The sequence below is a fragment of the Jeotgalibacillus sp. R-1-5s-1 genome, assembly GCF_004405105.1.
Taxonomy (GTDB): Bacteria; Bacillota; Bacilli; order Bacillales; family Jeotgalibacillaceae; genus Jeotgalibacillus.
Genome location: NZ_SORW01000008.1, coordinates 1 through 57,671 on the forward strand (window position 1 = coordinate 1; position 57,671 = coordinate 57,671).

Annotated in this window: 51 protein-coding genes and 3 riboswitches (1 of these 54 running past the window's edge); of the genes, 35 read left to right on the forward strand and 16 right to left on the reverse strand. The window is 44.2% G+C overall.

Features of this window, described 5'->3' with window-relative positions:
• Nucleotides 1–360: 360 nt before the first annotated feature.
• Entirely contained in the window at nucleotides 361–660 is a 300-nt protein-coding gene (locus E2491_RS03960; RefSeq protein WP_134373017.1) for a DUF6509 family protein, read from the reverse strand.
• 89 nt (nucleotides 661–749) lie between these two features.
• On the opposite strand from E2491_RS03960, the gene E2491_RS03965 reads away from it, so the two are divergent.
• The 9 genes from E2491_RS03965 (at nucleotide 750) to E2491_RS04005 (ending at nucleotide 12,393) form a co-directional block, all read left to right on the forward strand.
• A complete protein-coding gene (locus E2491_RS03965; RefSeq protein WP_134373020.1) occupies nucleotides 750–1,274 on the forward strand; it encodes a type 1 glutamine amidotransferase domain-containing protein in 525 nt (174 codons plus the stop codon).
• Nucleotides 1,275–1,500: 226 nt separating this feature from the next.
• The gene (locus E2491_RS03970; protein WP_134373023.1) at nucleotides 1,501–2,997 is read left to right on the forward strand and encodes a potassium/proton antiporter; all 1,497 of its coding nucleotides are present in this window, start codon (nucleotides 1,501–1,503) and stop codon (nucleotides 2,995–2,997) included.
• Nucleotides 2,998–3,097: 100 nt separating this feature from the next.
• On the forward strand, nucleotides 3,098–4,837 hold the full coding sequence (locus tag E2491_RS03975; RefSeq protein ID WP_134373026.1) for an ABC transporter ATP-binding protein: 1,740 nt from the start codon (nucleotides 3,098–3,100) through the stop codon (nucleotides 4,835–4,837).
• Entirely contained in the window at nucleotides 4,818–6,653 is a 1,836-nt protein-coding gene (locus E2491_RS03980) for an ABC transporter ATP-binding protein (RefSeq protein ID WP_134373029.1), read from the forward strand. The genes E2491_RS03975 and E2491_RS03980 overlap by 20 nt, the downstream gene beginning before the upstream one ends.
• 511 nt (nucleotides 6,654–7,164) lie before the next feature.
• Nucleotides 7,165–8,295 carry a DEAD/DEAH box helicase gene (locus tag E2491_RS03985; protein WP_244093876.1) on the forward strand — a complete coding sequence of 377 codons (1,131 nt, stop codon included), beginning with the start codon at nucleotides 7,165–7,167 and terminating at the stop codon, nucleotides 8,293–8,295.
• A 309-nt stretch (nucleotides 8,296–8,604) separates the two neighbouring features.
• Nucleotides 8,605–9,267, forward strand: coding sequence for a cobalamin B12-binding domain-containing protein (locus E2491_RS03990; RefSeq protein WP_166805779.1), 663 nt, complete (start codon nucleotides 8,605–8,607; stop codon nucleotides 9,265–9,267).
• 1 nt (nucleotide 9,268) lies between these two features.
• Entirely contained in the window at nucleotides 9,269–10,015 is a 747-nt protein-coding gene (locus E2491_RS03995; protein ID WP_134373035.1) for an STAS domain-containing protein, read from the forward strand.
• Nucleotides 10,016–10,195: 180 nt separating this feature from the next.
• Nucleotides 10,196–10,333, forward strand: a riboswitch (cyclic di-AMP (ydaO/yuaA leader).
• A gap of 80 nt (nucleotides 10,334–10,413) precedes the next feature.
• Nucleotides 10,414–11,070: a potassium channel family protein gene (locus tag E2491_RS04000; protein ID WP_134373038.1), complete on the forward strand. Its 657-nt coding sequence runs from the start codon at nucleotides 10,414–10,416 to the stop codon at nucleotides 11,068–11,070.
• A gap of 3 nt (nucleotides 11,071–11,073) precedes the next feature.
• Nucleotides 11,074–12,393 carry a TrkH family potassium uptake protein gene (locus E2491_RS04005; protein ID WP_134373041.1) on the forward strand — a complete coding sequence of 440 codons (1,320 nt, stop codon included), beginning with the start codon at nucleotides 11,074–11,076 and terminating at the stop codon, nucleotides 12,391–12,393.
• Between the two features lie 63 nt (nucleotides 12,394–12,456).
• On the opposite strand, the gene E2491_RS04010 is transcribed toward E2491_RS04005, so the two are convergent.
• Complete coding sequence (locus E2491_RS04010) at nucleotides 12,457–13,092, reverse strand: SOS response-associated peptidase (RefSeq protein WP_166805780.1); 636 nt, start codon at nucleotides 13,090–13,092, stop codon at nucleotides 12,457–12,459.
• Nucleotides 13,093–13,261: 169 nt separating this feature from the next.
• Here E2491_RS04010 and E2491_RS04015 point away from each other — a divergent pair, with 169 nt between their 5' ends.
• The 4 genes from E2491_RS04015 to E2491_RS04030 all read left to right on the forward strand — a co-directional run bounded on the left by E2491_RS04015 (nucleotide 13,262) and on the right by E2491_RS04030 (nucleotide 20,272).
• Nucleotides 13,262–13,771, forward strand: coding sequence for a DUF4352 domain-containing protein (locus E2491_RS04015; protein ID WP_134373047.1), 510 nt, complete (start codon nucleotides 13,262–13,264; stop codon nucleotides 13,769–13,771).
• A gap of 108 nt (nucleotides 13,772–13,879) precedes the next feature.
• Nucleotides 13,880–13,987, forward strand: a riboswitch (SAM riboswitch).
• Nucleotides 13,988–14,091: 104 nt separating this feature from the next.
• Nucleotides 14,092–15,951 (forward strand): bifunctional homocysteine S-methyltransferase/methylenetetrahydrofolate reductase, encoded by a 1,860-nt coding sequence (locus tag E2491_RS04020; protein ID WP_134373050.1) that lies wholly within the window; start codon nucleotides 14,092–14,094, stop codon nucleotides 15,949–15,951.
• Entirely contained in the window at nucleotides 15,929–19,366 is a 3,438-nt protein-coding gene (metH, locus tag E2491_RS04025; RefSeq protein WP_134373053.1) for a methionine synthase, read from the forward strand. Before E2491_RS04020 ends, metH begins: the two co-directional genes overlap by 23 nt.
• A 96-nt stretch (nucleotides 19,367–19,462) precedes the next feature.
• Nucleotides 19,463–20,272, forward strand: a complete 810-nt coding sequence (locus tag E2491_RS04030) for a glycoside hydrolase family 16 protein (protein ID WP_134373056.1) — start codon at nucleotides 19,463–19,465, stop codon at nucleotides 20,270–20,272.
• An 82-nt stretch (nucleotides 20,273–20,354) separates the two neighbouring features.
• On the opposite strand, the gene E2491_RS04035 is transcribed toward E2491_RS04030, so the two are convergent.
• Complete coding sequence (locus tag E2491_RS04035; RefSeq protein ID WP_134373059.1) at nucleotides 20,355–21,377, reverse strand: aromatic acid exporter family protein; 1,023 nt, start codon at nucleotides 21,375–21,377, stop codon at nucleotides 20,355–20,357.
• A gap of 120 nt (nucleotides 21,378–21,497) precedes the next feature.
• Nucleotides 21,498–21,599, forward strand: a riboswitch (TPP riboswitch).
• 119 nt (nucleotides 21,600–21,718) lie between these two features.
• On the opposite strand from E2491_RS04035, the gene thiT reads away from it, so the two are divergent.
• Together thiT and map are read left to right on the forward strand one after the other, a co-directional pair.
• Complete coding sequence (gene thiT, locus E2491_RS04040) at nucleotides 21,719–22,291, forward strand: energy-coupled thiamine transporter ThiT (RefSeq protein WP_134373062.1); 573 nt, start codon at nucleotides 21,719–21,721, stop codon at nucleotides 22,289–22,291.
• Nucleotides 22,292–22,481: 190 nt separating this feature from the next.
• A complete protein-coding gene (map, locus tag E2491_RS04045) occupies nucleotides 22,482–23,231 on the forward strand; it encodes a type I methionyl aminopeptidase (protein ID WP_134373065.1) in 750 nt (249 codons plus the stop codon).
• Nucleotides 23,232–23,634: 403 nt separating this feature from the next.
• On the opposite strand, the gene E2491_RS04050 is transcribed toward map, so the two are convergent.
• The 3 genes from E2491_RS04050 to recQ form a co-directional block, all read right to left on the reverse strand.
• A complete protein-coding gene (locus E2491_RS04050; protein WP_134373068.1) occupies nucleotides 23,635–23,976 on the reverse strand; it encodes a hypothetical protein in 342 nt (113 codons plus the stop codon).
• 63 nt (nucleotides 23,977–24,039) lie between these two features.
• Entirely contained in the window at nucleotides 24,040–24,795 is a 756-nt protein-coding gene (locus tag E2491_RS04055; protein ID WP_134373071.1) for a TspO/MBR family protein, read from the reverse strand.
• A gap of 411 nt (nucleotides 24,796–25,206) precedes the next feature.
• Nucleotides 25,207–27,363: a DNA helicase RecQ gene (gene recQ / locus E2491_RS04060; protein WP_134373074.1), complete on the reverse strand. Its 2,157-nt coding sequence runs from the start codon at nucleotides 27,361–27,363 to the stop codon at nucleotides 25,207–25,209.
• 140 nt (nucleotides 27,364–27,503) lie between these two features.
• On the opposite strand from recQ, the gene E2491_RS04065 reads away from it, so the two are divergent.
• The 9 genes from E2491_RS04065 to E2491_RS04105 all read left to right on the forward strand — a co-directional run bounded on the left by E2491_RS04065 (nucleotide 27,504) and on the right by E2491_RS04105 (nucleotide 35,214).
• Nucleotides 27,504–29,297: a M3 family oligoendopeptidase gene (locus E2491_RS04065; protein ID WP_134373077.1), complete on the forward strand. Its 1,794-nt coding sequence runs from the start codon at nucleotides 27,504–27,506 to the stop codon at nucleotides 29,295–29,297.
• 387 nt (nucleotides 29,298–29,684) lie between these two features.
• Complete coding sequence (locus E2491_RS04070) at nucleotides 29,685–30,230, forward strand: GNAT family N-acetyltransferase (protein ID WP_134373080.1); 546 nt, start codon at nucleotides 29,685–29,687, stop codon at nucleotides 30,228–30,230.
• Nucleotides 30,231–30,578: 348 nt separating this feature from the next.
• Nucleotides 30,579–30,917 carry a lmo0954 family membrane protein gene (locus E2491_RS04075; protein ID WP_134373083.1) on the forward strand — a complete coding sequence of 113 codons (339 nt, stop codon included), beginning with the start codon at nucleotides 30,579–30,581 and terminating at the stop codon, nucleotides 30,915–30,917.
• Between the two features lie 29 nt (nucleotides 30,918–30,946).
• Nucleotides 30,947–31,552, forward strand: a complete 606-nt coding sequence (locus tag E2491_RS04080; protein ID WP_134373086.1) for a PspA/IM30 family protein — start codon at nucleotides 30,947–30,949, stop codon at nucleotides 31,550–31,552.
• Nucleotides 31,553–31,659: 107 nt separating this feature from the next.
• Entirely contained in the window at nucleotides 31,660–32,391 is a 732-nt protein-coding gene (liaF, locus tag E2491_RS04085) for a cell wall-active antibiotics response protein LiaF (RefSeq protein ID WP_166805781.1), read from the forward strand.
• Nucleotides 32,388–33,413: a sensor histidine kinase gene (locus tag E2491_RS04090; protein ID WP_134373092.1), complete on the forward strand. Its 1,026-nt coding sequence runs from the start codon at nucleotides 32,388–32,390 to the stop codon at nucleotides 33,411–33,413. The genes liaF and E2491_RS04090 overlap by 4 nt, the downstream gene beginning before the upstream one ends.
• Nucleotides 33,410–34,042, forward strand: coding sequence for a response regulator transcription factor (locus E2491_RS04095; protein ID WP_134373095.1), 633 nt, complete (start codon nucleotides 33,410–33,412; stop codon nucleotides 34,040–34,042). The genes E2491_RS04090 and E2491_RS04095 overlap by 4 nt, the downstream gene beginning before the upstream one ends.
• A 71-nt stretch (nucleotides 34,043–34,113) precedes the next feature.
• Complete coding sequence (locus E2491_RS04100; protein ID WP_134373098.1) at nucleotides 34,114–34,722, forward strand: DUF1349 domain-containing protein; 609 nt, start codon at nucleotides 34,114–34,116, stop codon at nucleotides 34,720–34,722.
• Nucleotides 34,723–34,734: 12 nt separating this feature from the next.
• On the forward strand, nucleotides 34,735–35,214 hold the full coding sequence (locus tag E2491_RS04105) for a DinB family protein (RefSeq protein ID WP_134373101.1): 480 nt from the start codon (nucleotides 34,735–34,737) through the stop codon (nucleotides 35,212–35,214).
• Nucleotides 35,215–35,237: 23 nt separating this feature from the next.
• On the opposite strand, the gene E2491_RS04110 is transcribed toward E2491_RS04105, so the two are convergent.
• On the reverse strand, nucleotides 35,238–35,804 hold the full coding sequence (locus E2491_RS04110; protein ID WP_134373104.1) for a beta-class carbonic anhydrase: 567 nt from the start codon (nucleotides 35,802–35,804) through the stop codon (nucleotides 35,238–35,240).
• A gap of 525 nt (nucleotides 35,805–36,329) precedes the next feature.
• Nucleotides 36,330–37,484, reverse strand: coding sequence for a peptide-methionine (R)-S-oxide reductase MsrB (msrB, locus tag E2491_RS04115; RefSeq protein ID WP_134373107.1), 1,155 nt, complete (start codon nucleotides 37,482–37,484; stop codon nucleotides 36,330–36,332).
• A 178-nt stretch (nucleotides 37,485–37,662) separates the two neighbouring features.
• On the opposite strand from msrB, the gene E2491_RS04120 reads away from it, so the two are divergent.
• The 5 genes from E2491_RS04120 to E2491_RS04140 all read left to right on the forward strand — a co-directional run bounded on the left by E2491_RS04120 (nucleotide 37,663) and on the right by E2491_RS04140 (nucleotide 42,636).
• A complete protein-coding gene (locus tag E2491_RS04120) occupies nucleotides 37,663–38,145 on the forward strand; it encodes a GyrI-like domain-containing protein (RefSeq protein ID WP_134373110.1) in 483 nt (160 codons plus the stop codon).
• A 132-nt stretch (nucleotides 38,146–38,277) separates the two neighbouring features.
• Nucleotides 38,278–38,775 (forward strand): preQ(1) synthase, encoded by a 498-nt coding sequence (gene queF / locus E2491_RS04125; protein ID WP_134373113.1) that lies wholly within the window; start codon nucleotides 38,278–38,280, stop codon nucleotides 38,773–38,775.
• Nucleotides 38,776–39,279: 504 nt separating this feature from the next.
• Nucleotides 39,280–39,972, forward strand: coding sequence for a DUF421 domain-containing protein (locus tag E2491_RS04130; protein ID WP_134373116.1), 693 nt, complete (start codon nucleotides 39,280–39,282; stop codon nucleotides 39,970–39,972).
• A 198-nt stretch (nucleotides 39,973–40,170) separates the two neighbouring features.
• Nucleotides 40,171–41,016, forward strand: coding sequence for a YitT family protein (locus E2491_RS04135; protein WP_134373119.1), 846 nt, complete (start codon nucleotides 40,171–40,173; stop codon nucleotides 41,014–41,016).
• Nucleotides 41,017–41,502: 486 nt separating this feature from the next.
• Nucleotides 41,503–42,636, forward strand: coding sequence for a nitric oxide synthase oxygenase (locus E2491_RS04140; protein ID WP_134373122.1), 1,134 nt, complete (start codon nucleotides 41,503–41,505; stop codon nucleotides 42,634–42,636).
• Nucleotides 42,637–42,668: 32 nt separating this feature from the next.
• Here E2491_RS04140 and E2491_RS04145 read toward each other — a convergent pair whose 3' ends face one another.
• The 8 genes from E2491_RS04145 to E2491_RS04175 form a co-directional block, all read right to left on the reverse strand.
• Nucleotides 42,669–43,457 carry an anti-sigma factor gene (locus E2491_RS04145; protein ID WP_134373125.1) on the reverse strand — a complete coding sequence of 263 codons (789 nt, stop codon included), beginning with the start codon at nucleotides 43,455–43,457 and terminating at the stop codon, nucleotides 42,669–42,671.
• Nucleotides 43,450–44,013 (reverse strand): RNA polymerase sigma factor, encoded by a 564-nt coding sequence (locus E2491_RS04150; protein ID WP_134373128.1) that lies wholly within the window; start codon nucleotides 44,011–44,013, stop codon nucleotides 43,450–43,452. Before E2491_RS04150 ends, E2491_RS04145 begins: the two co-directional genes overlap by 8 nt.
• 411 nt (nucleotides 44,014–44,424) lie before the next feature.
• The gene (gene mreBH, locus E2491_RS04155) at nucleotides 44,425–45,432 is read right to left on the reverse strand and encodes a rod-share determining protein MreBH (protein ID WP_134373131.1); all 1,008 of its coding nucleotides are present in this window, start codon (nucleotides 45,430–45,432) and stop codon (nucleotides 44,425–44,427) included.
• A gap of 282 nt (nucleotides 45,433–45,714) precedes the next feature.
• Nucleotides 45,715–47,385, reverse strand: a complete 1,671-nt coding sequence (locus E2491_RS04160) for a methyl-accepting chemotaxis protein (RefSeq protein ID WP_134373134.1) — start codon at nucleotides 47,383–47,385, stop codon at nucleotides 45,715–45,717.
• An 11-nt stretch (nucleotides 47,386–47,396) separates the two neighbouring features.
• Complete coding sequence (locus E2491_RS04165) at nucleotides 47,397–48,374, reverse strand: BMP family lipoprotein (RefSeq protein WP_134373137.1); 978 nt, start codon at nucleotides 48,372–48,374, stop codon at nucleotides 47,397–47,399.
• Between the two features lie 134 nt (nucleotides 48,375–48,508).
• Nucleotides 48,509–49,036, reverse strand: coding sequence for an acyl-CoA thioesterase (locus tag E2491_RS04170; RefSeq protein ID WP_134373139.1), 528 nt, complete (start codon nucleotides 49,034–49,036; stop codon nucleotides 48,509–48,511).
• Between the two features lie 103 nt (nucleotides 49,037–49,139).
• Nucleotides 49,140–49,268 (reverse strand): hypothetical protein, encoded by a 129-nt coding sequence (locus E2491_RS17710; RefSeq protein WP_256369342.1) that lies wholly within the window; start codon nucleotides 49,266–49,268, stop codon nucleotides 49,140–49,142.
• A gap of 100 nt (nucleotides 49,269–49,368) precedes the next feature.
• Nucleotides 49,369–50,601 (reverse strand): aminopeptidase, encoded by a 1,233-nt coding sequence (locus E2491_RS04175; protein ID WP_134373142.1) that lies wholly within the window; start codon nucleotides 50,599–50,601, stop codon nucleotides 49,369–49,371.
• A gap of 203 nt (nucleotides 50,602–50,804) precedes the next feature.
• Here E2491_RS04175 and motA point away from each other — a divergent pair, with 203 nt between their 5' ends.
• The 6 genes from motA to E2491_RS04205 all read left to right on the forward strand — a co-directional run.
• Complete coding sequence (gene motA / locus E2491_RS04180) at nucleotides 50,805–51,605, forward strand: flagellar motor stator protein MotA (RefSeq protein ID WP_134373145.1); 801 nt, start codon at nucleotides 50,805–50,807, stop codon at nucleotides 51,603–51,605.
• Nucleotides 51,592–52,434 carry a flagellar motor protein MotB gene (gene motB / locus E2491_RS04185; RefSeq protein ID WP_134373148.1) on the forward strand — a complete coding sequence of 281 codons (843 nt, stop codon included), beginning with the start codon at nucleotides 51,592–51,594 and terminating at the stop codon, nucleotides 52,432–52,434. Before motA ends, motB begins: the two co-directional genes overlap by 14 nt.
• Before the next feature lie 187 nt (nucleotides 52,435–52,621).
• On the forward strand, nucleotides 52,622–54,001 hold the full coding sequence (locus tag E2491_RS04190; RefSeq protein WP_134373151.1) for an alanine/glycine:cation symporter family protein: 1,380 nt from the start codon (nucleotides 52,622–52,624) through the stop codon (nucleotides 53,999–54,001).
• 193 nt (nucleotides 54,002–54,194) lie between these two features.
• Nucleotides 54,195–55,193, forward strand: a complete 999-nt coding sequence (locus E2491_RS04195) for a class I SAM-dependent methyltransferase (RefSeq protein WP_134373154.1) — start codon at nucleotides 54,195–54,197, stop codon at nucleotides 55,191–55,193.
• Nucleotides 55,194–55,282: 89 nt separating this feature from the next.
• Entirely contained in the window at nucleotides 55,283–55,795 is a 513-nt protein-coding gene (locus E2491_RS04200; RefSeq protein ID WP_134373157.1) for a type 1 glutamine amidotransferase domain-containing protein, read from the forward strand.
• A 151-nt stretch (nucleotides 55,796–55,946) separates the two neighbouring features.
• Nucleotides 55,947–57,671 carry the 5' portion of a methyl-accepting chemotaxis protein gene (locus E2491_RS04205; RefSeq protein ID WP_134373160.1) on the forward strand. It continues 51 nt past the right edge of the window, so the window shows 1,725 of its 1,776 coding nt (coding positions 1–1,725); its start codon is at nucleotides 55,947–55,949; its stop codon lies off the right edge, out of view.

The window sequence follows — 57,671 nt, forward strand, 5'->3', positions numbered from 1 at the left end:
AAAAATAACGATGATCCTCAAAAAAAAACCAAAAAAGATCTGTTTTTTCTCTTGACTATAATATAGCTGACTTTCCGTGGCCGGGCGGCAGCCGTATATGGTTTGATCGGTTACAACTACTGCCCGACCTGTCGAAAGGCAAGAGAGTATTGTCGTTAGAGGCCATATAACTGTTGAAAGTCGCAGAGTCAGAGTCTGATTTGTCAATATGGCGGTTAGTTTCGTTACAACAGCAGAGAGATTTGTCGTAAGAGCGGGTTTTATTGTTGCTAGTTCACTCAGAACTGTGGATACGCAAATGTCATAATTCAAAAGTGGCTTACCAAAATAAAAAAGACCCCTATCCAAGGGATCTTCAGATTATGCTTCTTCTGCTTCCTGCCAGTGTTCACTGCAGAAAGTTTGGATGAAGTTGATTTCATCGTCTTCGAGTTCGAAGTCGAGGACGTTGTCTGTGTTGCGTTCCATGAGGTCGTATTTCAGGAATTTTTCTTCTCCGTCTTCTACTTTATAGAGGGCTTTTACGACAACGCCGTTTTCCATGAAAAGTTCATCATCTTCCTCGACGTCGATTTCAATCATAAATTCGTAACGGTCTCCGGTTAAAATGCCGAATGGATCGTTTATTTTTTCCACTGTATAAGCGGTAATGTTCATCATTTGTATTCCTGCCTTTCCTTTACTATAGTTTCAGTATACATGAAACAGGTTATGGATTGTATGTGAGAGAGAAAACAGGAGGGATTTATGTGAAGCTGAAGGATAAAAAAGTGATTGCACTTGTCAGTGATGATTTTGAAGATTTGGAGTTGTGGGTTCCGGTCATGCGCCTGAGAGGTGAAGGAGCGGTTGTTCATCTTGTAGGTGAAAAAGCGGGTGAAACGTACAAGGGTAAGTATGGTGTTCCAGCTGAGAGTGATTACGCGTTTACAGATATTCACGTTCATGAATATGACGGGATTCTCGTTCCTGGCGGCTGGTCTCCGGATAAGCTGAGAAGATATCCTGAGGTGCTTGAGATGGTACGTCATATGAATCAGCACGAGAAAGTCATCGGTCAGATTTGTCACGCGGGCTGGGTGTTGATTTCCGCGGGTATTCTTGATGGTGTAAATGTGACGAGCACCCCAGGTATCAAGGATGATATGACAAATGCCGGTGCGATCTGGCATGATGAGGCTGTAGTTGTGGATGGACATATCGTTTCAAGCCGCCGTCCGCCGGATCTTCCTGAGTATGGAAATGCGCTGGTTGAGGCTTTTACAAATAAATAATTTGATTCAGGTGAAACCGGCACTTCATCAGAAGTGCCGGTTTCAATCATTTTAAGAGCTGAGGTAGACGGAGCGCTTTTTTCAGAAGCTTTGTTTCGATAGGATAAAGACATTTCCTGACTCATGCTGACAAACGCTCCTGTCGTCATCTATCCGGGACTTGTTAAAAGTATTACAGATATAACTTTGATATAATAAAGACAAGTGATGTCAAAGGAGTGAGTCTGTGGATTTTTCGGTTGATGGTTTAATTTTTCTGATGGCCGCAATGTTAATCATTGGAGTTGTAGCCACTAAGTTTTCCTCGCGTTTAGGTATGCCCTCTCTTGTTCTCTTCTTAATGGCAGGTATGCTGCTTAGTGAATTCATTTATTTTGAGAATACTGAATTTGTCCAGCTTGTCGGGATTCTCGCTCTTATTGTTATTTTATTTGAAGGTGGTACACAGACTCAGTGGCAAAGTATCCGGCCTGTCATTGGTCCGTCAGCCTCTCTTGCAACACTTGGCGTATTAATTACGTCAGGGATTGTGGGGGTCGCTGCGGTTGTGATCCTGGATCTTAGCTGGCTTGAAGGTTTGCTGTTAGGTGCCATTGTTGGTTCCACGGATGCGGCAGCTGTCTTTTCTGTATTGGGCACAAAAAATATTAAAGAGCGTTTAACGTCAACGCTTGAGGCAGAGTCGGGAACAAACGACCCGATGGCGGTTTTTTTAACGATCATGTTTATTGAACTCATCCAGTTCCCTGATACCTCAGTTTTTTCATTGTTTGGCGGATTTGTCATGCAGATGTCAATCGGACTTGTAGCAGGATTGATACTTGGAAGAATCACAGCCGTTGTCATCAACAAAATCAATCTGGATGCATCAGGGTTGTATCCTGTCCTTGCGCTGTCTTTTGCCATTTTTACATATGCAGGGACCACTTTTATAAACGGAAGTGGACTGCTTGCGGTTTATGTGATGGCTGTTATGGTAGGGAATCATGACTTAACTTATCGTCATTCTATCCTCCGTTTCAATGAAGGTTTTGCCTGGATGATGCAAATCGTCATGTTTATTTTGCTGGGTCTTCTTGTTTTTCCAAATCAACTGCTTGACGTGATCTGGCAGGGCATTTTATTATCGCTTATTCTGATGATTATTGCCCGCCCGGTTGGCGTTTTTCTCAGTATGATTGGTATGAAGTATTCAGTGAAGGAAAAAGTTTTTATTTCATGGGCCGGATTAAAGGGAGCGGTACCGATCGTACTTGCCACCTATCCAATTGTAGCTGGAATAGAAAATGCGCTGCTGATTTTTAATACGGTCTTTTTCGTTGTTCTAACCTCAGCGCTGATTCAGGGTGGAACGTTATCGTGGCTGGGTAATAAACTCGGTCTCTCCGGTGAAGAAGTAGCACCGAGTCCTTACAGTCTGGAACTCGTTTCTCTTGGAAAAACTGAATCGGAAATGGTGGAGCTCACAATCCCTAAGGATTCTGCTGTAGCAGGGTATCAGCTTGTAGATATTACGCTGCCCAAACATACACTGATTACGGCGATTATACGAAATCAGAAAATCCTGACACCAACAGGGAATACGAGAATTAAAGAAGGGGATACGCTGTATGTCCTTACACGCAAAAAAACGAGAGATTTGGTTAAAGTAAGGTTTTATCAAAAAAGAATTCCTCCAGTAAAACCGGAACAGGAATTAGAAAAGTCAGACTCAGGCACATGAGTCTGACTTTTTAATGCTTAATTCTCCGAAATATTCAAAAAATATGGTAAAGTAACGGTATCTATTTCGAGAATCAAATTAGTTGGAAGGACGTAGCGCTATGACTAAAATCACTTCATTTTTAACCCCTTACCGGATTGCCATTATCATTGCGCTATCCTTAATGCTGACAGAGCTTGCAGTCGAACTCGTTCAACCTTTATTAATTTCCTACATTATCGACCAGGGCATTCAGCAGAATGATCTTGGTGCCGTTATGTTCTGGGGAGGAATTCTGGTAGCCTGTTCGCTGGCTGCCTTTGCAGCAGGTGTCACGAATTCTTTTTATTCCTCACACGTCAGTCAGAGCTTTGGATTTGATATTAGAGAAGCCCTGTATAAAAAAGTGCAGGCGTTCTCGTTTTCAAATTTCAGTGTCTTCCCGACTTCTTCACTCATTACCAGACTGACAAACGATGTCACGATGCTTCAGAATACAGTGTTTATGAGCTTGCGTATTATGATGAGAGCTCCACTTCTGGTGATCGGAAGTGTCATTATGGCACTATTGGTGAATCCATTTCTGGCGCTCGTACTGGTGATATCCGTTCCTGTCCTTGTCTTATTTTTGATTGTGGTGATGAGTAAGGCAGGGAACTTGTTTAAATCAGTACAGGCACGTCTGGACCACGTTAATAATGTGATGCAGGAAAATTTGATTGGAATACGGCTTATTAAAGCTTTTTTGCGTGGAAAACATGAGATCAAGCGATTCAGACAATCCAGCGAACAGCTGATGGAAAAGACGGTTTCAGCTTTGAGACTGATCGAAGTCACGATGCCGGTCATTTTATTACTGATGAATTTAAGTATTCTCGTGATTCTGTGGTATGGAAGTATCGAGGTACAGACGAATGGGGCGACAGTGGGAGAAGTCGTTGCAATCGTCAACTATGCGACCCGGATGACAGGGGCACTGTCGATCGTCACGATGATTATTATGGTGTTTTCCCGTGCAAAAGCATCGAGTGAGCGTATTACCGAAGTGTTGAATACGGATATTGATCTGGCAGATCATGAGACCAGTCATTCTTTTGCAATCAAAAACGGAAAAATCGAATTCCGGAATGTTGATTTTGTCTATCCGGAAACGTCCGTAAAAGTACTGGACCAGCTTTCTTTTAAGGTGAATCCGGGAGAAAGGATATCGATTTTAGGCGGAACAGGTTCTGGTAAATCAACGATATTTCAGCTGATTCCCAGACTATATGATGTAACCGGCGGGGAAATTAGAATAGATGATCAGCCGATTTTTGATATTACATTAAAAGATTTACGCAGTCAGATTGGATTTGTTCCACAGGAAGCAATGCTGTTTACAGGGACGATTGCAGAAAATATCCGCTGGGGAAATGAGCATGCTACGTTTGAAGAAGTGCAGGAAGCGGCTAAACGTGCGCAAATCCATGAAACGATCATGGGATTGCCGAAACAGTATGACACCGTTCTCGGTCAAAAAGGTGTGAATCTCTCAGGTGGTCAGAAGCAGCGGCTTTCCATCGCCCGTGCTCTTGTTAAAAAACCGGTTATTTTACTGCTGGATGATAGTACGAGCGCGCTGGATATGAAGACTGAAGCGAAGTTGCTTGAAGCATTGGCAGAATATAATTGCACAACGATCATGATTACGCAGAAAATCAGTACAACCATTGCCTCTGACCGAATTCTGCTGATTGATGACGGCAGATTAATCGCTGAAGGTTCACATGAAGAACTGCTTGAAACATCTGATCTGTATCAGAAAATTGTTCAATCCCAGATTGGAACGGAGGTGGGCTCAGGTGCTAAAGGAAATCGTTAGACCTTTTCAATATAAACGCCGCCGTTTGAGTGAGATTGATGCATCAGGTGCTAAGAGTCAAAAGAAAAAAGCTGATGATTTCGGCGGAACATTAAAGAAAATCTGGCACTACCTTGCGATGAGCAAAGGGAAGCTCAGTCTTGTTTTGTTCATGGTTCTGATCAGTTCAGCGATGTCACTGCTTGGCCCTTATCTTGTCGGGATGGGCATCGATGATTTTATCGTAACCGGTGACTCAGGAGGATTAGTTCAGCTGATCATTGTGCTGGCTGTCGTTTATGTCGTTTATTCGCTAAGTATGTGGTTCCAGGCCATGTGGATGGTACGGATCGCACAGCAGACCGTATTTACGATGAGAACACAGCTTTTTGAGCACCTTCAGAAGCTGCCAATCCCTTTTTTCGATAAACGTCAGCACGGGGAACTGATGAGCCGTGTGACGAATGATATGGAAAATGTGAGTTCGACGTTAAACAGTTCTGTGATCCAGATTGTATCGAGCGTGCTCACACTCGTCGGAACAATCGGCGTGATGCTTTATTTAAGTCCGCTGCTGACGCTGATTACGGTACTGGTCATTCCTGCTATGTTTCTTGGGTTGAAATGGATTACCAATCGGACAGGCCGTCTGTTTAAAGAACAGCAGCGAAACCTTGGAGACATGAACGGTTATATTCAGGAAACGTTGTCCGGTCAGAAAATCATTAAGACTTTTTCACAGGAAGACCGCGTGATCGAACAGTTTGAGGAGAAAAATGAAAAGCTCAGACTTGCGGGCTTCTGGGCACAGACATTTTCGGGGTTTATACCAAAGCTGATGAACTTTTTAAATAATCTCAGCTTTGCTGTCATTGCATTGGTAGGAGGAGTACTTGCCTTAAGAGGTGATATTTCTATCGGGGTCATCGTGATCTTCGTTGAGTATTCAAGACAGTTTACCCGTCCGCTGAATGATCTGGCTAACCAGTTCAATACGCTTTTATCCGCTGTAGCAGGAGCTGAACGTGTGTTTGATATTATGAATGAGGATGAAGAACGTAAGGATGAGAAAGATGCTGTAAACATCGATAAGATTTCAGGATACGTGTCTTTCGAAAACGTTATGTTCTCTTATGAAGAAGATGAAACAATTTTAAATCAGGTGTCCTTTCAGGCTAAACCTGGAGAAATGATTGCACTCGTTGGACCAACTGGAGCAGGGAAAACAACGATTATCAACCTGTTATCAAGATTTTATAATCCTACCGGAGGAGAAATTCGTATAGATGGCAAAGAGCTTTCTATGATCAAACGCTCCAGTTTGAGAAGTCATATGGCATTTGTGCTTCAGGATTCCATTCTTTTTCAAGGGACCATTCGCGAAAATATCCGCTATGGCCGTTTGACTGCAACGGATGAGGAAGTGGAGAAAGCGGCACTACTTGCGAATGCTGACAGCTTTATCCGCAAAATGCCTGAAGGCTACGATACGGTGTTGAAGGCAGATGGGGAAGGTATCAGTCAGGGACAAAGACAGCTTCTGGCCATTGCCCGTGCCATGCTTGCGGACCCGGACCTGCTGATATTAGATGAAGCGACCAGCAGCATTGACACAGTGACAGAAATTAAGATTCAGGAAGCGCTTGAGGTGCTGATGAAGGGCAGGACGAGTTTTGTTATTGCTCACCGGTTAAATACGATTCAGCGTGCTGACCAGATTCTGGTGCTGAATAACGGGCAGCTGATTGAGCGTGGTAATCACGAGGAGCTGATGAAGCGTAATGGGTTTTATGCGGATCTTCAGAAGAATCAGCTGAAGGAGCAGCTTGCGCTTTGATTTGAAAAGAGCTAATTTGAAAACCGTGCCGGGTCATTCCTTCGCTTTCTTTTGTGTCCAGCTACGACGGGCAGGGACTAGCAAACTTCCCGTCCTCTCGTACGATAAGTCAACATCAGCTCACTTCGTTCGCTGTGTTTCCTTTATCTTCGTCGAGGACAGTCCAGTTTGTACGTCCCTAAACGCCCGCCTCCGCTTTTCTGTGGCCGCGCGGTGAGCCAGCTGTGCTGCGCACATCTGTCTCACCTGTCGCTTCACTGCCGCAGGAGTCTACGGAATGACCCGGCACTTTTTTATTCTTTCTAAAGTGTATAGTATCTTTTAATCAGAATCGTGCCGGGAACATCCTCCGCTTTACGTGACCGCGTGGTGAGCCACAGAAGTCTGCGGATGTCCCCGGCACGGTTTTGTACGAAAGTCAAACATATAAAATGATATTGATCAGACTGTGCGTAATTTCTCCGGGAATGATACAATTAACCGTATCGAAATGAACGGAGAGTGGAAAGAGATGTTAGAACTTACGCAAAAGAAATGGGAAGAAGCCGGGTTTACTGATATGACGGCTGTCCAAAAACAGGTCATCCCATTATTAAAAGAAAGAAAAGATGTCATTGCTGAATCACCGACTGGAACGGGGAAAACACTCGCTTATGTGCTTCCTCTGATAGAAAATCTAAATGGTTCACAAAAGCTGCCTCAGGCGATTATTTTAGCGCCATCGAAGGAGTTATCCATGCAGATCCTTGATGTTCTTCAGCAGTGGGGAAAGGATGCTGGGTTGAAAGCTGCTTCGATCATTGGTGGAGCGAATCCGAAAAGGCAGCTTGAGAAATTAAAGAAGCAGCCTCATGTGATTGTTGGGACGCCTGGGCGTATACATGAACTTATTAAACAGAAAAAGCTGAAAATGCATGAAGTGAAAACGATCGTTCTTGATGAAGCGGATCAGCTATTTTTACCGGAGCATCGGGATGAAATCGGTCAGATCGTAAAAAGTACAATGGCTGATCAAAGGCAGCTTGCCATGTTTTCGGCAACGCTCTCTGAGGACATTGTGAAACATGGACAAGAAATTATGAATGATCCTGAGGTGGTTCGCGTTGGAAGAGAAGAAGTGAACCAGGGCAAGGTACGCCATCAGTTTATGGTGTGTGAAGCCCGTGAAAAAGTGGATATGATCAGACGAATGGTCCGTATGGATGCCATGAAGAAGGAAAAATCATTGGCGTTTATGCAGGAAGTGCTTGATGTGATGACGGCTGCTGAAAAGCTTAATTATAAGAATCTTGAAATTGCTGTACTTCACAGCGATTTATCAAAAGAAGAGCGTGCTGCATCGATGAGGAAATTCAGGAAAGGCGAGCTTCCATTGCTGTTAGCTACTGATGTGGCTACGCGCGGACTCGATATCCAGGATGTTACGTATGTGATTCACATGGATGCTGCTGAGAATCTTGACCAATATATTCACCGCTCAGGACGTACAGGAAGAGCCGGGGCTGAGGGGACGGTTTTAAGTTTCGTCACTCCTGGTGAAATTAAAAAGCTCCGCAGATTTGCAAAGGAATTGAATGTTGAGCTTGAGGAAGTCACAATGTATCGCGGGAAGTGGGTTTATCAAAAAAATAATGAATCATGACCGGAAAGAGATATAGTACGGTTTTAATTTATGGGTTATCTCATTTGAAGAAATGAGTTTATAACTAATCTGCTGCGTGCACTCCTCATGTGAGCACGCAGTTTTTTTATTTCATTCAGGATCGAGCATTCATTAGTTTAAATTAATACCGATATTAGTTCAGTAAATAACGCGCGTTTTTAATAAAATACATCAATTCCTTTTATTTGTAGCCGCTTTGATTTGACTTTTACCGATTAAAAGTTGACAATTTGAGAAGATGCTAGAAATAAAGGGTCGATGATTAAGAGATCGGAAGGCGTGAGCAAAATGGAATTGTCCACAGCAAAGTTTACTGAAGCACTGCTGAATGGGGATCAGGATGCATGCTGGTCCATGGTTCAGGAATGTGTGAACGCAGGTCAGACGACAGAACATATCTATTATCACGTGATGACACCAGCCATGGTTGAAATTGGAAGGCTGTGGCAGGAAAATGAGATCTCTGTGGCAGATGAACATCTGGCTACAACGACATGTGATTTTACAATGTCGCGTTATAAACATGAAGTTTTACTGCCGAGAATTCAGGATCAGAGACAGGATGAGGGCCGTGCGCTGTTCTTTTGTGTAGAGCAGGAGGAGCACGATCTTGGGATCCGGATGATCGCACAGATTTTTGAGGAGAAAGGCTATCTCGTCCGCATGATGGGAGCCAATCTTCCAGTTGAATATGCGCTGTCCATGGCCGTGAACTGGGAACCGGATGTAATGGGGATGTCTGCAAGTATGATTAGTCAGGGAGAGAAGGTGCCATCCTATATTCAGCGCTTGATGGAGCGTTTTCCAAATGTTGAATTGCTGGTTGGCGGACGTTTTCTCATTCACCCTGAGCTTGCGTTACAGAATGTCCCTGAGAATAGAGTGACAATCATTAAGGATGGCGAGGGACTAACATCCTGGCTTGCCAGCCGAAACAGAAAGGAAGAGTAACTTGATCACACTTGATACGATGCCTCTTCCAGCTTTTAAAATGTCACAGGATTTAATAATTTTAGAAGCTTCCGAGGATGCCAGACAGCTTTTTGGCCACTCTGCATCATTTTTAGACTGGGTAGATCGGGAAAGTCGTGGCAAAGCACAGAAGTTTATGACTAAGCAGTACGACGAGAAGGTTGAACTAAACCTCGTCACGACAGATGGTATTATCTCTTCTTATATTCTGCATATAAAGTGGGATGGGGAAGAGGGGACGGTATTAATGCAGCAGCAGGATCAGATGATGATGAAGCTGATGCAATCTGTAAATGAGCATCGGAGAAGACTTGAGGAAAGTGATATGGAGCTTATTTTAAAAAAGAATGAGCTTGAAGTATCTCTGACAAGAATTCAGGAACTGTCAACAGCAGTGATTCATCTTACCCCTCATGTGGTTCTGATTCCGATGTTTGGTGATCTTAATATTGAACTCATTCTCGCGAATAAAGACCGCATACTAAAGCAGCTTTATGATGAGCAGATTGACGAGATGATCATTGATCTTCAGTCTGTCGGGAAGATCACGGAGGATGGCGTCGAGGAGTTCAGCCTGCTGTTAAAGAATTGTTCACTGCTTGGAGCCACTTGTACAATCACCGGTATTAAGCCGGAGCATGTGCCGCAGCTCCACCAGAAAGATATTGCAGGCAAAGTCATGTTTATCAATAGTTTAAAAGACACATTAACAAGAATTGTTTCATAAAATAGAGGAACTGAAGCTGACATTTTGGCTTCAGTTTTTTTAGTAGCAGTTTATCGTGAAAAAGTTCATCAGTTATCGAGTGTATTGGAGGCTGGAATGTAAAAATCTTTAGATGATCAAAAAAATATTCCATTCCCTCTTTACTCTTCTGTACAAGGGGAGTAAACTATCTCTCAGAATACATGAAAACCGCTTAATCCTGAAAAGCAGGAGCGGGGGAACCGGCGTGCCTTGTGCACATGGGGTGAAGTCTAAATGACAGGGAACTCTTAATCCCTAACCCGTCAGCTAACCTCGCAGGCGATTAAGAGAACTGACTTGTGTGAAAGCAGCCAACCACAGGAATGTCCTCCTTGTGGTTTTTTGTATGCCATCATACAGGAGAAAGAAGGATCAGCATGAAAAAACAATTTGCAGTATTGGGTCTTGGGAGCTTCGGGGGCCACCTTGTTGAAGAGTTCCATGAGATTGGAGCAGAAGTATTTGCGATGGACCGCAATGAAGAGCTCGTTGATAAATATGTAAATCTTGCTACCCACGTTGTACATGGGGACGCACAGGATGAACAGCTGCTTTTACGCGCAGGAATCCGGAATTTTGATCTGGTTGTTGTCTCGTTTGGTGAAAATATTGAGGCCAGTATTTTAACGACCATTATTCTGAGTGATCTTGGTGTGAAAGAGATCTGGGTAAAGGCATCCAGTATTTATCATCAGAAGGTGCTTGAAAAAATCGGAGCAACCCGGGTAATCCGTCCTGAAAAAGAAATGGCCAGAAGAATTGCGCATCGTCTGACTTCTAATCATTTTATTGATTATGTAGAGCTGTCAGAGGAACATTCGATGGTTGAAATTAAAGCAACAAAAAAAATAGTTGGGAAATCTATTGCCCAACTGAATATAAGAAACCGGTTCGGCTGTAATATCGTCGGGATTTACCGTTCACACGATATGATTGTTTCTCCGAGCGGGGATGACCGGATCGAAGAAGGAGACGTCTTAATTGTAATCGGTGAAAACAGAAAGCTTCACCGTTTTGAAAAGCAGGGGGTGTAGGTGATGAAGAAAAAGCTATTTCAAAACCCCCCGCTTTTTCTAATTACATTGTTTTTAACCGGCATTCTTCTGGGAGGCGCGGCCTTGAAGATTCCTGCAGCAACGGTTACACCGATCAGCTGGCAGGATGCTTTTTTTACTGCCGTTTCTGCGATGACGGTAACAGGACTTGCCGTCGTAGATACCGGGACCGTATACACGATGCTTGGACAGACGATCATCATGATCCTGATTCAGGTTGGAGGACTTGGGATCATGACATTTGCGGTCATTGTTTTTCTGATGCTTGGGAGAAAGATTGGTTTTAAGGAAAGGCTGATTATTCAGCAGGCATTAAATCAGAATGCAGTAGGTGGGATTATCCGCCTTGCTATCCAGCTGATGATCTATTCGATTCTGATTGAGCTGTTTGCTGTTATGCTTCTATCGACCGTATGGGTACCTGAAATGGGCTGGAAAGACGGCTTGTTTTTCAGTTTATTTCACGCAGTTTCTGCATTTAACAATGCGGGATTCGGGCTGTTAAGCGACAGTCTCGTTTCATATGTCGGTAACCCTATGGTGAACCTTGTTATATCAGCTTTATTTATTTTTGGTGGTATTGGTTTTACGGTTCTGGTTGATCTGTTCCGGTCTTCATCCATTCGCAGATGGAGCCTGCATACGAAGCTGATGGTATCTGGAACACTCGTCATTAATACCTTTGCGATGATTTATATCTTTTTTAATGAATTCGCCAATCCGGCAACGCTTGGTTCACTCGAGCTGGATGAGAAGATTTGGGCAGCTTACTTTCAGGCGGTCAGTCCGAGAACGGCTGGTTTTAATTCCATTGACATTGCAGCCATGGATGACTCGAGCCTGCTCTTTATCATCATTTTAATGTTTATTGGAGCAGGAAGTGCTTCAACCGGTGGAGGTATTAAGCTGACAACCTTTATTGTGATTCTGCTTGCAACTGTTGCATTCTTCCGACGGAATACTGAGATTCATATGTTTGATCGTGAAATCCGCCAGGAAATTATTTTTAAGTCTTTGGCGATTGCGATGAGCAGTGTCTTGTTTATCATTGCAGCATTGAGTATCATGACGCATACAGAGGACGGTGCAGACTTCCTGCCAATCGTCTTTGAAACAGTTTCTGCTTTTGGAACGGTTGGTTTATCCATGGGACTGACGCCTGAATTATCAGATATGGGGAAATACGTTATTATGACGGTTATGTTCATCGGGAAGATCGGTCCATTGACACTATTCTTCTCCATTGCCAAACCGGATCAGCGTAAAATTAAGTATCCGAAAGCAGACGTACTTGCGGGTTAAAGCATCAGTGTTAGAAAGTGAATACAAAAAAAGCTGGAAACGCCATGTGCGTCTTTCAGCTTTTTATTTTTGTTTAAAGCGCTCGCCAGAAATTTCCGCAATCCCAAGTTCGCCACTGAATGGCACAAGCATTTGCTTTAAATGGTCCGGTTCTGAATCCGGGTTTAGCCATTGGTCAAACTGATCCGGCGAAAGAATGACAGGCATGCGGTCGTGAATTTTGCTCATGGTACTATTTGGCTCTGTCGTGATAATGGTACAGCTTCTGATCAGATCATTTTTTTCATTGCGCCATGATTCCCAGAGGCCTGCAAATGTCAATGGATCACCGCTCAAAAGTTTAATTTCATAAGGCTGTTTGTATCCTTCCTCTGTTTTCTTCCATTCATAAAAGGAGCTCGCTGGAATTAAGCAGCGTTTAGACCGGAAAGCTTTGCGAAAGCTCGGCTTATCCGCCACTGTTTCTGCACGGGCGTTAAATGTTTTGTAGCCGATTTTTTCATCTTTAGCGAAAGGTGGAATAAGTCCCCATCGAAATGCAGCAGGGTATCTCTTACCTTCCACTTTTACAATCGCAGTTATTTGATTGCTTGGGGATAGGTTGAGATGAGTGTGAAGGTCAAAGTCTTCTCTCATATGAAATTGATAATACTCTTTTAAATCTTCGAGCGCTTCGGTTAAAGAAAATCGTCCACACAAAGAAATCGCCTCCCTGTTTTATATCATCATCGTAACAAATAATAAAAACATTGCGAAGATAGAGAAGATTTAATCTTATTTCCTTTTACAGGAAAAGAGTTGATTTATTTCGCATTACGAATAATAATGAGTGAGTGTCATTTTTACATATCTAGGAGGGTATTCAATTATGAAGAAATTTTGGTTAGTATCTGCTCTTGCTGCAGCACTTATGCTTGCTGCATGCTCAGAGGAAACAGAAGAATCAGCTGGTAATGCTGATACATCAGAGGAAACAACAGAAGAAACGGGTGCAGAAACGTCTCAAGAATCTTCAGAGCCTGCATTATACGTTTTAGAGGATGAAGTGCAGGCAGGTGACCTGACGATGACGGCTGTCAGTGCGGGTGTAACTGATCAGATTGATGAAACAAATCGCGTATATGAAATCAGCTTCAGTGTGACAAATAATGGTGATGAAGAAGCTGTGATTACAGGGGATCAGTTCCGTTTAACGGATCTTGCAGATGAAGAAAAGCCTGCTTATGGTGATCCGGTTGAATGGACAGTACCTGCAGGTGAAACGGTTGAAGGGTCACTTCAGTTTGAGGCATCTGCCACTACAGCCTTTAAGCTGTTCGGTACTCTTGGAGATGAGGAAGTTGAGTGGAGGCTTCCAGGAATTACTTCGCTTGATTAATGGATCAATCCTTACAATTTGCGGAACAGTCAGTTTAATCGCGGTTCTGCTGTTGACAGAAGGTGCTTTAGTCTAGTAGAGTTATCGTAATTAACTAAATAGTGTGGATTCTTATCAAGAGAGGTGGAGGGACAAGGCCCTGCGAAACCTCAGCAACCATCACAAAAGTGAAAAGGTGCTAAATCCATCCCGCATTTATGACGGGGAAGATAAGGAGAGTTGTTCCGTTTTCAAACACAGGTCTTCTTATTCAAGTGATAAGAAGGCCTTTTTGTATAGACAACCTTGATAAGATCCACGAATACGGAAGGGGAAGTAAAATGACGATATTAGATGAAATGAAAAATCGCATCCTGATTGGTGACGGTGCAATGGGTACCCTCCTGTATTCGTATGGAACGGATCAGTGCTATGAGGAATTGAATCTTTCGCAGGCTGAACATATCCAGAAAATCCATCGTGCTTATATTGATGCGGGTGCGGATATTATTCAGACGAATACGTACGGAGCAAACTACCACAAGCTAGAGCGATATGGACTCGAGGAACAGGTAAGGGAAATCAATACGGCTGCAGTGAGAAATGCGAAGAAGGCTGCAGGTAAAGACACTTTTGTTCTCGGCACTTCAGGAGGAATACGCAGCTTTCGCCCACAATCGATTGAACTGAACGAAATTAAGCGAACCTTCAGAGAACAGCTGTATTGTTTACTGTTAGAAGGAGTAGACGGACTGTTATTTGAGACGTATTACGACCTGGAGGAATTGTCAGCTGTGCTTGACATTGCGAGAAAGGAAACGGACCTTCCGCTTATCACTCAAATCTCGGTTCAGGAGCCAGGCGTGATGCAAAACGGAACGTCGGTGGCTGAAGCGCTGTTGCGTCTTGAGCAGGCCGGGGCTGATGTAGTCGGATTAAATTGCAGACAGGGACCTTTTCATATGCTGAAGTCTCTCGAGCAGGTTCCATTACCTGAACGTGCTTATTTATCCTGTTACCCAAATGCAAGCCTTCCATCTTATACAGATGGTGCGCTTCAATATAGTAACAACGCCGCCTACTTCAGGGAAATTGCACCTTCGTTCAGAGAGCAGGGCGTGCGTTTACTGGGTGGCTGCTGCGGAACAACGCCTGAGCATATCCGTTCCTTCAGTGATGCGTTAAGTGGATTAGAGCCGGTCAGTGAAAAAATCATTGCGCAGCCGGCTGAACCAATCATCGTCAGGGACCGGGAAAAAGAGCTGCCTGAACCATTAACCGATATCGTAAACCGGAGAAAATCAGTGATCGTGGAACTCGATCCGCCTAAAAAACTGTCAACCGATTCATTTATGGAAGGCGCAAAAGCGTTGAGCGAGGCTGGCGCTGATGCTGTTACCCTTGCCGATAATTCACTGGCAAGTCCACGCGTATCCAATGAATCCCTGGGCTATTTGATTAAGCAGCAGGGTGTCAGACCGCTCGTTCATTTAACATGCCGGGACCGCAATCTGATCGGCCTTCAGTCTCATCTGATGGGACTTCATACGCTTGGTTTACATGATATTCTTGCGGTCACGGGAGATCCGACAAAGGTGGGGGATTTTCCGGGTGCGGCATCTGTTTATGATGTGTCTTCATTTGAACTGATCGAAATGATTGCCCAGTTGAATAAGGGAATGTCGATGTCCGGTAAGGATCTTGGAGAAAAAGCATCCTTTACCATCGGGGCTGCCTTTAATCCGAATGTCCGGAGTGTGGAACGGGCTGTACAGCGTCTGGAAAAGAAAATCGACGCAGGAGCAGATTACTTTATGAGTCAGCCGGTCTTTTCAGAGGAGAAGCTGATTGAAACAGCGGAAGCCGTGAAGGATCTTGGAAAACCTGTGTATATTGGCCTGATGCCTTTAACAAGTAGCAAAAACGCAGACTTCCTGCACAATGAAGTGCCTGGCATTAAATTAACGGATCAGGTACGGGAACGGATGGCTGCTGTATCAGGTGACAGGGAAAAGTCACATAGAGAAGGAATTGCCATTACCAAATCGCTGATTGATACAGCACTTGATTTATTTAACGGAATTTATTTAATCACGCCGTTTATGCGTTACGAGATAACGGCTGAATTAACGAGATATGCCAATGAACAGGCAGCAAAACGCGCCGGGGGGAATCAGTATGTCACAAACAAACTTCACTAAACAGCTGGAAAAACGCATTCTCATTATGGATGGTGCGATGGGAACGATGCTTCAGGAAGCGAACCTCACTGCAGATGATTTTGGAGGGGAAGCGCTTGAAGGATGTAACGAAAACCTGAACAGAACCCGTCCGGATGTGATAGAAGGCATACATGATGCTTACTTTGAAGCAGGAGCTGACATTGTGGAAACTAACACTTTCGGCAGTATGAGTGTCGTGCTGGAAGAATACGATCTTGCCTCCGATGCTTATGAATTGAGCCGGCTTGGAACTGAAATTGCGAAAAAGTCAGCTGACAGATGGTCGACTGCTGAAAGACCGCGTTTCGTAGCCGGTGCAATGGGACCGACGACAAAAACGCTCAGTGTTACCGGAGGTGCAACATTTGAAAGCCTTCAGGCATCCTATGCAGAGCAGGCACGTGGACTGATTGATGGAGGTGCTGACCTTTTACTGATTGAGACGAGTCAGGATCTGTTAAATGTAAAAAGTGCTTACCTCGGTATACAGCAGGCATTTGAAGAGACTGGAAGAGAGTTACCGCTGATGATTTCCGGAACCATTGAACCAATGGGGACAACGCTTGCAGGTCAGACAATTGAATCATTCTACATCAGTGTTGAGCACATGAATCCGGTGTCAGTCGGACTGAACTGTGCAACCGGACCTGAATTCATGCAGGATCATATCCGTTCTTTATCGGACATCAACCAGTCTTACGTCAGCTGTTATCCGAACGCCGGTCTTCCCGATGAGGAAGGTGTGTACCATGAAACGCCTGAAACGCTTGCAAGAAAGCTGAAAGGATTTGCTGAAAAGGGTTGGCTGAATATTGTCGGCGGCTGTTGCGGCACGACACCTGCACACATTAAAGCCATTGCGGATGTCATGAAGGACTATGAACCTCGTAAGCAGAGACCTGAAAAGCATCACACCGTGTCAGGAATTGAGCCGCTTATTTATGATGATCCGTCTATGCGGCCTCTGATGATCGGGGAGCGGACAAACGTAATTGGATCAAGAAAGTTCAAGCGTCTCATTGCTGAAAAGAAAATCGAGGAAGCATCAGAAATTGCGCGTGCCCAGGTCAAAAAAGGTGCACACGTCATCGATATCTGTCTCGCTGATCCTGACCGTGACGAAGAAGAGGACATGGAAGCCTTCATGCAGGAGGTTGTAAAAAAGGTGAAGGTTCCCCTCGTGATTGATTCTACAGATGAAAAGGTAATAGAACGCGCGCTCAGGTATTCACAGGGGAAGTCTATTATTAACTCGATTAACTTAGAGGATGGACTCGAACGTTTTGATGCGGTCGTGCCACTCGCGAAAAAATACGGTGCTGCGCTTGTTGTTGGAACGATTGATGAGAAGGGGATGGGTGTCTCCGCGGAACGCAAGCTTGACATCGCAAAACGTTCTTATGACATTTTAACAAAAGACTATGGCGTTCATCCGACCGATATTATTTTTGACCCGCTCGTTTTCCCGGTTGGCACAGGTGATGAACAATATATAGGTTCAGCAAATGCAACAGTTGAAGGGATCCGTCAGATTAAAGAGGCATTCCCTCAGGTGCAGACCGTCCTCGGAATCAGTAACGTGTCATTCGGTCTGCCACCGGTTGGACGTGAAGTGCTGAATGCCGTGTATCTATATCACTGTACACTCGCAGGTCTGGATTATGCGATTGTAAATACAGAGAAGCTTGAACGGTTTGCGTCTATTGACCCTGACGAAGTGAAGATGGCTGAAGAACTGTTATTTAATACAACAGATGAATCACTCGCGGAATTTACCGCCTTTTACCGCGGTAAAAAGAAAGAAACGGCTTCAGGCTTGCCGGATATGCCGCTTGAGGAGAGACTTGCCTATTATGTTGTCGAAGGAACAAAGGAAGGGCTGCTGCCGGATCTGGAGCAGGCACTCGGTGAATACGATGAGCCCCTCTCGATCATTAACGGTCCTTTGATGACAGGGATGAAGGAGGTTGGCCGGCTGTTCAATGATAACCAGCTGATTGTCGCTGAAGTGCTGCAGAGTGCAGAAGTGATGAAAGCGGCTGTTGCTTATCTCGAACCGCACATGGAAGCATCTGATGATTCTTCCTCTAAAGGTAAGGTGCTCCTCGCGACTGTAAAAGGAGATGTGCATGACATCGGTAAAAACCTGGTGGAAATCATCTTAAGTAACAATGGTTACGATGTCGTTGATCTGGGCATTAAAGTAACCCCGCCGGAGCTGATCGAAGCCATTCGTCGTGAAAAGCCGGACATTGTCGGTCTCTCAGGTCTGCTTGTGAAGTCAGCACAGCAGATGGTGATTACAGCAGGAGACATGAAGCAGGAAGGCATGGAGATTCCGATACTGGTTGGCGGAGCGGCACTCTCACGTAAGTTCGTAGATACAAAGATCTCACAAAACTATGACGGACTCGTTTTATATGCCAAAGATGCGATGAATGGTCTGAGCCTTGCGAACCAGCTTCAGGACGAGTTGGAGCGTGCCAAGCTTGTAGAGGAGCGCGAGGCGAAAAAAGGAGCCATTGCGTCTGCTGCTCCTGCCCCTAAACGTGAAAGCAATGTCGGCGTACTCGAAAAGCCTGCTGTTGCACCTGCCCCGGTTTTTGTGCCGAATGATGTGCAAAGACATGTGATCAGTTCTTACTCTGTTTCACATGTTGAGGCCTATATTAATATGCAGATGCTGATCGGACACCATCTTGGCGTAAAAGGCAAAGTGTCACGCCTTTTAGCAGAAGGGGATGAAAAAACCATCAAGGTAAAAGAAACCGTTGATCAGCTGATTCAGGAAGTGAAAAAGGAAGGTTTGATTACACCTGCAGCTGTATATCAATTCTTTCCTGCTCAAAGTGATGGTGATGACGTCATTATTTATCATCCGGAAGAGGGGCATGAAATCGAACGGTTTACCTTCCCGAGACAGCCGAGAGCACCATACCTGTGCCTTGCTGACTATCTCCGCCCAAAAGATAGCGGAGAGATGGATTATGTCGGATTCTTCACTGTCACAGCCGGCAGGGGAATCAGGGAAAAGGCGCAGGAATATAAAGAACAGGGAAGATTTCTTGAAAGCCACGCACTTCAGGCGCTGGCTCTTGAAACAGCAGAGGGCTTTGCCGAGCTGCTTCATCAGCAGATGCGTGACCGCTGGGGCTTCCCGGATTCAGTTGATTTCACGATGCAGGAGCGTTTCAGCGCCAAGTATCAGGGACAGCGCTTCTCCTTTGGCTACCCGGCCTGTCCGGAGCTTGAGGATCAGGAAAAGCTGTTTAAACTGATCCAGCCGGAGGAAATCGGAGTCCAGCTGACTGACGGCTTCATGATGGAACCGGAAGCCAGCGTATCAGCCATAGTGTTTGCTCATCCGGATGCACGGTATTTTAATGTCCTATAAAAAGGTAAGGCTGCTCTCCCGGCCGTTTTCAGGCTGGGGAGCAGTTTTTAATTCATTCTTTCAAGATAAAGTTTAAAAGAATGGGAGGTTGACTGGATGAGCCGTGATTTTCCCCGCAACCCTTTGGAAAAAGAGGGGTTCCGTCTGATTTTTAATGATGACTTTAATCAAAGTGAGCTTGATCTGACAAAATGGCTGCCGTTTTATTTGCCACAGTGGAGCAGCCGTGAGCGTTCAAAAGCAAACTATCGTATAGAAAACAGTGAGCTGAAGCTTTTGATTACAGAAAATCAGCAGCCATGGTGTCCCGAGCTTAATGGAGAGATTAAAGTGAGTAACCTTCAAACCGGTGTTTATTCAGGCCCGCGTGGAAGTAAGCTTGGACAGCATCGCTTTTCTGAGCATTGCACTGTAAATGAGGAGCAGGCACCTGAGCATTTATTCATACCACAGTACGGCTATTTTGAAATTAGGGTGAAGGGACTTGCGACTGCTGAAAATGTATGTGCCTTCTGGATGATCGGGTTTGAGGATCATCCAGAGCGCTCTGCAGAAATTTGTCCATTTGAACTGAAAGGCTGGAATGTTAAAGAAAAAACGTGTATTTTGGGGTATGGCTTACGCGCTTTCAGTGATCCATTGATACAGGATGAATTTTTTGAACGTGAATTTGAATATGACCCTACTGATTACCACATATACGGTTTTGAGTGGTCTAAAAAAGGCGTATCTTTCTTCCTTGATAATCAGCTGATTCACCATTCCAGCCAGTCACCTTCCTACCCGATGCAAATGATGCTGAACATTTATGAAATACCGCAAAAGAACTCAGACGGAAAAAAGGAAAAGCACTATCCATATGAATTTTCTGTTGATTATGTACGTGGGTATCAAAGAATAGAATGAAGATCGAAAAAAACCGGTCACGGAGAAATCGTGATCGGTTTTTATTTGCCAATAAAATAAAATGGACGAGCTTACAATCATTTTAAAGTTCTTCAGGTTTTGCACTCGGAACCGAGACGAATGATTTTCTTTTTCTGAGAAGAGCGTGAATCGATAAGAGTTCAAAGTAAATATAGCTTTTGGCAGGAAGCTCTTCTTCATCCGTTTCGCCTTTTAGCGCGTTTCTGAGCATAGCAAGAGCAGCGGGATCAACGGGCTCCTGTTCGCCTGAACGGATAATCCGGTTATTCAGCTGGCTGACCAGTGTTCTGACAGCCTGTTTTTCATCAGCCGACCATTCCGGAATTTCATCAGTTGGAAGTGTTACGAGATTGGAAAGGTGGTAGGACAGCTGTCTTAACAAATAAATCTTCTTTTGATACATTTGTACTTCATTCATTTCCTCGCGTTTATAAGAATGATAATGCCATTCCTGAAGCTGATAACGGCAAAATGTCTCGGCACGGTCAAGCTGGCTCCTGAGCTCATTTGATGCCGATTCCAGATTAAGTGCTGAAGGCTTCTGATCAAGCAGTTCATTCATACGCTCTGTCAGTATTTTTGTTACATCTGACTGGGCGAGATATAAGAATTCAATGATCTGACTTTTGTATTTAGGAGGCATTAATACAAAATTTACGAGGGTGGACGTTAAAATACCGATTCCTGTCGTGCCAAGACGTTTGATGAATTCTAAAAGAAAATGATCATCCGCCCCGGGAATCATGGCAACCGCCGTTAGAGTAGCGACAAGCATACCTGCCTCAAGCTTCAGCTTATAGCAGATCCAGATCGTCAGTACCGCTGAGATTGTATATGTAATGGCGTGATCACCTAATAAAAAGGTTGCTAACATGGCAATGGATGCACCAATGGCCGAAGCCGGAAAACGGATCAGCCCTTTTTTGATCGAATCTGCGGCAGTCGGTTCAATTGTGACGATGGCTGTGATCACGGCAAAAACGACCGGAAGATTAAAAAGCTGACAAATCAGTGCTGTTAAAAAAACCGCGACACCAGTCTTGACGATTCTTCCGCCAATAAATCTTTGTTTAAGCCACTTCATGCCTCATTCACCCCTTTTTCTGCCATTTGAAGACGTGTCATAGTATAGCATAAAACTTAACACTGCGACCCCGATTCACATGACTTTTATCACGAAGTGCGATATACTGGTCGCAGATGCAATTTCCACAAGGGGAGCCCTTTCGGCTGAGAGTGAACAATCTGTTCAGACCCTTCGAACCTGTAAGTTAATGCTTACGCAGGAATGTGGATGGAAACGGACCGGAGTATGGTCCCGGGTTTCTATCCCCGGGACCATACTCTTTTTATTTTACAATGAAAGTGTCTGTTGAATTCCCCTCTGTGCGAGCTGCATCGATTTCGCAAAAGGAGGAAAAAGGAATGGAAAGAACAAAGCTTATATTTTTAATGGAAGTCGCGATTTTTTCAGGAATCGCTTTAATTCTTGACCGTTTTTCGTTCTCAATCTGGCCGCAGGGAGGTTCTATCAGCTTTGTGATGGTACCGATTATCCTGATGGCATTCAGATGGGGGTTAAAGGGAGGTCTGCTTTCAGGACTGCTTGTCGGGCTGCTGCAGACGTTATTCGGCGCATATATTGTGGACCCGGTCCAGTATGTGCTGGATTACCCGCTGGCATTTACCGTCATCGGACTGGCCGGTCTATTTGCGGGAGCTATTAAGCGGTCTCTGGATGAAGGGCAGATGAGAAAAGCGATTATCTATATTACACTTGGCGTATTTACTGGAGCGTTACTGCGATTTATGTGTCACTTTTTTGCAGGCTGGGTGTTCTTCGGATCAGGTGCTGAAGGCGTGCCGGCATGGCAATTTTCACTCGCATACAATGGATCCTATATGGGGCCTGCATTTATCCTGACAACGATTATCCTGGCAACACTGCTTGTCAGCGTGCCACGAGTGGCTACACAGTCACGGATGAGAAGTGCATAATCAGTTAAGAAAATAACGTTATATAATCAGAACAAGAGGGTGGACACAGTCACACCCTCTTTGTTTTTATCTAAACTAATAGAGAAGGCAATAGATGTTCATAAAATTATCCCGATCCGTCAGTTTTATCAGTGTCTGAAAGAGGAAAGGTATGATATAGTGAACCATTATAGCGCAAGGAGAGAATCGAATGATTGTTAAAAATGATCAGGAGCTTGAAGCTCTTAAAAAGATCGGTTCAATTGTCGCTGAAATCCGGGACGAAATGCGCGCAGCAACCAAACCCGGCGTGACGACAGAAGAGCTTGATCAAATAGGAAAACAAAAATTTGAACAATACGGCGCGATATCCGGTCCTAAAGGGGAATACAACTTTCCGGGTTATACATGCATCAGTGTAAATGATGAAGTCGCACACGGAATCCCGGGCAAACGTGTCATTCAGGACGGCGACCTTGTAAACATTGATGTATCAGGGTCACTCGACGGCTATTTCGCTGATACAGGTATCTCTTTTGTTGTTGGGGAAAACAAGCAGCTTGAAAAGCTTTGTAAAACAGCAGAAGATGCTTTTACACTTGCACTGAAAAAAGCAAAAGCAGGTTCAAAAAAGAGCCAGCTCGGCAAAACCGTTTCACGCGTAGCCCGTCAAAACGGTTTCACAGTCATCACGAACCTGACAGGGCACGGTGTAGGACGCTCACTGCATGAAGCGCCGGACCATATCCTGAACTATCATGATCCATGGGATAATGAATTGCTTAAAGAAGGTACAGTACTCGCTTTTGAACCGTTTATCTCATCAGGTGCTGATTATGTTGAGGAACAGGCAGACGGCTGGACTTACAAAACACCGGACGGCAGCCTCGTTGCACAAATCGAGCATACGATCGTGATTACGAAGGATGAGCCGATCATTATTACAAAAACTGATAACTAAAAAAACAGCGGACCTTGTTGAGGTTCGCTGTTTTTTCCTGTTGAAGTAATAAACTGAATCGTGAATGGTCATTTCTAGTCTTACCGTGCGGCTGCGGAAAAGCGTTCAGGCAGTATGTGCGTTAAAATCCAGTCTCCGTCTGTGAACCGTAAATAGTATTGTAGGTCAAATGACCCTATCCTACGAAAGATGCTCCGCATTTTGCGAACCTCTCCGAAAATCTCTCGAACCACCCACCGAATTTTGCGAAACATGATCAAAATCTCGTGAACCTTGACTGAAATCCTGCGAACCCTCTGGCTAGGCTCACCGCGCGGCGGCGTAAAGCAATGCTCCGGCACGACTGTTAGGATAATACGCTATTAAAAAAACAGCGGCCCTGTATATAGGCTCGCTGTTTTTCTTACTTCTTCATTTGTTCCTTCATATTGCGCCGCTGCTCCATAAAAATAGCTGCAGCCAGGATGAAAAACGATAAGGCAGTCGGCACGGAGATCCATGATGAAATGATCAGCATCACGAGTATGCCTGCACCACCCGGCGTTGGATTATTGGCAGCAATCGTATCCAGCTGTACCAAATAAAAAACTGCAACCCCGATCGCGAATAATAAAAACACCACATTTGTGATCCAGACCCACTTTAATCCGCGCTTACGACCATAAATGATTGAAATAATCATCAGAACAGGACCAACTAAAAGTGTAGCCAGAAACATGGCAAATACAAATTGTCCATCTTCCAAAACAATACCCTCATTTCATTTTCGATAAGGCTATCGTATCAGATTTGACGGCTGTCATCCAATCTATTTAAAGCTCAGCTTACGTGTACTGTAGCCTTTGTCCTTTTTCTTTTTGAATACAAAGAGTCCAATGAAGATGAGCGCTGCCAGTACATAAGCGGCAAAAACAACAATGGATGATTCACCTTCGTTTTGCACGCCAATACCGATAAAAGCCCAGACAAAGACGAGCGGATAAATCCAGTCGCGCTCTTTATAGCGGATGCCAAGTGCAATCAAGGTTGCCACAATCAGCAGCAGGACTGTCCAAAAAACAGAGCCGATGCCAAGTCCGCCATAACCTGCTTCATTTATCGTGTAAGCAATATTCGCAACGGTTGCCACACTGACCCAACCCATATAAACAGAGAAGGGCAGGCGGTCTAAAAATGTCGGATTACTGCGCTTAATCTGTCCGTAAATCAGAATGATGGAAACGAGTAAACTGATGATCACAAGGACAGAAAGTGGAAAGAATTCATAGTGCCAAAGCAGAATCCACGTAATATTAAACACACAGGATAATACAAACAGTGTGCTCGTTTTTGTGTAAATGTCGCGATTGCGCTGTGATTTCAATGCACCACGGAGCACCCAGATCGTTAACAGCGTATAAATCAGCCCCCAGATTGAGAACACATAGCCTGCAGGAGTGAAAAGTACATTCAGCCTGTTCGAAATTTCACCGGTTGTCTGGCCGTTGATCGGAATAATATTTGCCAGAGCATTAATCGTGATGACTGCAGCAAGCGCAATCAGATTGATCCAGAATCGTTTCATTTGATGACCTCCTCATCTGTTCCTTTATTCCCTTTTTCAATGAGGTTACCCTTCTTTCAGCAGATTGAACCGGTCGACAAAAAGATTATGGGGGAATCGGAAAATGGTTGTTGGAGGGATTGTATCGTGTTGGAGAGTTTATGAATCGAATGGGTATTTTATTGTACTGTTTGAACGTGTATATGTATTGGTTGAAAAGTTAATTGTATTGTTACGAGTTCAAGGTGTGGGTTTTGTTCTGTTCAAAATCAGAATTGTCCTTTTTCAAAATTTTTTTGTACTGTTTCAAAAAAGAATTGTACTGTTCAGGTAACTACCTGATCTTCAAGCTCTCTCTCCTTTGCAGAGAAACAATCAACCAAAAAACCGGCATCCCCTCATTTATCAACGGGGAATGCCGGTTTAAATGTTTTACACAAGCTGGTTCTTCACCAGCACCATTTTGATCTGGGTATACGTCACTTCCTCAGGCAGAGACTCCTTTAACGGCTTAAGGCGCGGTTCCTCAAGCTCTCCGCGTTTTGTGAGAATGAGAGACTCGAGCTGTTCGTCAAACCATTCATGAAAACGGAGTGTGTGACCTTCCTCGTATGCTTTTTGCAGATGTTTTTCAATTGTTTGGCCTGTCATGCCGCGAAGGTCGGCGATTTCTGTGATGGATTTGCCTTCCTCATAGAGCTCATAGCTCAGCAGGTGGCTTGGCTGATCGCTGTCAGGCAATACCTGAGGCTCCTTGCGTTTCGCAGCAGGCACAGAGGCAGGAATGGACGTCATCTTTTTGTTTTTCCCATTTACCTCCGTATAGCTTTTGATTGCGGCTATAAACGGTTCACCGTAAGCATCCCGTTTCCGTTCACCGACTCCTTTTACAGAAGATAGCTCGTCCATCGTTTCAGGATAATACTGTGCCATTTCACGCAGTGTGGCATCGGAGAAGACGACGTATGGCGGAACACCGTGCTCTTTTGCAAGTGCAGAGCGGACTTTACGAAGCTCCTCGAATAAGCCTTCGTCGTAGTCTGCTTTTTGCTTTTGTAATTCAAAGCCGGACTTCAGCCAGACCTCCTGCTGACCTTTCAGAACCGGAACAGCATCCTGTGTCAGCTTTAAGACGGGGAACTGTCCGCCATCAAGGGTTAAATACCCTTCGGCAATCAGGAGCTGAATTAAGTCAGAGATTTCCCTTTCCTTCATGCGGGACATTAATCCGTAAGTCGTAATTTTATCGAGCCTGAAATCGAGCAGCTTCTTGTTACGTGAACCTTTCAGCACTTTTGCTGTCATCCCTGTTCCGAAACGCTCGCCCATTCGTTTTACCGTTGAGAGAATCATCTGGACCTCGCGAGTTCGGTCGGATTTTTCACGGCTGTCGAGACAGCTGCTGCAGTGTCCACAGTCTGAGGTCATCTGATGATCCTCAAAGTAAGTAAGAATATAGCGCGGCAGGCAGCTGTTGCTGTGACAGTAGTTAATCATCTGCTGCAGCTTCCCGTATTCTTCCGCTCTTTTTTCCTCACTGTGAATGGATTGTTCAATCAGAAAGCGCTGGAGCATTGCGTCCTGAGGGCTGTAGAGCAGATAACAGTCTGAAGGTTCACCGTCACGTCCTGCGCGCCCGGCCTCCTGATAGTAGGATTCCATATTCATCGGAAGCTGGTAATGAAGAACGTAGCGTACGTTTGATTTATCTATCCCCATTCCAAATGCATTCGTAGCGACAATAATGTTTTTCTCGTCATAAATAAACTGCCGCTGCGACTCATTACGCTCCTCTTCTGACAGTCCTGCATGATAGCAGACTGCTTCAAATCCGGTTTCATTCAGCCAGTCAGTCAGCTGATCAGCATCTTTTCTTGTTGCAGTATAAATAATGCCAGTCTGATCCTGTTTCTCTTTTAGAAAACGGGAAATAAAGGTGCGTTTATCACCGGTCTTTACGACGTGAAAGGATAAATTATCACGGGCAAAACCGGTGTTGACGATATGGTCAGCATCAATAGATAGCAGGCTTGTGATGTCCTGGATGACGCGGTCTGTTGCTGTAGCCGTCAATGCGGTTAATACAGGGAGGTTAGGCAGCTGTTTGATCGTGTCAACAATCGTTCGGTAGCTCGGTCTGAAATCGTGTCCCCACTGGGATATACAGTGCGCTTCATCAAATGCAATCAAAGAGAGAGGGATTTGTGAAATCGTATTAAAAAAAGCGCTCGAGTCAAAACGCTCCGGTGCTGCATACATAAATTGATAGCGACCTTCCCGTAGTCCCTGCAGGCGTTCACGCGTTTCAGCAGCGGATAATGTACTGTTTATATAGGTGGCAGAAATGCCGTTTTCATTTAATGCATCAACCTGATCACGCATGAGTGAGATCAGGGGAGAGATGACAAGGGCAGTGCCTTCCATCATTAACCCGGGAATCTGATAGCAGATCGATTTCCCGCCGCCAGTCGGCATGATGCCGAGCGCGTTTTGGCGGTCTAAAACCGATTCAATGATCCGGTCCTGTCCCGGCCTGAATGCTTCATAGCCGAAATAGGTTTGCAGGACTTGCTGAGCCTGCTTGTTCATGAAAATCATCCCTTCTTCAATCAATCTTTTATTATTTTAACATGAGAAATGAAGCAGTACGATAAGCTTGTGTTTCGAAAGTCGAAGTATTATGGTAAGATAAAACATGTAGTCAGAAAATTGAAACAGGAGGAATCAACATGTCAACAGCGGTATATCCGGAAACGTGGGATTTAGATGTCTTTTTTAAAGGCGGAAGTCAGTCAGAGGAATTAGCACAGCACCTTAATACATATGAAAATAAAACGGCCCTTTTTGCTGATCGCGTTAAGGAATTCAACACACCTTCATCTGCTGATCAGGGAGATGAAGTATATGCACTGATCCAGCAAGCAAAAGAAGCAATGATGGGGCTTCGCCAGGTTGGCGCATTTGCAAGCTGCCTTGAAGCAGCCGATACATCAGATACAGGCGCAGGCGTACTGAGAGGAAAAGTTGTTTCTCTTTTTGCAGATTTCGGTACAGCGTATCAGGCATTTCAGCAGAAGCTTGCAGCAGCAGACGATCAGGTATGGGATCAACTGGTCGCACATGAGAAGCTGAACGAGTACGCATTTATTCTTGGTGAGTGGCGTGAGAGTGCAAAAGAAAGATTGTCAGAAGCGGAAGAGGCTCTAATCAGCGCGCTAGGTGTAGATGGATACCATGGCTGGGGACAGATGTATAATGCCCTTGTTGGTGAGATGTCCATTGAAATAGAAGTGGATGGAGAAAAGGAGACCCTTTCTGTTGGACAGGCCAATAATCTGAAGTCACATGAGGATGCAGCGGTCCGTGAAGAGGTAAAACAAAAACTCGATGAAGCGTGGCAGAAGCAGGAGAACCTGTTTGCCCAGACGCTGAACCACCTTGGCGGTTTCCGTCTGGCTCTTTACAAAAAGCGCGGCTGGGATGACTTTATGAAGGAGCCGCTTGATTACAACCGCATGAAGCCTGAAACATTGGATGCCATGTGGGGCGCAATCAGCAAGAGCAAGCAGCCTTTTGTAAAATTCCTGGATCATAAAGCGAAGCTTCTTGGTCTGGAGAAAATGAAGTGGGCTCATCTGGATGCACCGATCTCATCGAGTGTGAAGAAACTTCCATACAGCGAAGGGGCTGCTTTTATTTTAAAGCATTTTAAGAAATTTGGCCCGGAAATGGCTGCATTTGCTGAAAAAGCTTTTGAAGAGGGCTGGATTGAAGCTGAAGACCGCGCAGGTAAACGTCCGGGTGGATTCTGCACAGGCTTCCCTCAAAGTGAGCAATCCCGTATTTTCATGACATACAGCGGCACGATGTCGAATGTGGCGACACTTGCACATGAGCTTGGCCACGCCTTCCATTCGTATGCGCTTCGACCTATGGACCAACTGAACAGAATGTATGCGATGAACGTGGCAGAAACGGCGTCAACGTTTGCTGAAATGATCGTGTCTGATGCGGCGGTTAAAGAGGCGGAAACAAAAGAAGAGCAGGCAGCTTTGCTTGAGGATAAAGTATCAAGAAGCATCGCCTTCTTCATGAACATTCACTCACGTTTTATTTTTGAAAAGAACTTCTATGAAGAGCGCAAGCAGGGCTTCGTAACTGCCGAGCGTCTGAATCAGCTGACGGTAGAAGCGCAAAATGAAGCTTACGGTGGTGCAGTGGAGGATAACGAGCCGCGTTTCTGGGCTTCAAAGCTTCATTTCCATATTACAGGCGTACCATTCTACAATTTCCCGTATACATTTGGTTACCTGTTCTCGCTCAGCATTTACGCCCGTGCACTGGAAGAGGGAACGGATTACGAGGAGAAGTACATGGCGCTGCTGCGTGATACCGCAGTGATGACAACAGAAGAGCTCGCGATGAAACACCTCGGTGAAGACATCACAACAGAAGCCTTCTGGATGAAAGGCATAGAGCTGTGTGTGAAGGATGCAGAGGATTTTATAGCGTTAACTTCCTGATGAGAGAGGAGCTGCCTTTAGGGGCGGCTTCTTTTCAAGTTAACGAATGCATGTTTTGACAAAAGGTGCGTGTGGGGCAGTTTGATGGAATCCAATTTAGAAATGAAGGAATCGTGCTGTCGTAGTGATGGAATTATGAGAGTCAATGAAGGGAAAGTAAAGGCTTGAGGACGTAGTGAGGGAATTATATTTTCAAACGAAGGAATCATTTTTTAGAAAGAAGGAATAAAAATCTGATTCGATTGAAAAATTTTCCTTAAAGAAGGAATACCGTCGGGCTCCGATTATGACTTTCTATGATCAAAGAAAATTCACATTCCACAGTCGACCGTCAGGCAGGTTTTGGTTTACACTAAAAGAAACAACTAGACATTGGAGAGAGTGCTTATGGTGCTATTGAAAAGTGAGCGTCTGTATTTCAGGCCTCTGGCGGAAGAGGATATTGATGAGTTCGTTGAGCTTTTGATTCGTAATCGCAGGTTTTGGACCATTTATGAACCGAAGCATCCGGACCCTTTTTATACGAGGGAAACCCAGCTTGAAAAACTGGCTGAGGCGAAACAGCAGCAGAAGCTTGGGAAGGAATACAGCTGGGGAATTTATCATTCAGATACTAATCGTTTAATTGGTAGTGTATCCATCTACTCCATTCGCCGACTGCCATTTGCGTCAGCCTACATCGGTTATTCACTTGATGAAGAGCACACGAAACAGGGTTACGGAACGGAAGCGGTTCAGGCAGCGCTGCGTTTTGCCTTTCGTGACTTCGGCCTGCACCGGATTGAAGCCCTGGTCTCACCTAAAAATGAGGCTTCTCAAAAAGTGCTTGAAAAAGTAGGCATGCAGCAGGAGGGCCTTCTCCGCAAAAACCTGTTTATCAACGGTGTTTGGGAGGATCATTACTTGTACAGCATGCTTGAGGATGATTTCTGAAAGGGTAAGACCTTTTGGGAGCGGTATGTCGTACGTTTATTAAACCGTTTTATACAATAGAGAAGCCGGGACACTCTTAACAGGAGCTGTTCCGGCTTTTTGTTGTGCGTTTTAAGGAGAGTCGTTAAATGAATACAAAGAGTGGTCGAATAACCTGAAAGAGTGGTCGAATACTCCGAAAGAGTGGTCGAATCCATCCCGAAAAGTCGCCTAATAACTTCAAAGAGTTCTCAAATGGCTCACAACTTACTACGCCTCAGGTCCTACTCCAAAATCAAGCTCCGGCTCCTGTCGGGGTTTTTTGCTGTGCTCTAAACTAAGGGTACAAAGAAAAAAGGAGGAAATAACATGAACAAATTCTGGTTAACCCTGATTGGTGTGACCGCAGCGATTGTATTGCTTTCAAATCTTGGATCGATAGCGGGTCTGGTTGTCAGCCTTGTGATTACTTATTTCGCTGCAAAATGGTATGTGTCATCTGACAAGCTTTGGGTGAAGATTACGACAGGAATTGTCGGAGCGATTGCCGCATTGTCCGCCATCTTTAACGTACCGGCGATTCTCGGTGTTCTGGCCATTTATGTACTGTACGTTGTTGTGAAAAAGTGGAATCGTGAGCCTGTGACCAATGAGCCGTTTTCATACTTTGAAAAACAGTGGAATGATCTTAAGAAAAAATCATATTAAAACATACAACAAAAAAAGGAGACGATCATATGAATCACGTACTAACAAAAATAGCAGAAGTCATCAAACAGGATTTTCAGGATGCGAAGTGGAAGAAAGAGATGTCGAATCCTCTCACAGCTTTGTCAAAGGAGATCAAGGATTGTGAGGCAGCAGTGAAGCGTGCACAACAGCTGACTGATCGCCAGAAGCTCCTTAAAAAGGAATTTGAAAAGGAATTCCGTGAAGCAAAATCAATGGCTGAAAAACGCAAAGAGCATGTTAAGCTGGCGGAAGAAGCCGGGAAAGAGGAGCTTGCAGCAGCGGCATTAAGAGAATACACCTATTACAGCGGCCGCACAGAGCGCCTGGAGATCACGATTCGTGAAGCGGAGGCCCAGCTGAAGGATCTTGAGCATCAGCAGGAACAGATCACATTTAAGCTGAAAGACCTTCAGTTGAAGCGACTTGAATATATGGCAAAGGAAAATGCCGTAAAGGGTGAAAAACAGGCGTCATTTATGCTGAATCCGGAGCAGGTAACGGATGAAGATCGCCGGTTTATGCAGATTGATCAGTACTTAAAGTCCGAAGAAAAGAAAAAAGAAGTGCTGACGATTGATGAACAAATTGAAGAGTTGAAACACGAAAATTGATGAATTCGGGAGAAAGGGGAGACCCTTCCTCCCGAATTTGGGGTTCCGGTAAACAGAATGAAAGGCTAAAATAAGAAAGCAGGATGATCAACAAGGGGGTGGGCAGAATGAAATGGCTAAAAGAAATGTCCTTATCAAACTGGGTAACTGCCTGTCTGGTACTCGTATTCATTGAAATTATTTTATTTAACAGCGGGATGATCTTTTCGTTTGCGGTAGCAGGTGCGTTTATTTACTTTGGGAAACGCCGCTGGGACCGGCTGTATGGGAAGATCCTGTTAGGTGTTGGTGCGCTTTCTTTATTAACAGCTGTTTTGTCGATGGTCACATTGAGAATTCTCGCAGTCGTACTGATTGTTTATTTGATTATGAAATATACAGAGTCTAAGAAAGACCCTGTTACGTATAGAGCGAAAATGGAAAGTAAGTTCAAGGAAGATAAAGAAAGACTTCTTTTATCTAAAAAACCTTTTTTCCTGAATAAGTGGGTAGGATCTCATTCTACACCTGATCACTCATTTGAATGGGAAGATATTCATCTGCAAAACGGAATCGGTGATGTACTCATTGATTTGAGTAATACAGTGTTACCGGACCGGGAAGTATTTATTTCGATGAGAAATCTGGCCGGGAACATTACGATTCTTGTCCCTTATGAACTGGATATCTCGATTCAGCATGCTGCTGTTGCCGGAGAAGCTTCGATTTTTAAGAAGCATTCCTCCCGTCTGTGGAATGAAAATCTTGTGTATGAAACAGAGCATTACCGGTCCGCTTCTCAGAAAGTGACGATTTTTACATCAGTGCTTGTCGGGGATATCGAGGTGAAGCGCGTATGATGGCGAAAAATACGTTTCAGGCGGTGGGGCTGAGTGTCCTGACAGTATTGCTGACTTTCGGTGTCTACCTTTTAATGTTTCCACCCGAACAGTGGGGAAGCCTTTGGCAGGAGACGATCCTGGATATTCCGATCGTTCTGTTTCTTGTCCTGCAGCTGCTTCTTGTGTCCATGATCTGGGGACTGATTCAGGGGCATGGTTATAAAAGACAGGTGATGATGGTACAGCGTCAGCTTGATGATCTGCTTTTAGGGCGTGCAACATCAGAGGGAAGCCTGCCCAAAACGGCGGAGCTTTCCAAGCTGTCAGAAAAAGCATCAGAGCTGCAGGCGTTATGGACAGAACAGGTGCTGACGAGTCAGAAACTTGCGAGTGAGAAGGTTGAACAGCAGGAGCAGAAAATTCAGGAGATGGTCTCTCAGGAACGGCAGCGGCTGGCACGTGAGCTGCACGATTCAGTCAGCCAGCAGCTGTTTGCCGCATCGATGCTGATGTCAGCGATTAATGAGGAGGAAAGCGCGCGGGAAAATCGTCAGCTGCAAATGGTGGAGAAGATGATTCAGCAGTCTCAGATTGAGATGCGTGCGCTGCTTTTACATTTAAGACCGGCTGCTTTAAAAGGTAAAACATTGGCGGAAGGTATTGAAGAACTGCTGACTGAGCTTCAGCTGAAGGTTCCATTGAAGCTGACCTGGAAGGCTGAGCCGCTTGAACTTGAGAGAAGTGTGGAGGATCATCTGTTTCGTATTTTACAGGAATCGATTTCAAATACATTACGTCATGCTGAGGCGGAAATTCTCAGCGTTTTATGCATTTTACGGGATGATTATGTCATTCTGCGAATTACGGACGACGGTAAAGGTTTCACGATTTCAGAGGATAAAGCAGGCTCATATGGTCTTGCCAGCATGCGTGAACGCGCTGCTGAAATTGGCGGGAAGTTAAAAATCGTTTCTCTTCCTGATCAGGGAACGCGTCTTGAAATCAAGGTACCTTTTAAAAGAAGGGAGGAAGCGGAATGATACGGGTATTATTCGTAGACGATCACGAAATGGTCCGGATTGGCGTGGGATCTTATTTAGCGGCTCAGCATGATATTGAAGTGGTGGGCGAATGTGACGACGGAGAACCGGCTGTGAAAATGGCATTAGAGCTGAAGCCGGATATTATTTTAATGGACCTTGTAATGAAAAAGATGGATGGCATCGAGGCGACCTCACAAATCATCAAAAAGTGGCCGGAAGCAAAAATCATCATTGTCACAAGCTTTTTAGACGATGATAAAGTGTATCCTGCACTTGAAGCAGGTGCGGTCAGTTACTTACTTAAAACATCGAAAGCAAAAGACATAGCAGACGCGATCCGGAAAACGCACAACGGAGAAACGGTTTTAGAGCCTGAGGTGACCGGAAAAGTCATGCAGCGTATGAGAGGTGGAGTACCTAAATTGCTGCATCAGGATCTGACAGACCGTGAAAAAGAAATTTTACTGCTGGTTGCAGAAGGAAAAACAAATCAGGAGATTGCTGATGAGTTATACATTGCCTTGAAAACAGTCAAAACCCATGTCAGTAACATTCTTGGGAAGCTTGAAGTTCAGGATCGCACACAGGCTGTTATTTATGCATTTAAGCATGATTTGGTAAAATAGGTAAATGAATATGTTAAGGACTTTTGTTTCTGGGTAAACAAATACAAACGCTCTTGAAAGGAGTCCTATGCATGCATTCCTTATTGGAAAATCAGGCGAAAGACTGCTGCTGGTTGAACGAGCCGCCGGACTACGCGCTTGAAGATAAAGAATTAATCGTCAAAACAAAAGAAAAGACAGATTTCTGGAGAAAAACGCATTACGGCTTTGATCGCATGGATGGACATGTCTTTTATAAGGAAATCATAGGTGCCTTTGAAACAGAAGCCGTATTCACAATGAAGGATCCGAAAAGCCGGTATGATCAGGCGGGTCTTTTTATTATGGTATCAGATGACTGCTGGCTGAAGGCGTCACTTGAATATATCCCGGAAAAGCATTCCTTCCTCGGTGCTGTCGTTACAAATAATGGATACTCAGACTGGTCATCGTGTAACGTGCCAACACCTGAAAACGGAATTAAGCTCGCGTTCAAAATTTCCCGTGAAGGCGGAAACTACCGGATCTGGTCCAAACCCGCAGAAGGCGATCATGAATATCAGCAGTTGAGAATTGCCCGTCTTCATGAGGATGATCACAATGGTAAAGTAAAGCTTGGCCTATACGCATGCAGTCCATCACCAGGCGGAGGTTTTACCACAGTTTTCCACTCCTGGACCGTTCAATTAGAAGTGAAGTAAAGGAATGATTGGATGATTACAATAGAAGATTGGTTTTCCTATCATAAATGGGGAACGCAAAAACAGCTCGCTCATTTGAAAACGTTACCTGAAGAAGTTTATACAAAAGAAATTCAAAGTGTATTTCCGTCCATAAAGGAAGTGTTTGACCACGTCTATGTAGTGGATTATTTGTGGCTGGAGCGGATTAAAGGAACAGAAAGGCCAGAGGCTCCCGCTACATCACTCAGAACCGTAGAGGAAGCATCAGCGGCTTTTAAGGAGCTCCACTTGCAATACGATCAGGTGCTGGCAGAGATTGACCCTGTTACAATCCGATCCTTTTTTACGATGAAAGGAATTCCGATGACGAATTCTGTTGAGGAAATGGTTTACACAGTCGTCAATCACGGCTCTTACCATAGAGGAAACGTGACAGCTATGCATCGTCAGCTTGGATATAGCGGGGTTGTATATGATTATATTTATTATTTGAATGAAAAAAGAAGCTGAAATCAGATCAGCTTCTTTTTTTATTACGCTTTTACATAACCCTCAGACACGAGATCAAGACGGCCAGTTTCAGGATCGATAACAAGTCCGTGGACAGGAACTTTGGCATCCATCAGCGGGTGATTACGAACAAGCTCTGCTGTGTGCTTCACACTATCAGACACGTCATCAAAACCTTTCAGCCACTCGTGTAAATTGATGCCGGAATATCCTAATGTATCAATTGTTTCATCAGAAATACCACGGTTCTTCATTTTAGAAATCATGGATTCACTGTTTACCGCACCCATACCGCAATCGTAGTGGCCGATAATCAGTACTTCATCTGCCTGAAGCTCATAAACTGCAACAAGAAGGCTTCGCATGACGCTTCCAAACGGGTGAGTAATCACGGCTCCGGCATTGCGGACCATTTTGACGTCACCGTTTTTAAGGTTCATCGATTTAGGTAAAAGCTCTAGAAGACGTGTATCCATGCATGTCAGGATGACAAGCTTTTTGTCAGGGAGCTTTGTCGTGGCGTATGTTTCATATTCTTTTTCTTTAACGAATGTTTCGTTATAGGTAAGCAGTTCGGATAATAGTGTCATGTAAATCCTCCTTATGTAAATATGGATTGATACGTTGCAGATGATCTTCCTTCTTTATTGTAAGTAAAGATTTGGGTTCTGTCGAATGTATTTGGAGAACCGGAGCGGATTCTTTCTTACGTGGCCGGATGTTGAATCCGTCTTTGCTTCAGCTGTTTTTACCTGACCGTTTCCTTAATAGGAGTTGACAGGAGAACAAGGATTTAAAAAGCGGGCAGAAGGCATCCTTCGCTTTCCGCGGCCGCGCGGTGAGCCAGCTATTGCTGCGCAATACGCTGTCTCACCTGTCGCTTCGCTGCCGCAGGAGTCTACGGATGCCTTCTGCCCTGGGTTTGTGCAGTAGATTTCGGTTTTTTTGGAAAGATAGTTGGTTAAGTTCAAGAACTGACCCAGATTCTCAGTAGTTTTTGAGAGAGTGGTTATATAGATGGAGAAGGTTGTTAAAAAGATAGAAAGAGTTGTCAAATAAGTTTCAGTGATAAAAAAACCTGGATGCCGCTTGTCGGGCATTCAGGTTTTTGGTAATCAGGATTCAAACAGGTATGAAAATTCTCCGTAGCCTTCTGCTTCAAGGTCTTCAGCGGGGATAAATCTCATGGCTGCTGAGTTCATGCAGTATCGGAGGCCGGTTGGCTCTGGGCCGTCTTCAAATACGTGGCCAAGATGGGAATCGGCGTATTTACTGCGGACTTCAATTCTCATACCGAAAATTCCCGGATCTTCAACTTCTACGATATTTTCAGGGACTAGTGGTTTCGTAAAGGAAGGCCAGCCCGTTCTGGAATCGTATTTGTCTGTAGAACTGAATAGAGGTTCGCCTGAGACGATGTCTACATAAATGCCGTCTTCGTAAAAGCCGTCATACTCATTATCAAAAGGGGTTTCTGTTCCGTCTTCCTGTGTGACTTCATATTGAATGTCGGTTAGCATTTCACGGAGTTCCTCATCAGTATAGCTGACATTATAAGGACTGTTTTCTTCCTGTTCCTCTTTTGTTGGCAAATCACCGTTTCGTTCATCAACTGTCCAGTACTGATTTAAGAATTGATCTCTACCGGAGTTTGCCCGGTAAAGTTCATATCGTCCTTCATTTTTAATGTAATAATCCTGATGATATTCTTCTGCAATATAAAATGTGGAAGCATCCGTAATCGGAACGATGATCTCAGCATCAAACCTGCCGGAATCAATTAATTCCTGTTTGGAAGCTTCAGCTGCAGCTCTTTCTTCATCATTTTGTACAAAGATTTCAGGACGGTACTGCTTTCCGCGGTCAATAAACTGACCTTCTGAATCTGTCGGATCGATCTGTTTCCAGAATACATCCAGCAGATCCTCATAACTGATGACACTTGGATCATAAATGACCTGCACGGCTTCTGTATGACCGGTTTCGCCACCGGCTACTTGACTGTATTCAGGATTTTCTTCTTCTCCACCGGTATAACCGGATACCGCATCACGTACACCGGCAAGCTTTTCAAATGGTGGCTCCATACACCAGAAGCATCCGCCGGCAAAAATAGCGACTTCTTCATTAGGTGCAAGGTCCGCGCCTGAGCTTGCTTCACTGCCATATGACCGGTTCAGCAATTCATCGGAGAAGGCGAAAAAGAGGCCTGCAGCAGCTACAACCAGCCCCACACTGATTAATAGCCAGTTTTTCTTTTTTCTTTTCATTCGCTCACCCCATTAGTTTTAGATGGAAGTGAAATGTCCAACTCTTAAGTAAAACATAACATATTTACAGATTCTTTAATAAAAATAATGCTCAGACCCTATCTTTAAGTATTCAGAATTTGCTAAAATATAAGAAAATAGTTCACGGTACGACTCCCCAGGCGAAAGGAGCGCGAATATGAGTGATTTCGAAATCGTTAGAAAATCAAGCTTTTACTTTGTCGGCATGAAATGGACAGGCACATATGAGGCTGCTGCACACGGAGATATTTTCCCGGTCATTGAAGAATGTCAGAAGAGGATAAAGGAACTTGACCTTGCGAGTGAGGAATCAGATTATATCGGTCTGTCTTATCAGGATCGTCCGGATGGATTTACGTATTACTTTGGAGTGGAGGCACTTCGCACACAGAAAATCCCACCCGATATGCATCGGATCATCGTGCCATCCCATCATTATGCCGTCACAGAGCACAATGGACAGCAGGCATGGAAAAGCTATGAAAAACTATACCGCTGGGCACAGTCACAGGGCATTCAGCTGAATCAGGCAGGTCTCGATCATATCGAAGTCTACTCAGCAGATTACAACCCTTACAAAATGTCACCAACCCTGAAAATCGGACTGCCCGTCAAACAACGAAATCTTGCAAATACATGACAGGATGAGTAAAATAAATGCTGGAATTACTTAAGAAGCATCTGGAACGGGATGTTTCTTTTTTGTCTGTATAAAAGGTAGAGTGAGGGGCTGTCCCTAACGCTGCAATATTATAAAACAGGAGGTACTGCCATGTCAGGCCGTAATGAGAAAGAATTGGAAGGCGTTAATCTTCTTGGAAATCAGGGAGTGGAGTATTCATTTAACTATTCACCGGATGTGCTTGAAGCATTTGAAAACAAGCATGTGAACCGTGATTATTTTGTAAAATTTAACTGTCCTGAGTTTACATCACTTTGTCCGAAAACAAATCAGCCGGACTTTGCGACGATCTATATCAGTTATATTCCTGATCAAAAGATGGTGGAGAGTAAGTCACTGAAGCTATATTTGTTCAGTTTCCGTAATCATGGTGATTTCCATGAGGACTGCATGAATATCATTTTGAATGACCTGGTTGAATTGATGGATCCTCGTTACATTGAGGTGTGGGGTAAGTTTACGCCGCGTGGCGGAATTTCGATTGATCCATATACGAATTACGGGAAGCCGGGTACGAAGTATGAAGAGATGGCGTATCACCGCCTGATGAATCATGATATGTATCCGGAGAAGATTGATAATCGTTAATTAAAGCCGGGCCGGATTCCCCCTTCGCTTTCCACGGCCGGGCGGTGAGCCAACTGTGCTTCGCACAGCTATCTCACCTGTCCCTTCACTGCCGTAGGAGTCTTCGGGGGAATACGGCCCTTTGTTCATATCAACTTATCACGGTTTTATAAAAATAGAAATATGGCCGGGTCAAATTTTTTCTGCGGCAGCGCGGTGGGGCAATTGTGCTTGACATAGCTATAGCTGTCTCACCTGTCGGTTCTCTGCCGCAGGAGTCTCCGGATGTGACCCGGCCTTTGATTTCTCGATTTCTTTAATAAAATAGTATCGGGCCGGATTCCATTTGCTGACTTAGCATTGGGATCCGGCTTTTTGTCTGCGTATTATTCTGAATATAGCAGATTTTAGTTGATGAGAAGAATTAAGTCATGAGGGTTTTACTTATTTCACTATTAGATTAAAGAGCTGACTGAATGATAAATATCTTTTTCGGCAACGCTTGTTAAAAAAGGCGGTTAAGCGATGAACGAATATTTGATCGTGATCATAAGAGCGGTTTTGATTGTGTTGGTTTTGTTTGTTTGTACAAAGCTTCTTGGAAAAAAGCAGATTTCCCAGCTATCTTTTTTTGAATATGTGACGGGCATTACGATTGGCAGTATCGGAGCTGAGGTGATTACTGGTCTGGATCGAAACTTTTATCATGGGGTTCTCGGAATTCTGGCTTTTATTGCGATTCCGCTGCTTGCTGATTTTGGTTCTTTGAAAAGCAAGAAACTGCGTGACCTCATAGAAGGAGAGGGGACGGTAATGATTCAGCGTGGTGAGATCATTGAGAAAAATCTAAAAAAAGAACGTTATACATCGGATGAGCTGCTGGAGCTTTTGAGAAAAAAAGAAGTTTTTGAGGTGTCTGATGTTGAGTTTGCGATCCTTGAACCCTCAGGAGATCTGAATGTACTCCTGAAGGATGAAGCGAAGCCGCTTACAAAAAAAGATGTTTTCGGCACACAACCCCAGTCCGGAGAGCCTGTGGTTTTGATTATGGATGGAAAGCCTATGGATAAGGCACTTCAATCGATTGAAAAAACGAGAGAGTGGATGACAGAGGAGCTTGCTAAAAGAAGGCTGCTGATGAAAGATGTTTTTCTTGCCCAGATGAATGGTGATGGCAGAATGTACTTTGATTTATACGATCATCAGGAAAAAAATTAAATCCGGCTGTCTTTATAAAAATGACAGTTTCCCGCATATATCAGCGTTATAATCGCTTACAATTGCATAATCATACGACAGGCAGAATCATTAAAAAAGACTGATAATACCTTGAGCCCGAACCTCTTTACATGCCGATTCACACCGCGTATAATGCGTTTTTGTGAATTGAAAATTGCATAGAGGGAGGCATTTCGCATGAAAAAATTAATGAGTTTTCTATTAATGAATCTTGGAGCATTTTTTGTTGCTGTTAACGTTCATTTTTTCTTATCCCCGAACAGCCTTGCAACCGGAGGCGTCAGCGGAATGTCCATCGTATTAAATTCTCTTTTTCCGGGATTATCGATCGGACTGTTCATGATTATTGTTAATATTCTATTGTTTATTTTAGGCGTTATTTTTCTTGGCTTTCAATTTGGTGCCAAAACGATTTATACAAGCTTTGCATTATCAGGTTACGTCTGGCTCCTTGAATGGATCGCGCCGATGACAGCGCCGCTCAGCGATGATATTCTGATTCAACTCATTATCGGTCAGTGTATTGCCGCAACAGGAATGGCGATCGTGTTTCACCAGCGTGCTTCAACCGGCGGTACAGATATTATTGCAATGATTTTAAACAAATATATTAAAATTGAAATTGGGCGTGCAGTGCTCTTTTCAGACCTTGCCGTCGCACTATCTTCATCTCTGCTGTTTGGTCCACAAACGGGTATGTACGCATTTTTCGGCGTTATTTTAAATGGCTTAATGATCGACTATACACTTCAGCAATTTAACGCAAACAAAGAAGTCGTCATCATCAGCCAGAAGAGCGCACTCATCCGTGCATTTATCGTGGGTGAACTCGGCCGCGGTGCTACTATCCACACAGCGAAAGGTGCCTTCAATTACGAACAAAAAGAAGTCATCACAACCATATTAGGACGAAAAGATCTGTCACGTCTGAAAAACTATATCGGCAAACAGGATGAAAAAGCCTTCATAACCGTCCACAACATGAACGAAATCCTCGGCCAGAACTTTAAACGTCTCGCCTGACTCTAAACCACAGCAAAAAAAGCTGTGGTTTTTTCATTTGTTAACTTCTAATTTTGAAAAAGATTACATAATCAAGAGCCAGTCGAGTGGAAATAGACTCGAGGGCTGGACTCACCTGACGGAAAGGGTCAGATGAAACCGAATGTGCGCAGCACAGGCGGGTTCACCGCCCGGCCTTGGAAAAGCGAAGGCGACTCGTCCAGCCCCGACAAGCATAAGGCGAAGATGAAAAGAGGGCTGCTTTTACCCTCGTTCAGCTTTGACTTATGACCTCGAGGGGCTAGTCGCCGTAGCTAGACAGCGGAGCGAAGGATAAGTCCGGCCCGGTTTTATAATGTATAAACGTTATCCAACCCTCCAACAAACATGCACAAACTATATATGTTTATAAATGTCAATCTATCGACAAATACCCACACAATAGTGAAGATCATCACGATTCCATGATAAGATTGCGAGTAGATCAAAAGTAAAGAAGGGCTGCAAATGAATGAGTTATATAATAAAGCAGAGTCCTTTATCACGCAGTATTACAGAGAGAAAAAACTGCCGGATTCCGCTCGGAACAAAAGGCTAAATGAAATAAAACAAAGCATTCTGTCATCACATACTTATGAACACACTTATGATGAACTGGATTTCGGGGCTAAGGTTGCCTGGAGAAACAGCAACCGCTGCATCGGCAGACTGTTCTGGAACAGCCTGAACGTGTTTGACGCAAGAGAAGCCAGCTCTGCTGATGATATCAGACAGTCATTATTCAATCATATTGATTACGCCACAAATGACGGGAAGATCCGCTCCACAGTGACGTTATTCAAACCAAGAAGAGCTGATGGATCTGATCCCGTACGTATTTACAATCATCAGCTCATTCGTTATGCGGGCTACAGACAGAAGGATGGGTCCGTCATCGGTGATCCTCATTCTGTTGAGCTGACAGATTTTTGTGAGAAGCTCGGCTGGAAGGGGGAAGGGACTTCATATGATGTTCTCCCGATTGTGATTCAGGTAGAAGGTGAGCCGCCTGTTTATTTTGACATACCGTCTCATTTGATAAAGGAGGTTTCTATTATACATCCTGAGTCTGATGCGTTTAACGAATTGGGTCTGCGCTGGTATGCCGTTCCGATTATTTCAGAGATGAAGCTTGAAATCGGAGGCATTGAATATGTAGCAGCGCCATTTAACGGCTGGTACATGGAAACGGAGATTGCCGCCAGAAACTTTGCGGATGAGGAACGTTATCATCAATTACCCAAAGTGGCTGAAGCGTTTGGACTTTCAACGCTTTATCAGTCTTCTATGTGGAAAGACCGGGCAATTGTTGAGCTTTGCACGGCTGTCATGTATTCGTTTAAAAAAGAGGGCGTCAGCATTGTGGATCATCATACAGCCAGTCAGCAGTTTGCAATGTTTGAGGATAGAGAGAAGGGGGAGGGAAGAGAGGTTACAGGAGACTGGACCTGGCTTATTCCACCTGTATCTCCGGCTTCCACACCAATTTTTCATAGACAGTACGAAAATACCTGGAAATCACCTAACTTCTTTTATCAGCCATCTATGTTAGATACGGCTGTTAAAAGCGGATGTCCGTTTTTTCAATCCATTAAAAAATGACTGCGACAAACGCAGTCATTTTTTAATGGATATTAAATGTCTGAAGCCATTACAACGTCACCTAAAGGCGTTTCGCTGTTAGCATCAGGTTCCTGTGAAATGGCAATCTGGTTCCATTGCTCGAGATCAAAGTCATTGACGTCCATTTCAAAAACAACAGTGCCGGTGCCTGATTCATTTGACTTAAATGTCCCTGCACGCTGAGGTGCTTCATCATCAATCAGCCAAACCTGATAAACTTCTTCTTCCTGAAGCGGTCCAAGAGAAGAGGCGTTGATGACAACATTGATTTCTGAACCATTTCGGACAATAGAAGCTGTTCCGTTAGGTCCGTTTTCACCTTCTATTGGTGTAAGCTGGACAAATTGCAGCAGCTCGTCAATCGATTCCTGTGTTTCAGCGAGCTCGGTAGACTGTGTCTGCAGTTCGCTGAACAAATAGGCGTTCGCTCCCAGGGAGAGCAGCAGGACAGCAGCTGCCGGGATCAGCCATCTGGATCCTGATGGACGTTTTTTCTTATCCGCAACGAATGGGACAGGCTTTTCAAGCTTCTTTTCAACGGGCTTTTCACGAGAAATAGTCTCTGTCGCCACCGGTTTTTCTTCTGCAAACACGTGGCTTAATACTCTTTCTCTCATGCCTGCAGGAGGCTCAATTTCCTCTGATTCGTATGGCAGATCGTCAGCCAGCGCATTCCATTCTGCAAGTTCTGTCTGACATTCTTCACAGGAGGAAAGGTGTTTTTCAAACTGTTCTTTTTCTTCGCCGGTCAGGTGACCGTTAAAATAATCAATCAGATGATCACATTGAACATTAGACATTTGCCTTTCCTCCTTCCTCTTCGATGTACTTTCTTAAATGTTTTAGTGCCAAGCGTATCCTTCCTTTTACAGTTCCAAGTGGCAGCCCGGTTTGTTTAGCGATGGCGTCCTGGGTAAGCCCCTTGAAATAAAATAGTTCAATAATCGTGCGTTGCTCTTCTTTTAAACGGGCAACGGCTTTTCTGACGGCTTGGTTTTTCGTTTTTTCTTCCAGAATATCATCAGGTGTTTCGGCAGTTTCCTTCAGTGAATCCCGCTCTTCGAATTCCACTGTCGGTTTAGCCGCTGACTTTCTGATAAAATCGAGGGCTTTGTTGCGGGTTATCGTTAACAGCCATGAAGAAAATTTTCCTTTTGATTCATCATACTCTGCGTTTGTACGCCACAGCTTCACAAACACTTCCTGAACTGTTTCTTCTGCAAGAGTACGATCTTTTGTCATTCTGTAAGCAAATGAGTAAACAAGCTTTTCATAGCGGTCGTATAACTGTGCGAGTGCTTCTTTATCATTTTGCCTCAGCCGGACGTAAAGTTCTGTATCTGTTAAGTTCGGCATAGCAGACTCCTTTACACGATAATTGACTTCTGATTCTATTCTATATGAATAGGACTGCCAACTCAATTTATCGTTACATGGCTAACGGTTGTATATTGATTTTGGATCATAAAAAAGTCAACTTTTACCCGTTTTTGTTAAAAAATAAACAGGGGAGTGGGTTAATTGTGTGTGTATTAGATAAACCGGGCCAGATTCCCCCTTCGCTTTCCGTGGCCGGGCGGTGAACCCGCCTGTGCTTCGCCCAGTCGGTTTCACCTGACCCTTTCCGCCACAGGAGTCTTCGGGGGAATCTGGCCCTCGGGAGGTAGAAAATAATTCTTTCTTAGAGAGACGTGAACCGGGCATGGGCCGTCCTTAGCTAGCGAATAAAAAAGCCGGAACTCTTAAAAAAAGTTCCGGCTAAATAGGTTATTTTCCTGCTTTTTGCAGTTTATCAATGACAGATAGTGATTTACCTGTTCCGATTGCGACTGATTCAAGCGGGTTTGGTGCGATGTGGACGGGAACGACGATTTCTTCGCTCAGCCATTGCTGAACACCGTTTAGTAACGCTCCTCCACCTGTCAGGATCACACCGCGGTCTACGATGTCACCACTCAGTTCAGGAGGACAGTTTTCGAGTGTTGCACGAATGGATTCAAGAATGCTCATGAGGGATTCCTGAATAGCCGCCTGAATTTCAGTGGATTGCAGTGTAATTGTTTTTGGAAGTCCTGTCACGAGATCGCGTCCGCGGATTTCCATTTCTGTTATGCTATGTTCGATCGGGGCGTGTCCGATTTCCATTTTGATCTGCTCAGCTGTACGTTCACCGATTAGCAGGTTGTAGGATTTACGGATATGCTGAATGATATCCTCATCCATTTTGTCGCCGGCAACGCGGATTGTATTGCATGATACGACGCCACCGTATGAAATGATGGCCACTTCGGTTGTACCTCCACCGATGTCAACAACCACGTTGGCAACTGGCTCTCCAACAGGAAGGTCTGCTCCGATCGCAGCTGCAACCGGCTCTTCAATAAGGTGAACGTGTTTTGCGCCACTGAACTTCACCGCATCCTGAATCGCACGGCGCTCAACAGATGTTGCTCCGGACGGCGTACAAACAACTACACTAGGCTTACGAAGTGAAAAGCCCATCTTTTTGCCGATTGAAGACATGATGTGCTTAAGCATTTCAGTCGTTACATCAAAATCAGCGATAACGCCATCTTTAAGTGGACGAACTGCCACAATATTACCTGGTGTTTTACCGATCATATTTTTCGCATCTGTTCCAACTGCGAGTACTTTATTTGTATTCACATCAATTGCCACAACAGATGGCTCGTTCATAATAATTCCTTTACTTTTACTGTATACAAGTATATTAGCTGTACCTAAATCGATACCGATTTCTGCATTTGATAACATGTCCTATTCCTCCGATGTCACGTATTCGTCCATGTATAGAAACGTTCTCCGAGTAGTATAGACTATTTAAGAGGCGGATTGGAGGGACGAAGGTAGTAGCGGCGTGAATATTACAGGAATGTGATAGGTGTAACAATGTAAAGCGTTCACTATTATCTTGATTTGAAAGGATTGGGCAATTATATGAAAAGGGAGGCTGTAACAAAAGAATAATCATCCTGTAACGTAATAAAACCCTTTCCGCTCATAGACGGAAAGAGTTTCAGTATGCTTTATCTGTCTTTATTCACCACGATTGGGTATTTTGAATTGGTTCAGCTGTGATTGCATTCTAAGACTCATTTCCTGTAATTGATGAATGGCCTGGCTGACTTCTTTGAATGCGAGCTGCTGTTCATCAGCTGATGCTGAAATTTCTTCGGTACCTGCGGCGGTTTGTTCTGTTACAGCCGAGATGTTTTCAATTGCACTTGTCACATCCACAGTGTAAGTCATGGATTCCTGCATGCTGTTAACCAGCGTGCTGAGTTCACTGTCAATAGACTGAACGCGCGAGGCAATTTGTTTGAACGATGATTCCGTTTCATTCATGGAAGAGAGCTGATGTGATGACAGTTTTTCACCCTGAACAGCTGCATCAAGAATTCCGCTCATCCCGTTTTGAATGTTCAGGACCATTGAAGTGATTTTGTCGGTCGCATCTGATGAATGATTAGCCAGCTTTTTCACTTCATTTGCCACGACTGCAAAACCTTTCCCCTGTTCGCCGGCACGTGCTGCTTCTATGGCGGCGTTTAGTGCCAGCAGGTTCGTCTGGTCTGCAATTTCTCTTACAAATTCAGCTGCCTCCTGAATTTCACTCGTGAAGGCTGAAAATGTTTCAAGTTCTTTTTTAATCGAAGAGGAGGCAGTTGCCGCTTCCTTTGTAAAATGCTTTTGCTGCTCCAGTGATTCCTGTCCATTCTGCACAGCCTTCAGTGCTTCGTTCCCTTTAACTGCAGAGCGGGAGGTAAGCTCTTCGCTTTGCTGGAAGGTCGACTGCAGCACAGTCATCCGCTCAGATGTATCCTGAATGTCTTCAGAGATTGATTGACTTCCTTTTGCAAGTTCTTCAGTGGAAGAAGCGATCTGACTGCCGCTTTCCTCTAAATGCACGATTTTTTTAGAGACATCTTCTGCGAAACCGGCCACCTGATCACTCACTTCATGAATGGAGAGGACCGTATCACGCAGGTTTAGCATCATATTGCTGAAGGCCTGATTTAAAAGGTGAATCTCAAACTTTGATTTTTTTGCAGATTCTTCGATTTCTACTGTCAGATCACCTTCAGCTACTCTTGAAGCCTGAGTGAGCATCCGGTTTAAAGGATCTGTAATGCGTTTTGAAATGATCATGGACGTGATAAGCGAGACGATGACAATAACAGCAACCGCTGATAATGAAAAGATCACAATAAATGAAATTTGACGTGCTGTTTCATTAACGGAAGCAGCGTACCAGTCATCTGCAAGAACGGTCAGCAGATAGAGATCATTTAATATACCACCGACTCTTGCTGCCTGACGGTTTGTTTCACTGACATTTCCCTGATCAAGCGATTCACCTGCAGTAAAGGTAAGGTCGCTGAATTTCGACTGAATGAGACTGAGCTGCTCTGACTGTTCACCATTTGGCAATCGTGAAAGCAGGTCTTCAATAAAGCTTTCTGTTTCCATCAGCTGGTTTTGCGTGTTCAGCCGGTTGTTCTCTGTCGGACTTAAGCTGAAATTGGCCAGTGACTGTTGAATAATCAGCATGTCGCTGTTTAAAGCTTCTATATCCGTTAAAATATCAACGTCATTTTCACCCGCAGAACTCATACTGACCATTTGCCAGACAATGAATAAAATAATCGCGGTTGAGAGGATTAGTGGGATCAGAGCCAATAAAAATAATCGTTTTTTTAATGTCATGGTGTACTCCTTTACTTCACAGTTTCAGGAACTTCAATGTCGCCGGAAATGATTTTTTTGCGAACGTCAATAAGCATGGCTTTTCCATTCGTATCTGCTTCAAATAAGCGGATCTCAGCTAATCCAACGCCATCTTCTTTTAACCCGAGTTCATAGCTCTCTTCCGGTAACTCACCTGAAATCAGATCATTTACAAGCTCGTAAACTGCGATATCCACATTTTTCATCATGGATGTCACCACAGATTTTTCAGCGGTATAAAATTGATCAGTATCAACACCCGCCGAGAAAATGCCGCGGTCCTGTGCTTCGAGAATCGCACCGGTTCCTGTATAACCGGCAGCCGGATAAATAAAGTCGGCACCAGCTTCGATCTGCTTTGCTGCTATGGAACGGCCGAGGTCTGCATCACCGAAATCACCTGCATATTCAGTAATGATTGTAATGTCAGGGTTTACATATTTGGCTCCTGCTGTGAAACCTGCTTCAAACCGGTGAATCACCGGTGCATCAACTCCGCCGATAAATCCGAGGGTGTTAGTCTTCGTTGCCATCGCAGCAACTACTCCGACAAGAAAGCTGCCTTCGTGATCTTTAAATGTCATTGAGATCACGTTATCGATTTCAGAAGTTCCATCTATTAATAGAAATTGCTGATCAGGATAAGCCTCAGCAGTTTTTTCGAGTGCTTCCTGTACGGAAAAGCCCAGACCGACAATTAGATCGTAATCTCCTTCAACAAGCTCCAGCAATTTTTCCTCGTAATTGCCTTCCGGGGCTTCGCGGTAATCAAATAAAATATTCAGCTCATTCCGCGCGCGCTCAAGGCCGCTGAACGCTGCATCATTAAAGGAACCGTCCCCAAGACCGGTATCTGATAATAAAATGCCAACTTTTGCGTCAAAGACTGTGCGTGTATCAGCAGCCTGTGACACACACCCGCTTAGAACAAGCGCGATCAGCATTAGTGAAATCATCCATTTTTTCATTTGTGACTGAACCTCCTGTAGATTAACTTAATCATGTGAAAAGAACTAGTTGTATGAATTGAATCTTTAGTACCTGTTTAATATCGGCAAAAAACCTCTGCAATTTACACTCTGCAGAGGTTTTACGAAAAAATTCACGTGTTATTTTTTTTCTTTAACGCATCGGGAGAGAAGAATGAAGCAAGCTCCTGGCTGTGCATTTTCCTCGCTTTCCGGTGAGCCGCACGGTTTTCAGCTGTTTCATTCAGCCAGACTTCTTCTTCGGTTTCAGGAACAATCTGAGGAACCCTGGCTGGTTTTCCATCTTCACCGAGGGCAACGAAAGTCAGGAATGAAATCGCAGCAACCGCCTGTTCCCCGGTCAACAGTTTTTCACTTGTCACCCGGACAAACACCTCCATTGAACTCGTTCCGGTATAAGAAACAAACGCTTCGAGTGTCACAGCATCCCCGACACGGATCGGCTTCAGGAAGTCTACTGAGTCCGTTGATGCCGTCACTACTGGCTTCCGCGCAAGCTTAATCGCCGCGATGGAGGCAACGTTGTCGATGTAAGCCATCAGCTTGCCGCCAAACAGTGTCCCGTGATGATTCGTATCAGGAGGGAGGACATTGCTCGTCTGGATAGTTCTCGTCTCACTCATGAATTTTTTTTCAGTCATTACAGCCAGCCCCTCTCGCAATAGGATAAAAATGAAAAACGGATTCCGTCTCAGACTGCAGACGAGGCAGTGCTAAAACAGAATCCGGTTTAAACATTGATCATTATGGCAGAGGATCGATTTTTTCAGCATCCTTTGTGTTTAAAGGTAAACGCAGAAAATACATAATTGCTCCTCCGACAAGGCCCATTAAAGCACAGAAACCAAGAAGAATCGTTGTCATATATAACATAAGCGGCAGCCTCCTTTCACCGTACAAGGTACATTCTCACCTTAAGTATAAAGGATTTGAATGTGAATAGGAAACGCTTTTTCAGTAATACAGGATTTCCTTAAAATGCCCAGTCTCCGTTGCGGAATACAGGCTCAACCGTACCATCCTCTAAAATGCCGTCGATGTTCATCTGATCAGAGCCGATCATGAAATCAACGTGTGTAATACTTGAGTTAAGTCCTTTTTCAGCCAGTTCATCCTGACTCATCGTTTTTCCGCCTTCCACACAGAATGCGTAAGCACTGCCGATGGCAAGGTGATTAGAAGCATTTTCGTCGAACAGCGTGTTAAAGAAAAGGACGTTCGACTGTGAAATAGGGGACTGATGTGGTACAAGAGCCACTTCTCCAAGACGGTGCGAACCTTCATCGGTGCTGATCAGATTTTTCAGGATTTCTTCTCCTTCATCCGCCTTCACATCGGTGATACGGCCGTTTTCAAAAGTAAGGGTAAAGCCGTCAATAATATTACCGCCATAGCTGAGTGGTTTTGTGTTCGTCACATGACCTGACACGCCGTCCTTGTGAGGTACTGTAAATACTTCTTCTGTTGGCATGTTAGCCATAAATGTATTGCCTTTTTCGTTCACACTGCCGGCACCAGCCCAGATATGCCCCTTAGGAAGCTCGATTGTCAGGTCAGTTCCAGGTGCTGTGTAATGCAGCTTACTGTATTTCTTATCATTGAGATAATCCGCTTTTTCATGCAGCGTTTCATCGTGTGTCTTCCATGCTGCAACAGGGTCAGCCTGATCAACACGTACTGCCTTAAAGATGGCTGTCCAAAGTGCATCGACTGCTTCCTGTTCATCCAGCTCCGGAAATACTTTCTTCGCCCAGCCGACAGATGGAGCGGCAATAACGGTCCAGCTCACTTTATCAGACTGGATATACTGACGGTACTTTTCCATTGCTTTACCTGCAGCGCGCTGGAAATCGGAGATGCGCTGAGACTCAACGCCTTTCATCAGATCAGGACTTGCTGACACAATATTCATAAAAGCTGCGCCTTTTTCAGCAAGCTGTTCGCGTTCCTGACGTTTCCAGTCCGGAAATTCCCCGAAAGAATCTGCAGGAGCAAGCGTATAGCGAAGCTTCGATACTTCATCATCTGACCAGTCAACAAATACCTGACGTGCACCGGCTTCATAAGCCTTTTTTGTTACCAGGCGGACAAATGGTGCATTGTCAATGGAAGCACCGATATATAAATACTGATCTTTCTGTATGTTTACTCCTACCTTTACAGCCAGGTCTGCATATTTCTCAAACATTTCTGAATGACTTGTCATTGTGAAATCTCCTTTAATTATGTATTTAGTACACTTCATATTTTATCAGTGTGTTTGAAAAAATCAAAAAATACTTTTCAGGGAAATAAAGGCTATCACAAATGTCTTTTGTATGGAAGCGGAAGAAAATTCTAAAGAGAATAAGTAAGTGACCGATATAACAATTAGAGATATAGAAAAATTGTGATTGTGGGTGAATTGATTTGGATAAATCCTCTCTTTTTGGTGTCCTGTTAGGTTTTCTGGCGATTGGATCCGGAATTATACTGAAGGGTGCGCCACCGGAAGTACTGTTAAATGGACCGGCTTTCCTGATTATCATTATGGGAACAGTAGCAGCAGTAACGATTGCATTTCCAATGAGCGAATTGAAACGCGTACCAAAGTTGTTTGGTATTTTATTTAAAGAAAGCAAAGGAACGGATGTGCCGGATGTCATTCAGATGTTTGGTGAATGGGCAGAGCTTGCAAGAAAAGAAGGGCTTCTTGCGCTTGAATCAAAAACGTCTGAAATAGAAGATTCTTTTTTGCGCAATGGTCTGGGTCTCGCGATTGACGGTCAAAATGCAGACTATATCAGAGATGTCTTAACAGAAGAAATTGATGCAATGGAAGAAAGGCATCATTCCGGTGCGGCTATCTTTACGCAGGCGGGTACTTATGCACCTACGCTTGGTGTACTTGGAGCCGTAGTAGGGCTGATAGCAGCACTCGGTGATCTGAATGATACAGAAGCACTCGGTCATGCGATTGCCGCTGCATTCGTTGCCACATTACTCGGGATATTTACAGGGTATGTATTGTGGCACCCGTTTGCCAATAAGTTAAAGCGTAAGTCAACAAAAGAAGTAATGGTTAAAAATATGATGATCGAAGGGATCTTGTCTGTCCTTGAAGGAGAGGCACCGCGCGTCATCGAACAAAAACTTGCCTCTTACCTGCCGGCTAAAGAACGCGAGCAGCTTATGGCTGAAGGCGGTGTGAGACAAAATGCCGAAGCGTAAAAAAAAGAAGCACGAAGAACATATTGATGAATCGTGGCTGATCCCCTACGCTGACATCCTGACGCTTTTGCTGGCACTGTTTATCGTATTATTTGCCAGCAGTACCGTAGATCAGGAAAAGTTCACCCAAATGTCTGAAGTGTTCAGGGAAATCTTCTCAGGCGGTGAAAATGTGCTTGATTATTCCAGTCTGTCAGAAAGCGCAGCAACAGCTGATAATCCTGAACAGACAACGGAAACGGAGCCCACAGAAGGCATGACGGAAGAAGAGATGATGATTCAGGAATTTCTGAGTGAACAGACGGAGCGGGAAAATGCAGCCGCGGCTGATATGGAGGAGCTGCAGGAGTTACAGCAGCAGATTGATTCCTATATTGCCGGTAACGGTCTGGATGATCAGTTTGCGACTGAACTGACAGATGAAGGATTACTGTTAACGATTCGTGATAATGTCCTGTTTACTTCCGGATCTGCAGATGTGAGAGAAGAATATAGAGATATAGCTCGCGAGGTTGCTTCACTCCTCGAGTTTGATCCACCACGTAATGTGATTATTTCAGGACATACCGATAACGTCCCGATCAGCACGGCTGCGTTCAGTTCAAACTGGGAATTGAGTGTAATGCGTGCCGTAAACTTTATGAAGCTGGTCATTGAAAATCCGAATCTGGACCCGCGCTGGTTCAGCGCAAAAGGATTTGGTGAATTTCAGCCGATTGCCACCAATGATACAGAAGAAGGCCGCGCGCAAAACAGACGGGTGGAAGTACTTGTCCTGCCGCGTGTGACAAGTAATGGAGATATGAATACCGTTACTTCAACACCTTAAACCGCTGATGATTCAGCGGTTTTTTGCATTACAATTAAGAAAATAATCTTTGATTTGTTTCACCTGATCTATCAGCTAAATTCAATAAGAAACCTCCTATATTCCAGTAAACATACAAAAAATCTGTTTACTCCCTTTTTTTCTAGGGAAAAGAAACACAACTGTCATTTGGAAGGGAGAGATTGTATTGGATGCGTTTATTGATGGGGTCGTTGAATTCTCAGGATGGTTATGGGGGGTTCCGCTTATCTCTGTCCTGCTGATATCGGGCTTGTATATGACGTTTAAGCTCGGTTTTTTTCAATTTAGACACCCTATATACATAATGAAACAAACCTTTGGAAGTGTAACGAAGAAGCCGAAAGGTGAGGGGACAGTTACCCCTTTTCAGGCTTTAACATCGGCTTTATCTTCCACAATCGGGGCTGCAAACATTGTCGGTGTACCGGCAGCGATTATGTTTGGAGGTCCGGGTGCGGTTTTCTGGATGTGGGTCATCGCATTAATCGGTATGTCACTGAAGTTTTCAGAGAGTGCACTTGCCGTTCATTACCGTGAAAAAAATGAAAAAGGTGAATATGTTGGCGGCCCAATGTATTACATGACGAAGGGTCTTGGTATGAAGTGGCTCGGGATCTGGTTTTCATTTGCCCTGATGCTTGAACTGATTCCGAGTGTTATGGTGCAGGGGAACTCAGTTGCAAATACAGTCCAGGAGTCATTTGGTATACCGGTGTTATGGACTGGAATCGGGATTGCTGTATTGATCGGAGTCGTTGTATTTGGTGGTATTAAACGGATTGGACAGGTAACGCAGGTTGTTGTCCCATTTATGGCGCTTATTTATGTAGGGGGAGCACTTGTCATTCTCTTTACGAATCTTGATGCACTGCCGGAATTTTTCACGCTCATCTTTTCCAATGCTTTTTCACCTGCACCTGTTATTGGAGGATTTGCAGGAGCTGCACTTGTCGATGTCATCAGATGGGGGTTTGCAAGAGGATTGTACTCGAATGAAGCCGGTCTTGGGACAGCACCGATGGCTCATGCGGCGGCAACGACAGATCACCCTGTGCGTCAGGCATTCTGGGCGGTTTCAGGAATCGTGGTTGATACATTAATTATTTGTACGGCTACAGCCTTTGTTGTTTTGTCATCAGGTGTCTGGACAGGGGAAAATGCAATGGAAAACAGTAGTGCCTTAACAACGATTGCATTTGCCAGCTATTTTGGCGAATTTGGCAGTATACTCGTCACGATCTCGCTTGCCTTTTTTGTTATTTCAACGATTCTGGTGGTTATTTTTTATGGGGCGAAGCAGGCGGAATTTTTATTTGGCCTGAAAGCATCGTATGCCATTCAGGTTGTCTACCTAGTTGCCATTGTATTCGGGGCAGTGGGAGCGGCAGAAGTGATCTGGAACTTCCTTGATATTATGCTTGCCGCCATTCTATTACCCAATATTCTGGCGATCCTGTTATTAAGTAACAAGGTGAAGGAACTGAAAAATGAATTTTTCACATCCGACCAGTATTATCTTAAGGATATAGGGAAAAACAAAAAGTAGTAAAATGCTGCCATTGTATGAGTCCTTATGATGATTTTAAGCATACTCAGATTCGCACTGAGTATGCTTTTTTTTCTAAAATATGAAAACAAGTGTTTCTAACTGATCAGTTAAGGATACACAGTATAGAAGAGCAAAATACGCTTTAACATGAAAGGTTATACAGAAGACGATGGAATGAGGAGGGGCTTGTATGATTAAAGAAGTGAGCAATATGTGGAAAGCCAGAACATGGATGAAAACCAATGTCCCGTTTTTATACAGTTGGCATGCCTATGTCGGATTTGAATTGGGCCTGTTTGAAGCATTTAAGCGTCCGGTGAGAGTCGGGGACGTGGCGGATGCTTATCAGCTGGAAACTGATCTCCTTGAGCAATGGGTGGAAGTCGGCCTGTCGTTAAAACACCTGAAGCGTGATGCAAAGGGAAGAGTTCAGATTGCCCGTGCATGGAAGCTGCCAGGCTCTAAAAAAGACAGCCCATCCTCAGGTGATTTACTAAAAGAAATGATGGAGCTCCATATTCCTTCGCTTCTCTCTTATCCGGAGCTGATGACTGAAAAGAAACGCCATCACTTCGATTCTGAAAAGCACGGATCCACTGTGGCCAAAACCTCCACATTACTTGAACTTCTTGCCTTTCACCTCATCAACAGGAACGTTAAAAAACACCATGTCTCGTCCATATTGGATATTGGATGTGGCGAAGCAGGATACTTAATTAAACTGTCTAAAAAACATCCGGATGTAAAGCTGACCGGAATCGAAATTAATCGGGAAGTGGCAGAGTCAGCTGAAAAGGCTACCCGGGACTATGAAAATATTCAGATCGTTCATGAAGATATACATCAGTACACACCTGACCAAAACTATTCATACGTCATGGTAAATAACCTTCTGCATTATATAGATCCTGATAAAAGAGAACACTTTTTTAGCCGACTTAATGAAATCACCGAGGATCAAGGTATCATCACGATTATATCTCCGCTGCAAAAAGCAAAACATGGACAGCAGTTTTCAAGTGCATTTAACAGCTTTTTTATGACATTTGATAACTTGTATCCAATTCCTTCTGAGGAAGAGCTTAATCTTATTGCGGAGAAAACAGGGTTCCGCTCAGAAAAACCCGTACCGATTATCAGAGAAGGCGGATGGTTTATTACAAAGTGGCAAAAGGTTTCATCGGTCTAAAATGGTTATGAACACCGAATGTTTAGTCCAGACAAAATGTGGAATAGTACATTTGTGATCAGATTTAAGATAAAAGGGAGATGTTTTCTTTGGCTAAAATTGCAACGTTAATGACGAATCAATTTGAAGATGTGGAATACACACAACCTGCAGAAGCTTTCGGGAAGGAAGGGCATGAGGTTGTGACCATAGAAAAAGAAGCAGGCAAATCAGTCACGGGAAAACAGGGAGATGCGACAGTAACGATTGACCAGTCTATTGATGACGTATCACCTTCTGATTTTGACGCACTGTTTATCCCGGGAGGTTTCTCTCCGGATTTACTAAGAGAAGACGAGCGCTTTGTCTCATTTGCCAAATCCTTTATGGATGATAAAAAGCCTGTCTTTACGATCTGTCATGGACCACAGCTGCTGATTACAGCGAAGTCACTTGAAGGCAGAACAGCAACAGGCTACAAATCAATTAAGGTTGATATGGAATATGCCGGAGTGAACTACAAGGATGAGGAAGTAGTCGTCTGCGGAAATCAGCTTGTAACGAGCCGACAGCCGGATGACATACCGGCATTTATAAGAGAATCATTAAATCTGTTGAAATAACATGAAGAACCGGGGCGCTCAGATGAGTCGCCCCGGTTTTTTGGTGAGATGGTTTTAAAAGATTTAATAATCCTCCTAAAAATTTCGTGAATTAGTCCGATATACATATATAATAAAGGTAGTTCTTTGAGATTAGAGATGGGGGATCAGTTTGAAAAAACTTAAGTGGAAATTGCTATCATTATTTTTAGTTTTAATTGTTTTAATCGGAGGATTAGCTGCATTTAATATTTACTCGATCTCATCAATAAATCAGCAGACAGAGAGAGTATTAAGTGAAGATCTTGCGCTACTGGAAATTGATCAGGAGATGAGATTTAATGTTTCCCAGCAAATCGCTTTAACGAGAGGATATGTGCTATACGGGGAGGCAGAATATAAAAATGGTTTTGAGGAGCTTGCACAAAAAAATGCAGAGTTCGCAGAAGTTCTTCAGTCTCATAATGTCAGTAATGATGTGAAGTCCGTCCTCACGATTACCCGTGTATGGGAAGACGGTATTCGGGATCGTGTGTTCAGTATGTACGATAACGGCAGGGAAGAGGACGCGAGAGTGCTATTTCGGGCGAATTTCGAACCGACTGCAAGGGGTATCATGGACAGTCTGGAAAAAGTGTCTAATGAGCGGAGCGGGATCATGAATACTTCCGCAGATCAAATCATTGAAACCGGGAATCAAACCATTTTATTAACAATAATTATAAGCGGTCTTGTAATTGTGACGGCAATCGTATTGAGTCTGGTTTCAGCTTCAAAAATTACGAAACCGATTATTTCAGTAACAAAAAGAATGAAAGCGATTGCGGCTGGTGAATTACCTGCGGCATCATTACAGACAAAAAGCAAGGACGAGGTTGGACAGCTGGTTCATACTGTCAATGAAATGAATAATCAGTTGCGGAACCTCGTATCTGATATTACGCTAGTATCTGGTTCAGTTGTAACAAAAGGCAGTCAATTATCAGAAAGCGCACAGGAAGTCAGAGAGGGAAGCAGCCAAATCGCTGTGACCATGAATGAGCTGGCTGTTGGTGCTGGTATTCAGGCAGAGGCATCGTCTTCATTAAGCACAAAAATGATTGCGTTTACAGAGCGCATACGTTCTTCAGCTGAAAAAGGGAATGAAGCACAGGAACGAGCCGAAGAGATGTATTCATACACATCATCAGGCGGAAAGAAAATGGCTGAATCTATTCATAAAGTGAACCAGATTAACGACAGTTTCAAGACTGCAATGGAACGTGTCAACGGACTCGACGATCAGACGAAAAACATTTCAAAGCTCGTTCAGGTGATCCAGGAGATTGCGGATCAGACCAATCTGCTGGCACTGAATGCTGCTATCGAATCGGCAAGGGCAGGTGAACATGGCAGAGGATTTGCGGTGGTGGCTGATGAGGTAAGAAAACTCGCTGTTCAGGTATCTGCTTCAATCACAGATATTACCTCGATTATTACAACCATTCAGCGTGAATCCAAGGAAACCGTTGAAGTACTTGGAAATGGTTATGAGCTTGTCAGCAGCGGAACAGCCCAAATGGAGGAAACAGCTGAATCTTTCGGTTTGATTGAGCAAAAAGTAAATGATGTATCAGAAAGAATGAAGGACATTGCCTCTTCATTGTACGAAATTGTGAATGGGACAGAAGAGATTAATCATGACATTGAACAAATCGCCGCAGTATCTGAGGAAGCTGCTGCAGGAATTGAAGAAACGACTGCAAACGCTGAGCAGTCAAGCGCAACGATGAATAACGTCTATCACGCATCGGTTGAGCTGATCAGTGAAGCGCAGGATCTCCAGAATACACTCGGTCATTTCAAGCTCGAAACAGCTGATCATCAGCTTGATATTTCAGAAGAACCGGGAGACGAA

What these genes read in the sequence shown, in the direction of transcription:
- E2491_RS03960 (WP_134373017.1), bottom strand. Translation starts at nt 660, where the DNA reads ATGATGAACATTACCGCTTATACAGTGGAAAAAATAAACGATCCATTC.
- E2491_RS03975 (WP_134373026.1), top strand. Translation starts at nt 3,098, where the DNA reads ATGACTAAAATCACTTCATTTTTAACCCCTTACCGGATTGCCATTATC.
- E2491_RS03985 (WP_244093876.1), top strand. Translation starts at nt 7,165, where the DNA reads ATGTTAGAACTTACGCAAAAGAAATGGGAAGAAGCCGGGTTTACTGAT.
- E2491_RS03990 (WP_166805779.1), top strand. Translation starts at nt 8,605, where the DNA reads ATGGAATTGTCCACAGCAAAGTTTACTGAAGCACTGCTGAATGGGGAT.
- E2491_RS04000 (WP_134373038.1), top strand. Translation starts at nt 10,414, where the DNA reads ATGAAAAAACAATTTGCAGTATTGGGTCTTGGGAGCTTCGGGGGCCAC.
- E2491_RS04005 (WP_134373041.1), top strand. Translation starts at nt 11,074, where the DNA reads ATGAAGAAAAAGCTATTTCAAAACCCCCCGCTTTTTCTAATTACATTG.
- E2491_RS04015 (WP_134373047.1), top strand. Translation starts at nt 13,262, where the DNA reads ATGAAGAAATTTTGGTTAGTATCTGCTCTTGCTGCAGCACTTATGCTT.
- E2491_RS04020 (WP_134373050.1), top strand. Translation starts at nt 14,092, where the DNA reads ATGACGATATTAGATGAAATGAAAAATCGCATCCTGATTGGTGACGGT.
- metH (WP_134373053.1), top strand. Translation starts at nt 15,929, where the DNA reads ATGTCACAAACAAACTTCACTAAACAGCTGGAAAAACGCATTCTCATT.
- E2491_RS04030 (WP_134373056.1), top strand. Translation starts at nt 19,463, where the DNA reads ATGAGCCGTGATTTTCCCCGCAACCCTTTGGAAAAAGAGGGGTTCCGT.
- E2491_RS04035 (WP_134373059.1), bottom strand. Translation starts at nt 21,377, where the DNA reads ATGAAGTGGCTTAAACAAAGATTTATTGGCGGAAGAATCGTCAAGACT.
- thiT (WP_134373062.1), top strand. Translation starts at nt 21,719, where the DNA reads ATGGAAAGAACAAAGCTTATATTTTTAATGGAAGTCGCGATTTTTTCA.
- map (WP_134373065.1), top strand. Translation starts at nt 22,482, where the DNA reads ATGATTGTTAAAAATGATCAGGAGCTTGAAGCTCTTAAAAAGATCGGT.
- E2491_RS04055 (WP_134373071.1), bottom strand. Translation starts at nt 24,795, where the DNA reads ATGAAACGATTCTGGATCAATCTGATTGCGCTTGCTGCAGTCATCACG.
- recQ (WP_134373074.1), bottom strand. Translation starts at nt 27,363, where the DNA reads ATGAACAAGCAGGCTCAGCAAGTCCTGCAAACCTATTTCGGCTATGAA.
- E2491_RS04065 (WP_134373077.1), top strand. Translation starts at nt 27,504, where the DNA reads ATGTCAACAGCGGTATATCCGGAAACGTGGGATTTAGATGTCTTTTTT.
- E2491_RS04070 (WP_134373080.1), top strand. Translation starts at nt 29,685, where the DNA reads ATGGTGCTATTGAAAAGTGAGCGTCTGTATTTCAGGCCTCTGGCGGAA.
- E2491_RS04075 (WP_134373083.1), top strand. Translation starts at nt 30,579, where the DNA reads ATGAACAAATTCTGGTTAACCCTGATTGGTGTGACCGCAGCGATTGTA.
- E2491_RS04080 (WP_134373086.1), top strand. Translation starts at nt 30,947, where the DNA reads ATGAATCACGTACTAACAAAAATAGCAGAAGTCATCAAACAGGATTTT.
- liaF (WP_166805781.1), top strand. Translation starts at nt 31,660, where the DNA reads ATGAAATGGCTAAAAGAAATGTCCTTATCAAACTGGGTAACTGCCTGT.
- E2491_RS04090 (WP_134373092.1), top strand. Translation starts at nt 32,388, where the DNA reads ATGATGGCGAAAAATACGTTTCAGGCGGTGGGGCTGAGTGTCCTGACA.
- E2491_RS04095 (WP_134373095.1), top strand. Translation starts at nt 33,410, where the DNA reads ATGATACGGGTATTATTCGTAGACGATCACGAAATGGTCCGGATTGGC.
- E2491_RS04100 (WP_134373098.1), top strand. Translation starts at nt 34,114, where the DNA reads ATGCATTCCTTATTGGAAAATCAGGCGAAAGACTGCTGCTGGTTGAAC.
- E2491_RS04105 (WP_134373101.1), top strand. Translation starts at nt 34,735, where the DNA reads ATGATTACAATAGAAGATTGGTTTTCCTATCATAAATGGGGAACGCAA.
- E2491_RS04110 (WP_134373104.1), bottom strand. Translation starts at nt 35,804, where the DNA reads ATGACACTATTATCCGAACTGCTTACCTATAACGAAACATTCGTTAAA.
- msrB (WP_134373107.1), bottom strand. Translation starts at nt 37,484, where the DNA reads ATGAAAAGAAAAAAGAAAAACTGGCTATTAATCAGTGTGGGGCTGGTT.
- E2491_RS04120 (WP_134373110.1), top strand. Translation starts at nt 37,663, where the DNA reads ATGAGTGATTTCGAAATCGTTAGAAAATCAAGCTTTTACTTTGTCGGC.
- queF (WP_134373113.1), top strand. Translation starts at nt 38,278, where the DNA reads ATGTCAGGCCGTAATGAGAAAGAATTGGAAGGCGTTAATCTTCTTGGA.
- E2491_RS04130 (WP_134373116.1), top strand. Translation starts at nt 39,280, where the DNA reads ATGAACGAATATTTGATCGTGATCATAAGAGCGGTTTTGATTGTGTTG.
- E2491_RS04135 (WP_134373119.1), top strand. Translation starts at nt 40,171, where the DNA reads ATGAAAAAATTAATGAGTTTTCTATTAATGAATCTTGGAGCATTTTTT.
- E2491_RS04140 (WP_134373122.1), top strand. Translation starts at nt 41,503, where the DNA reads ATGAATGAGTTATATAATAAAGCAGAGTCCTTTATCACGCAGTATTAC.
- E2491_RS04145 (WP_134373125.1), bottom strand. Translation starts at nt 43,457, where the DNA reads ATGTCTAATGTTCAATGTGATCATCTGATTGATTATTTTAACGGTCAC.
- E2491_RS04150 (WP_134373128.1), bottom strand. Translation starts at nt 44,013, where the DNA reads ATGCCGAACTTAACAGATACAGAACTTTACGTCCGGCTGAGGCAAAAT.
- mreBH (WP_134373131.1), bottom strand. Translation starts at nt 45,432, where the DNA reads ATGTTATCAAATGCAGAAATCGGTATCGATTTAGGTACAGCTAATATA.
- E2491_RS04160 (WP_134373134.1), bottom strand. Translation starts at nt 47,385, where the DNA reads ATGACATTAAAAAAACGATTATTTTTATTGGCTCTGATCCCACTAATC.
- E2491_RS04165 (WP_134373137.1), bottom strand. Translation starts at nt 48,374, where the DNA reads ATGAAAAAATGGATGATTTCACTAATGCTGATCGCGCTTGTTCTAAGC.
- E2491_RS04170 (WP_134373139.1), bottom strand. Translation starts at nt 49,036, where the DNA reads ATGACTGAAAAAAAATTCATGAGTGAGACGAGAACTATCCAGACGAGC.
- E2491_RS17710 (WP_256369342.1), bottom strand. Translation starts at nt 49,268, where the DNA reads ATGTTATATATGACAACGATTCTTCTTGGTTTCTGTGCTTTAATGGGC.
- E2491_RS04175 (WP_134373142.1), bottom strand. Translation starts at nt 50,601, where the DNA reads ATGACAAGTCATTCAGAAATGTTTGAGAAATATGCAGACCTGGCTGTA.
- motB (WP_134373148.1), top strand. Translation starts at nt 51,592, where the DNA reads ATGCCGAAGCGTAAAAAAAAGAAGCACGAAGAACATATTGATGAATCG.
- E2491_RS04195 (WP_134373154.1), top strand. Translation starts at nt 54,195, where the DNA reads ATGATTAAAGAAGTGAGCAATATGTGGAAAGCCAGAACATGGATGAAA.